General features: G+C 71.5%; 51 protein-coding genes and 1 riboswitch (2 of these 52 cut by a window edge). Of the genes, 33 read left to right on the top strand and 18 right to left on the bottom strand.

Annotated features, from left to right (window positions below; genetic code table 11):
- Both AC29IT_RS03570 and AC29IT_RS03565 read right to left on the bottom strand, forming a co-directional pair.
- Window positions 1-533: the 5' portion of a DAK2 domain-containing protein gene (locus AC29IT_RS03570; protein ID WP_488217794.1), read on the bottom strand. Its footprint begins 70 nt before the window's first position; the window shows 533 of its 603 coding nt (coding positions 1-533); it begins with the start codon at window positions 531-533; the stop codon falls past the left edge of the window.
- Window positions 530-1,540 carry a dihydroxyacetone kinase subunit DhaK gene (locus AC29IT_RS03565; protein WP_488217793.1) on the bottom strand — a complete coding sequence of 337 codons (1,011 nt, stop codon included), beginning with the start codon at window positions 1,538-1,540 and terminating at the stop codon, window positions 530-532. The genes AC29IT_RS03570 and AC29IT_RS03565 overlap by 4 nt, the downstream gene beginning before the upstream one ends.
- 282 nt (window positions 1,541-1,822) lie before the next feature.
- On the opposite strand from AC29IT_RS03565, the gene AC29IT_RS03560 reads away from it, so the two are divergent.
- Window positions 1,823-1,936 (top strand): helix-turn-helix domain-containing protein, encoded by a 114-nt coding sequence (locus AC29IT_RS03560; RefSeq protein ID WP_488217792.1) that lies wholly within the window; start codon window positions 1,823-1,825, stop codon window positions 1,934-1,936.
- Window positions 1,937-2,002: 66 nt separating this feature from the next.
- On the top strand, window positions 2,003-2,719 hold the full coding sequence (locus AC29IT_RS03555; RefSeq protein ID WP_358444719.1) for a MerR family transcriptional regulator: 717 nt from the start codon (window positions 2,003-2,005) through the stop codon (window positions 2,717-2,719).
- A 1-nt stretch (window position 2,720) separates the two neighbouring features.
- On the opposite strand, the gene AC29IT_RS03550 is transcribed toward AC29IT_RS03555, so the two are convergent.
- On the bottom strand, window positions 2,721-3,104 hold the full coding sequence (locus AC29IT_RS03550) for a YchJ family protein (RefSeq protein ID WP_358444721.1): 384 nt from the start codon (window positions 3,102-3,104) through the stop codon (window positions 2,721-2,723).
- Window positions 3,105-3,231: 127 nt separating this feature from the next.
- Between AC29IT_RS03550 and AC29IT_RS03545 the strand changes: the two genes are divergently transcribed.
- On the top strand, window positions 3,232-3,609 hold the full coding sequence (locus AC29IT_RS03545; RefSeq protein WP_488217791.1) for a PH domain-containing protein: 378 nt from the start codon (window positions 3,232-3,234) through the stop codon (window positions 3,607-3,609).
- 55 nt (window positions 3,610-3,664) lie between these two features.
- Here AC29IT_RS03545 and AC29IT_RS03540 read toward each other — a convergent pair whose 3' ends face one another.
- From AC29IT_RS03540 to AC29IT_RS03530, 3 genes are all read right to left on the bottom strand, one after another.
- Window positions 3,665-5,206 carry an acyl-CoA synthetase gene (locus AC29IT_RS03540; protein ID WP_488217790.1) on the bottom strand — a complete coding sequence of 514 codons (1,542 nt, stop codon included), beginning with the start codon at window positions 5,204-5,206 and terminating at the stop codon, window positions 3,665-3,667.
- A 100-nt stretch (window positions 5,207-5,306) separates the two neighbouring features.
- Window positions 5,307-6,434 (bottom strand): DUF5938 domain-containing protein, encoded by a 1,128-nt coding sequence (locus AC29IT_RS03535; protein WP_488217789.1) that lies wholly within the window; start codon window positions 6,432-6,434, stop codon window positions 5,307-5,309.
- Window positions 6,435-6,476: 42 nt separating this feature from the next.
- The gene (locus AC29IT_RS03530; protein WP_488217788.1) at window positions 6,477-7,280 is read right to left on the bottom strand and encodes an SDR family NAD(P)-dependent oxidoreductase; all 804 of its coding nucleotides are present in this window, start codon (window positions 7,278-7,280) and stop codon (window positions 6,477-6,479) included.
- 194 nt (window positions 7,281-7,474) lie between these two features.
- Between AC29IT_RS03530 and AC29IT_RS03525 the strand changes: the two genes are divergently transcribed.
- The 3 genes from AC29IT_RS03525 (at window position 7,475) to AC29IT_RS03515 (ending at window position 10,251) form a co-directional block, all read left to right on the top strand.
- Window positions 7,475-8,122, top strand: coding sequence for a TetR/AcrR family transcriptional regulator (locus AC29IT_RS03525; protein ID WP_488217787.1), 648 nt, complete (start codon window positions 7,475-7,477; stop codon window positions 8,120-8,122).
- 415 nt (window positions 8,123-8,537) lie between these two features.
- Window positions 8,538-9,728: a glycoside hydrolase family 64 protein gene (locus tag AC29IT_RS03520; protein WP_488217786.1), complete on the top strand. Its 1,191-nt coding sequence runs from the start codon at window positions 8,538-8,540 to the stop codon at window positions 9,726-9,728.
- 109 nt (window positions 9,729-9,837) lie between these two features.
- Entirely contained in the window at window positions 9,838-10,251 is a 414-nt protein-coding gene (locus AC29IT_RS03515; protein WP_358444738.1) for a (R)-mandelonitrile lyase, read from the top strand.
- Between the two features lie 155 nt (window positions 10,252-10,406).
- On the opposite strand, the gene AC29IT_RS03510 is transcribed toward AC29IT_RS03515, so the two are convergent.
- Window positions 10,407-11,060 (bottom strand): TetR/AcrR family transcriptional regulator, encoded by a 654-nt coding sequence (locus tag AC29IT_RS03510; RefSeq protein WP_358444741.1) that lies wholly within the window; start codon window positions 11,058-11,060, stop codon window positions 10,407-10,409.
- Window positions 11,061-11,398: 338 nt separating this feature from the next.
- Here AC29IT_RS03510 and AC29IT_RS03505 point away from each other — a divergent pair, with 338 nt between their 5' ends.
- Window positions 11,399-12,637: an oxygenase MpaB family protein gene (locus AC29IT_RS03505; RefSeq protein ID WP_488217785.1), complete on the top strand. Its 1,239-nt coding sequence runs from the start codon at window positions 11,399-11,401 to the stop codon at window positions 12,635-12,637.
- A gap of 67 nt (window positions 12,638-12,704) precedes the next feature.
- On the opposite strand, the gene AC29IT_RS03500 is transcribed toward AC29IT_RS03505, so the two are convergent.
- The 3 genes from AC29IT_RS03500 to AC29IT_RS03490 form a co-directional block, all read right to left on the bottom strand.
- On the bottom strand, window positions 12,705-13,241 hold the full coding sequence (locus AC29IT_RS03500) for a putative immunity protein (protein WP_488217784.1): 537 nt from the start codon (window positions 13,239-13,241) through the stop codon (window positions 12,705-12,707).
- Window positions 13,242-13,288: 47 nt separating this feature from the next.
- A complete protein-coding gene (gene speG / locus AC29IT_RS03495) occupies window positions 13,289-13,792 on the bottom strand; it encodes a spermidine N1-acetyltransferase (RefSeq protein WP_358444771.1) in 504 nt (167 codons plus the stop codon).
- Between the two features lie 178 nt (window positions 13,793-13,970).
- Window positions 13,971-14,990, bottom strand: coding sequence for an LLM class flavin-dependent oxidoreductase (locus tag AC29IT_RS03490; protein ID WP_488217783.1), 1,020 nt, complete (start codon window positions 14,988-14,990; stop codon window positions 13,971-13,973).
- Between the two features lie 702 nt (window positions 14,991-15,692).
- On the opposite strand from AC29IT_RS03490, the gene AC29IT_RS03485 reads away from it, so the two are divergent.
- The 6 genes from AC29IT_RS03485 to AC29IT_RS03460 all read left to right on the top strand — a co-directional run bounded on the left by AC29IT_RS03485 (window position 15,693) and on the right by AC29IT_RS03460 (window position 22,824).
- Window positions 15,693-18,230 carry an NB-ARC domain-containing protein gene (locus tag AC29IT_RS03485; protein ID WP_488217782.1) on the top strand — a complete coding sequence of 846 codons (2,538 nt, stop codon included), beginning with the start codon at window positions 15,693-15,695 and terminating at the stop codon, window positions 18,228-18,230.
- Between the two features lie 187 nt (window positions 18,231-18,417).
- On the top strand, window positions 18,418-19,275 hold the full coding sequence (locus AC29IT_RS03480; protein ID WP_488217781.1) for a LysR family transcriptional regulator: 858 nt from the start codon (window positions 18,418-18,420) through the stop codon (window positions 19,273-19,275).
- Window positions 19,276-19,757: 482 nt separating this feature from the next.
- Window positions 19,758-20,111, top strand: coding sequence for a cupin domain-containing protein (locus tag AC29IT_RS03475; protein WP_488217780.1), 354 nt, complete (start codon window positions 19,758-19,760; stop codon window positions 20,109-20,111).
- Window positions 20,108-20,362, top strand: a complete 255-nt coding sequence (tatA, locus tag AC29IT_RS03470) for a Sec-independent protein translocase subunit TatA (RefSeq protein ID WP_488217779.1) — start codon at window positions 20,108-20,110, stop codon at window positions 20,360-20,362. The genes AC29IT_RS03475 and tatA overlap by 4 nt, the downstream gene beginning before the upstream one ends.
- Before the next feature lie 141 nt (window positions 20,363-20,503).
- Window positions 20,504-21,364 carry a twin-arginine translocase subunit TatC gene (gene tatC / locus AC29IT_RS03465; protein ID WP_488217778.1) on the top strand — a complete coding sequence of 287 codons (861 nt, stop codon included), beginning with the start codon at window positions 20,504-20,506 and terminating at the stop codon, window positions 21,362-21,364.
- Window positions 21,352-22,824 carry an LCP family protein gene (locus AC29IT_RS03460; RefSeq protein WP_488217777.1) on the top strand — a complete coding sequence of 491 codons (1,473 nt, stop codon included), beginning with the start codon at window positions 21,352-21,354 and terminating at the stop codon, window positions 22,822-22,824. Before tatC ends, AC29IT_RS03460 begins: the two co-directional genes overlap by 13 nt.
- Window positions 22,825-22,882: 58 nt before the next feature.
- Here the strand turns inward: AC29IT_RS03460 and AC29IT_RS03455 are convergent, their stop codons facing one another.
- A complete protein-coding gene (locus tag AC29IT_RS03455; protein ID WP_488217776.1) occupies window positions 22,883-24,055 on the bottom strand; it encodes a DNA cytosine methyltransferase in 1,173 nt (390 codons plus the stop codon).
- Window positions 24,056-24,346: 291 nt separating this feature from the next.
- On the opposite strand from AC29IT_RS03455, the gene AC29IT_RS03450 reads away from it, so the two are divergent.
- The 5 genes from AC29IT_RS03450 (at window position 24,347) to AC29IT_RS03430 (ending at window position 32,700) form a co-directional block, all read left to right on the top strand.
- Complete coding sequence (locus AC29IT_RS03450) at window positions 24,347-26,929, top strand: Z1 domain-containing protein (protein WP_488217775.1); 2,583 nt, start codon at window positions 24,347-24,349, stop codon at window positions 26,927-26,929.
- Window positions 26,930-27,122: 193 nt separating this feature from the next.
- Window positions 27,123-29,048, top strand: coding sequence for a hypothetical protein (locus AC29IT_RS03445; protein WP_488217774.1), 1,926 nt, complete (start codon window positions 27,123-27,125; stop codon window positions 29,046-29,048).
- Window positions 29,045-29,944, top strand: a complete 900-nt coding sequence (locus AC29IT_RS03440) for a hypothetical protein (protein WP_488217773.1) — start codon at window positions 29,045-29,047, stop codon at window positions 29,942-29,944. Before AC29IT_RS03445 ends, AC29IT_RS03440 begins: the two co-directional genes overlap by 4 nt.
- Window positions 29,941-30,861, top strand: a complete 921-nt coding sequence (locus tag AC29IT_RS03435; RefSeq protein WP_488217772.1) for a DUF6339 family protein — start codon at window positions 29,941-29,943, stop codon at window positions 30,859-30,861. Before AC29IT_RS03440 ends, AC29IT_RS03435 begins: the two co-directional genes overlap by 4 nt.
- Window positions 30,862-30,996: 135 nt before the next feature.
- Window positions 30,997-32,700, top strand: a complete 1,704-nt coding sequence (locus AC29IT_RS03430) for a TIGR02391 family protein (protein WP_488217771.1) — start codon at window positions 30,997-30,999, stop codon at window positions 32,698-32,700.
- 316 nt (window positions 32,701-33,016) lie between these two features.
- Here AC29IT_RS03430 and AC29IT_RS03425 read toward each other — a convergent pair whose 3' ends face one another.
- From AC29IT_RS03425 to lysA, 5 genes are all read right to left on the bottom strand, one after another.
- Window positions 33,017-33,880, bottom strand: a complete 864-nt coding sequence (locus AC29IT_RS03425; protein ID WP_488217770.1) for an SDR family oxidoreductase — start codon at window positions 33,878-33,880, stop codon at window positions 33,017-33,019.
- A 313-nt stretch (window positions 33,881-34,193) separates the two neighbouring features.
- Entirely contained in the window at window positions 34,194-34,397 is a 204-nt protein-coding gene (locus AC29IT_RS03420) for a DUF2188 domain-containing protein (RefSeq protein ID WP_488217769.1), read from the bottom strand.
- A gap of 265 nt (window positions 34,398-34,662) precedes the next feature.
- Complete coding sequence (locus AC29IT_RS03415) at window positions 34,663-35,391, bottom strand: TetR/AcrR family transcriptional regulator (protein ID WP_488217768.1); 729 nt, start codon at window positions 35,389-35,391, stop codon at window positions 34,663-34,665.
- Window positions 35,384-36,640, bottom strand: a complete 1,257-nt coding sequence (locus AC29IT_RS03410; RefSeq protein ID WP_488217767.1) for an FAD-dependent monooxygenase — start codon at window positions 36,638-36,640, stop codon at window positions 35,384-35,386. The genes AC29IT_RS03415 and AC29IT_RS03410 overlap by 8 nt, the downstream gene beginning before the upstream one ends.
- 75 nt (window positions 36,641-36,715) lie before the next feature.
- Complete coding sequence (gene lysA / locus AC29IT_RS03405) at window positions 36,716-38,059, bottom strand: diaminopimelate decarboxylase (protein WP_488217766.1); 1,344 nt, start codon at window positions 38,057-38,059, stop codon at window positions 36,716-36,718.
- 606 nt (window positions 38,060-38,665) lie between these two features.
- Between lysA and AC29IT_RS03400 the strand changes: the two genes are divergently transcribed.
- From AC29IT_RS03400 to AC29IT_RS03380, 5 genes are all read left to right on the top strand, one after another.
- A complete protein-coding gene (locus tag AC29IT_RS03400) occupies window positions 38,666-39,538 on the top strand; it encodes an SDR family NAD(P)-dependent oxidoreductase (RefSeq protein ID WP_358444547.1) in 873 nt (290 codons plus the stop codon).
- On the top strand, window positions 39,531-40,292 hold the full coding sequence (locus AC29IT_RS03395; protein WP_488217765.1) for an HpcH/HpaI aldolase family protein: 762 nt from the start codon (window positions 39,531-39,533) through the stop codon (window positions 40,290-40,292). The genes AC29IT_RS03400 and AC29IT_RS03395 overlap by 8 nt, the downstream gene beginning before the upstream one ends.
- Complete coding sequence (locus AC29IT_RS03390) at window positions 40,279-41,223, top strand: alpha/beta hydrolase (RefSeq protein WP_488217764.1); 945 nt, start codon at window positions 40,279-40,281, stop codon at window positions 41,221-41,223. The genes AC29IT_RS03395 and AC29IT_RS03390 overlap by 14 nt, the downstream gene beginning before the upstream one ends.
- 228 nt (window positions 41,224-41,451) lie before the next feature.
- Complete coding sequence (locus AC29IT_RS03385) at window positions 41,452-42,825, top strand: sugar porter family MFS transporter (RefSeq protein ID WP_488217763.1); 1,374 nt, start codon at window positions 41,452-41,454, stop codon at window positions 42,823-42,825.
- Between the two features lie 523 nt (window positions 42,826-43,348).
- On the top strand, window positions 43,349-44,257 hold the full coding sequence (locus AC29IT_RS03380; protein WP_488217762.1) for a hypothetical protein: 909 nt from the start codon (window positions 43,349-43,351) through the stop codon (window positions 44,255-44,257).
- Window positions 44,258-44,296: 39 nt separating this feature from the next.
- Here AC29IT_RS03380 and AC29IT_RS03375 read toward each other — a convergent pair whose 3' ends face one another.
- Complete coding sequence (locus AC29IT_RS03375; protein ID WP_488217761.1) at window positions 44,297-45,187, bottom strand: hypothetical protein; 891 nt, start codon at window positions 45,185-45,187, stop codon at window positions 44,297-44,299.
- 201 nt (window positions 45,188-45,388) lie between these two features.
- Here AC29IT_RS03375 and AC29IT_RS03370 point away from each other — a divergent pair, with 201 nt between their 5' ends.
- The 10 genes from AC29IT_RS03370 to AC29IT_RS03325 all read left to right on the top strand — a co-directional run bounded on the left by AC29IT_RS03370 (window position 45,389) and on the right by AC29IT_RS03325 (window position 55,876).
- A complete protein-coding gene (locus tag AC29IT_RS03370; protein ID WP_358444530.1) occupies window positions 45,389-46,723 on the top strand; it encodes an MFS transporter in 1,335 nt (444 codons plus the stop codon).
- Window positions 46,720-47,760 (top strand): Ldh family oxidoreductase, encoded by a 1,041-nt coding sequence (locus AC29IT_RS03365; RefSeq protein WP_358444527.1) that lies wholly within the window; start codon window positions 46,720-46,722, stop codon window positions 47,758-47,760. Before AC29IT_RS03370 ends, AC29IT_RS03365 begins: the two co-directional genes overlap by 4 nt.
- 23 nt (window positions 47,761-47,783) lie before the next feature.
- The gene (locus AC29IT_RS03360) at window positions 47,784-48,659 is read left to right on the top strand and encodes a dihydrodipicolinate synthase family protein (protein ID WP_358444525.1); all 876 of its coding nucleotides are present in this window, start codon (window positions 47,784-47,786) and stop codon (window positions 48,657-48,659) included.
- Window positions 48,652-49,560, top strand: coding sequence for a ribokinase (locus AC29IT_RS03355; protein ID WP_358444522.1), 909 nt, complete (start codon window positions 48,652-48,654; stop codon window positions 49,558-49,560). The genes AC29IT_RS03360 and AC29IT_RS03355 overlap by 8 nt, the downstream gene beginning before the upstream one ends.
- Before the next feature lie 22 nt (window positions 49,561-49,582).
- Entirely contained in the window at window positions 49,583-50,254 is a 672-nt protein-coding gene (locus tag AC29IT_RS03350) for a GntR family transcriptional regulator (protein WP_358444519.1), read from the top strand.
- A 77-nt stretch (window positions 50,255-50,331) separates the two neighbouring features.
- Window positions 50,332-51,306, top strand: a complete 975-nt coding sequence (locus AC29IT_RS03345) for a 2-hydroxyacid dehydrogenase (protein ID WP_488217760.1) — start codon at window positions 50,332-50,334, stop codon at window positions 51,304-51,306.
- 242 nt (window positions 51,307-51,548) lie between these two features.
- Entirely contained in the window at window positions 51,549-52,073 is a 525-nt protein-coding gene (locus AC29IT_RS03340) for a DUF3558 family protein (RefSeq protein ID WP_358444512.1), read from the top strand.
- Between the two features lie 273 nt (window positions 52,074-52,346).
- A riboswitch (cobalamin riboswitch) is annotated at window positions 52,347-52,514 on the top strand.
- 184 nt (window positions 52,515-52,698) lie between these two features.
- Complete coding sequence (locus AC29IT_RS03335) at window positions 52,699-53,523, top strand: hypothetical protein (protein WP_488217759.1); 825 nt, start codon at window positions 52,699-52,701, stop codon at window positions 53,521-53,523.
- Window positions 53,520-54,623, top strand: coding sequence for a PLP-dependent cysteine synthase family protein (locus AC29IT_RS03330; protein ID WP_488217758.1), 1,104 nt, complete (start codon window positions 53,520-53,522; stop codon window positions 54,621-54,623). The genes AC29IT_RS03335 and AC29IT_RS03330 overlap by 4 nt, the downstream gene beginning before the upstream one ends.
- Window positions 54,620-55,876 (top strand): MFS transporter, encoded by a 1,257-nt coding sequence (locus AC29IT_RS03325; RefSeq protein WP_488217757.1) that lies wholly within the window; start codon window positions 54,620-54,622, stop codon window positions 55,874-55,876. Before AC29IT_RS03330 ends, AC29IT_RS03325 begins: the two co-directional genes overlap by 4 nt.
- Window positions 55,877-56,098: 222 nt before the next feature.
- Here the strand turns inward: AC29IT_RS03325 and AC29IT_RS03320 are convergent, their stop codons facing one another.
- Window positions 56,099-57,465, bottom strand: the 3' portion of a protein-coding gene (locus AC29IT_RS03320) for a CoA transferase (RefSeq protein ID WP_358444500.1). 115 nt of this gene lie beyond the right edge of the window; the window shows 1,367 of its 1,482 coding nt (coding positions 116-1,482); its start codon lies off the right edge, out of view; it ends in the stop codon at window positions 56,099-56,101.

Below are 57,465 nucleotides of genomic sequence, written 5' to 3'. Positions count from 1 at the left end.
GCGATGCCCAGCGCACCCGGGTCCGGTTCGCCGACCGCGCGTTCGCCGACGTAGCTGGCGCGGCCCATCCGGGCCCGCAACCGCGCGGTGCCCTCCGCGCCTCCGGCGGCGGCGCGGGCGGCCGCGGCGAAGCCCTGCTCGGCGGCGTCCACGGCGGGGGAGAGTGCGTCGACCAGCGTCCGGTCGCCGACCTCCGCCTCGCCGACCCGCTGGATCGCGGCCAGCCCCGCGCCGGTCCCGGCCCGGAACCCGGCGAGGTCGTCCGACTCGGCGAGCGCGCGGGCGATCTCGGTGAACAGCAGCCCGAACAGCGGGCCGCTGGTGCCGCCCACCTCGTCCAGGAACACCTCGCCCAACGCGTCCAACGCGCGGCCGCCGGCCGCGTCGAAGCGGGCCACCGCGGCGCGTACCCCGGTGCGCAGGTTGTCGCCGAAGTCGCCGTCGCCGCTGCGCTGGTCCAGTTCGGTCAGCTGCGCGTGCGCGTCCTCCACCGCGGTGGCGAACCGGCGCAGCACGGTCTCCTGGTCGATCATGATTCCTCCGAGGTGCGCGGGAAGGCGGGGGTGATCGCGGGCGCGGCCCACCAGGGCCACCACTCCGGTTCCATCCGGGTCACCGACACCGAGAACCCGGCCATGTCCAGTGCGGGAACCAGCGTGCCGACCAGCGCGCCCGCCACGTCGAACCCGCGCCGCGCGAGCCCGTCCGAGACCAGGTCGTGCAGCCCGTAGAGCTCCAGCTGGGTGGTGCCGCCGAGCCCGTTGAGCACGGCGACCACCCGGTCCGGTCCCGGTGGCAGCCCGGCGACGAGCTCGTCCAGCAGCCGGTCCACCAGTTCCTCCAGCGGTGGCCGGGCGACGGTCGTGCGGGCGCGTTCGCCGTGGATGCCGACGCCGTACTCCAGCTCCGCGGCGTCCAGCGCGAACGACGGTTCCCCGGTGTGCGCCGAGGTCTGCGCGCGGGACGCGACCGCGAGGCTGCGCGAGGCCGCGGCGAACCGGCCGCCCAGCTCGGCGAGTTCGTCGACGCCGAGCCCGGTGTCGGCGGCCGCGCCGAGCAGCTTCTCCACCACGACGGTCGCCGCGGTGCCGCGCCGCCCGGTCGCCGTGTCCGCCGACTCGGTGGCCAGGTCGTCGTCCACCAGCACCCGCCGCACCTCGACGCCTTCCAGGCGCAGCCGTTCCGCGGCGATGCCGAAGTTGATCCGGTCCCCGGTGTAGTTCTTCACCACGTGCACGACGCCGTCCGGCCCGGCGGCGGCGCGGCTGGCCGCCAGCACCTGCTTGTTGTGCGGGGAGGCGAACACGCTGCCGGGCGCCACGGCGTCGAGCATCCCGCGGCCGAGGAACCCGGCGTGCAGCGGCTCGTGCCCGGAACCACCACCGGAGACCAGCCCGACCCGCCGCTCCGGGGCGCGGTGCCGGGCGACGAGGTGGGCCGGCCCCTCGTGCAGCTCCACGAGGTGCGCGTGCGCGCGGGCGAACCCGCGCAGCGCGGGCGGCACCGGGTCGCCGTCGGACGGGTGGAAGGGAAGGGGCATCAGCGGACCTCCTGGACGACAGCGGTCGACGATCGGATCAGCGGACCTCGGGATCGAGGCGGGACGGGCGCCCCGCCACGGCCGACGCGGTGACCGGCGGTGCCGCGGGAACCGATGAGCACCCCGATCATGATCGGCACCGTAGCGCCACCGAGGCCGGTGCAGCACCGCCGGAGAACCGCATCCGCCGCGGCGAGGTCCGGACCCGCTCGCGAAGGTACGCGTTCCCGCGCCGCGCCTCCGCCCCCCGCCGGACCCGGCCTTTGTGCGCCGCCACCACGGATGCTCCCGAACACCGTCCGCTACCGGCTGCGCCGCATCCGCGAACCCACCGGCCGCTCCCTCACCGACGCCGAGCTCGTCAGCGCCTCCTCCGCCTTCGGACCGACCGGCTGAGCGGCCCCCACTTGACCCTGCCCCCGGGGCAGGGTGTCTCTGAGGAGTATGAGCGGGAGGACGTCGATGACGTGGAGCACTCGGCAGGTGGCGGAGCTGGCGGGGACGACGGTGAAGGCGGTCCGGCACTACCACCGGATCGGGCTGCTGGACGAGCCGGAGCGGACGTCGAACGGGTACAAGCAGTACGGGATCAGCCACCTGACCCGGCTGCTGCGGATCCGGCGGCTGGTGGACCTGGGCGTCCCGCTCTCGGAGATCGCCGTGGTGGAGGGCCCGGACGACCGGGCCGAGCAGGCGCTGCGGGAACTCGACGCCGAGCTCGCCGCGAGCATCGAACGCCAGCAGCGGATGCGGGAGGAACTCGCGGCGGTGCTGCGGAACCGGACGCTGGCCGAGCTGCCGCCCGGGTTCGAAGGGATCGGCGAGGACGTACCGCGCTCGGGCCGGTCGCTGATGCTGCTGTACGCCAGGGTGTTCAGCCCCGAGGTGATGGACGCGCTGCAGGAGATCGTGTCCCGGCCCATGCTGCCGGTCGAGGCCGAGTTCGAGGAGCTGCCCGCGGACGCCGACGAGGCCACCCGCGCCGACCTCGCCCGGCGCTACCTGCCCGAATTCCACCGGCAGTACGAGGCGTACCCGGCGATGCGGGACGCGTGGCGGACCGCGCCGGGCGGCGAGGCGCACGCCGCCTCCGTCGTCGTCCCGGCGATGGTCGAGTACTACAACTGGGCGCAGCTGGACGTGCTGCAGCGGATGAACGCGCTGCTCGCCGAGGACTGAGTCACTCGTGGTCGCCGTCGACGTAGTACCACGCCCCGCCGGTGCGGACGAAGCGGCTGTGCTCGGTGAGCGACCCGGCGCGGCCGTCCAGCCGGTAGTGCGCGCGGAACCGGACCGTGCCCGCCGAGTCGAACGGGCCGCCGCCGCTGCGGTCCAGGACGTCCAGGCGGGTCCAGCGCTGCGCCGGATCGAGCTCCAGCGCGTCCGGCCGGGTCGACGGGTCCCAGGTCCGCAGCAGGTACTCGGCGTCGCCGACGGCGAACGCGGCGAAGCGGGAACGCATCAGCTGCTCGGCGGTGGCCGCGCGCCGCTCGCCGGTGTGCAGCGGCTCGCAGCAGCCGGCGAACACGTCGCCGGATCCGCAGGGGCATCGATCGGTCTTCACCGGCCCAGTCTCCCAACCCGGCCGCGCGCGGCGGCGTCCGGATCGGCCGCGGACGGCGGATCGCCGCGCCCGCGCGCTTCGCTACCCTGGTGGCAGGGGAAGTTCGATCTTGCAGGGGAGTGCGTTCGTGGGACTTTTCGACGGCATGATGGGGAACGCGTCGCAGATCGACCCCCGCGCGGCGGCGCAGGAGTACGGCAGGCTGCTGGCCCGCGGTGAGGAGATCCACTCCGCCTACCGGCTGATCCGCGACTCGCTGCTGTTCACCGACCGGCGGCTGATCCTGGTCGACAAGCAGGGCATGACCGGCAAGAAGGTCGAGTACCACTCGATCCCGTACCGCAGCATCAGCCACTTCGCGGTGGAGACGGCGGGCACCTTCGACCTGGACGCCGAGCTGAAGCTGTGGCTGTCCGGTGCGGCCGAACCGATCGTGAAGCAGTTCGGCAAGGGCGTCGACGTGTACGAGGTGCAGGCGGTGCTGAGCGCCTACGTGGCCCGCTGAGCGCGGGGTGGTCCGCCCGCCCCCCCGCGCGGGCGGACCGGTCCGCGTGCGGCCGTCAGCCGCCTTCGGCGGTGAGCCGCTGCTTGATGTCCGGCTTCAGCACCTTCCCGATCTTCGACCGGGGCAGGTCGGGCCACAGCTCGATCCGCTTCGGGGTCTTCACCCCGCCCAGCCGTTCTCGCACGAACGCCCGCAGCTCCTCCTCGCTCGCCTGCGCCCCGGCCCGCGGCTGCACCACCGCGGTCAGCTGCTCGCCCCACTTCTCGTGCGGCAGCCCGATCACCGCCGCGTCCTGCACCGCGGGGTGCGCCAGCAGCGCGCGCTCCACCTCCGCCGAGTACACGTTGAACCCGCCGGTGATCACGACGTCCTTGGCGCGGTCGACGATGTGCAGGAAGCCGTCCGCGTCGAGGTAGCCGATGTCGCCGGTGTGGTGCCAGCCGTGCGCGCCGACCTCGGCCGTCGCCTCCGGTGCCTCGTGGTACCCGGCCATCACCAGCGGGCCCCGCACCACGATCTCGCCGCGCTCACCCGCGGGCAGCGGTGCGCCCCCGTCGCCCAGCACCGCCACCTGGGTCAGCGGGCTCGGGCGGCCCGCGGCGGTGAGCCGTTCGGTGGCGATGGACCCGTCCGGGCGGAAGTGGTCGGCCGGGGCCATCGTCGCGATCATGTTCGGCGCCTCCGTCTGGCCGAACAGCTGCCCGAGCACCGGGCCGATCCTGGTCAGCGCCTCCTCCAGCCGGGCCGGTGACATCGGTGCGGCGCCGTACCAGAGGCAGCGCAGCGACGTGAGGTCCGTCGAGTCCAGGTCGGGGTGCTCCAGCAGCCCGTAGATCACCGTCGGCGGCAGGAACGCGTGCGTGATCCGGTGCCGCTGCACCAGCCGCAGGAACTCGCCCAGATCCGGCTCCGGCATGATCACGATCTCGCCGCCGAGCGCCAGCACCGGGAAGGTCAGCACCCCCGCCGAGTGCGTCAGCGGTGCCAGCGCCAGGTAGCGCGGTGACTCGCCGAACGGGTAGCTCATCAGCGTCGTCGCCGTCGCGGTGAGCATGTTCGTCGCGGTCAGCCGCACGCCCTTCGGCACGCCCGTCGTGCCGCCGGTCCCGGCGATCATGCACAGGTCGTCCCCGGCGCGCGGCACCCGCTCCGGCGGGGTGGCCCGGCGCTCCAGCCAGTCGCCGAACTCCCACGCGCCCTCGACCTCCCCGTCGAGGCACACCAGCTCGGTCAGCTCCGGCAGTTCGCCGCGGATCCGCTGCACCAGCGGCGCGAACCGCGCCTGGAAGAACAGGCAGCGGCAGCCGAACAGCTCCAGCAGCTGCCGGTTCTCCGCCGCCTCGTTCCGCGGGTTCACCGGGCACCACACCGCCCCGGCACGCGAGATGCCGAAGATGCAGGTGAGCGCGTCCGGATCGTTGCCGGACAGCACCGCGACCCGGTCCCCGGGTTCGATGCCGGAACCGCGCAGCGCCCCGGCGACCCGCCAGGACAGCCGCTGCACCTCGGCGTAGGAACGGGTGTCGGCACCCGTGGTCAAGCAAGGCCGGTCCCCGCCCGGGGAAGCGCCCTTGTCCAAGTAGTCGGCCAGCTGCACAGCTCATCGCCAATCTGTCGAACTCGGCGCGCGCCCGGCGCTCGCCGCGTCGTACGGAGCGGGACGCCGACCGTCCCCTCAGGACGGTCGGCGCCGCCGGTCAGCGGTGGACTTCCAGGATCGGGTCGAGCACCAGGCCGAACGCGCGCAGCGTGCCCAGCAGTTCGCGGTGCCCGAACGCCTGGCAGCTGGAGGCGAACCCGACCTTCCGCGGCGGCTGCTGCAGCAGTTCCGCGGCGGCGTGCGCGTTCAGCAGCGCCGTCTGCTTGTAGTTGCAGTTGCCGTGGATCACGCAGTGCGCGCGCCCCAGCGGCCCGGAGGCGTGCACCGAGTCCAGCGAGGTGTTGATGCGCGGGTTCTCCCGCGGCGGCATCTCGCTGCGCACCCCGGCGGAGATCTCGTCGATCATCGCCAGCTTCTGCTCGGTGGACAGGCCGTCCATCTGCTCCATCGCACCGGCCACGATCTGCGGCACCGCCTGCATCAGCGACCGGTCGAACACCCCGCCCAGGGCCCGCACGTTCGCCACCCGCGGGTCGTTCTTGAACCACACCGGGTGCGAGGTGCCGCCCCACGGCAGCGCGAGCCCGACCTCGTGGTGGCCGGGCACCACCACGTCGTAGGTGCCGCGGTCCGCCGGCCACGGCACGTACTCGTTCTGCTCCAGGTAGAACGCGTCGGCCAGCACCGCGTTGGTGAGGATCGTGTTCGTGGAGGCGACCGTGGGGTGGCCCTTCCAGAACACCTGGATGTCCAACGTGTCCAGTCCCGGCGTCTCCAGGCAGATGTTCGCCGCGATCTCGCCGATGGTGTACATCTGCGCGAGCCCCAGCGTCAGCAGCAGCCCGCGTTCGGCGAACGCGGTGCCGTAGCGCTGCTCGACGTCGATCATCCAGTTCTGCTCGCCGTTGGTGTCGGTGTAGTGCGCGCCGATCTCCAGGCAGGCCTGCACGACCTCGTGGCCGAAGCGGGCGAACGGGCCGACGGTGTTGAGCACGACCGAGGCGCCGCGGAACTGCTCGGCGAGGGCTTCGGCGGTGTGCTCGACCTCGACGACCTCGTGCTCGACGGTGTCGATGCCCGGGACCGCGGCGACCGCGTCCCGCACCCGCTGGTGGTCGCGGCCCGCCGCCAGGAACGGGATGCCGTACTCGCGCAGGTACTCGCAGATGAGGCGTCCGGTGTAGCCGGAGGCTCCGTAGACGACGACCTTCTTGTCAGTGGCCAATGAACTGCTTCCTTCCGTGCTGGTGGGGGGAGAGAGTCGCGGTCACATGCCCATGCCGCCGTCGACGGGGAGTCCGGCGCCGGTGATGAACTTCGCGGCGTCGGAGGCGAGGAAGACCACGGCGTCGGCCATGTCGTCGACCTGGCCGAGCCGTCCCTGCGGGGTGAGGCCCACGACCGCTTCCGCGGCGGCCTCGGGGGAGGGGAACAACCCGATCTCGGCGCAGTCCACCGCGAGCTGGTTGCCCATCGTGGTGGGGGTCAGGCCCGGGTAGATGCAGTTGACGCGCACCCCGTAGCCGAGCTTCCCGGACTCGGCGGCGGCGACGCGGGTGAGCCGGTCGATGCCGGATTTCGTGGCCGAGTACATCGCGATGCCGGGGAAGGCGATGGTCGCCGCGACGGACGCGATGTTCACGATCGCCCCGCCCTGCCCGGCCGCGCCGCCGGGCCGCATGGCGCGGAACCCGTGCTTCACCCCCAGCGAGGTGCCGAGCACGTTGACCTCCAGCATCCGGCGCACGTCGGCCGGGTCGAGGTCGGCGATGAGGCTGGTGATCTCGACGCCGGCGTTGTTCACCAGCACGTCGAGCCCGCCGATCGTCTCGGTCGTGCGCCGGACCGCCTCCGCCCAGCTCGCGTCGTCGGTCACGTCGAGCGGGACGAAGTGCACCTCGGCGCCCGCTTCGCGCAGCGCCAGCGCCGTCTTCTCGCCTTCGTCCTCGAGCACGTCGCCGATCACCACGGCGGCGCCCGCCTGCGCCAGCGCTTCGGCCATGCCTGCGCCGAGTCCGCGCGCACCGCCGGTCACCAGTGCTCTTCGGCCGGTCAGATCCTCACTGCTCATCCGGGAATCTCCTCGTTGAGATCGGGGTTCCGCACGGCTCGGAAGATCGTCCGTGCGGCGTGGATCACACCGTAGGCGGATTTTTGGACAGTCGTCAAGAATTTTTTGGACGCTTGTCAAGGAACCTCGTGAGCGAGGGCGTTAGACTGTGCCCTCAGCCGGAACCAGCCAGCACCAGCCGACAGGACGGGCAAGTGACCGAGGTCGCGGAGACGAAGCAGAATCGGGTGGCCCGCCGCCAGGTCGACAAGTTCGAGGCGCGGCGCACGGAGCTCGCCGTGGCGACGCTGCACACGCTCGCCGACCTGGGGTACGCGCGGACGAGCCTGCGCGAGATCGCGCAGAAGTCCGAGTTCTCCCACGGCGTCCTGCACTACTACTTCGCGGACAAGCAGGACCTGATCACCCGCGCCGTCCGCCAGTACGAGGCCGTGTGCGTCACCCGCTACGACGGCGTGATCGCGGAGGCCACCGGCGTGGCGGAACTGCGGGACGGGTTCATCGCCGAGTTCTTCGCCTCGATGCGGACCGACGCCCCGCTGCACCGGCTGTGGTACGACCTGCGCAACCAGAGCCTGTTCGAGGAATCCTTCCGCGCCGACGTCGAGGAGATCGACCGGCGCCGCGAGGAGATGATCTGGCAGGTGGTCGGCCGCTGCGCCGAGCTCGCCGGGACCCGGCCCGCGACCTCGTCCGGGATCGCCTACGCCATGATCGACGGGATCTTCCAGCGCGGGCTGCGGCTCGCGCTGGCTGGGGCCGACGAGGAGATCGAGCGGCTCCAGGACGAGCTGCGGCAGGTGGTCGGGCTGCTGCTGGAAGAGCCCGTTCCGGCGAGCTGACCGGCCTCCCGGCCGCGATCCGCTGCGGCCGCGCGGTGCACCCGCAGTCGAATTCACGCGGTCCCGGTACCGCGTTTCCTTTCGCGTCCTGTTCTGAGGGCGGACCGTGTTGCGCAATCACACTTCGGTGGGAGCATCCCCACCGACTTTCGTCGTGCTTACGGGAACGAAATCGGCGCCTGCCGCGCCCGATCCCGCCGTGCGGTCGGATTTCCCGGTTTTGTGGCTGGTTGTCGCCGCGTTCTTGATTTTCCCATCGCTCTGTGCGGTCGCGTTGATTCGTGTTTGAAGCTGGTGAATACGTACTCCTTTTGGAGGTATCGAGTGCAGGTCTAGACCGCCAGACTTTCGGGATCGATCACGAGAAGATCGGCCGCCTTCCGAGGTGGTCAAGTTTGTCTCTGGAGGTAACCCCATGGTTTCTCGTAGGCGGTTTCTCGGGTATTCCGCTGCGGCCCTGACCACGCCGTTCTGGGTGCAGGCGATCAACGCCCCGTTCGCTTCGGCCGCTCCGGAAACCCTGAAGTTCGTGCTGCAGAACAACTCCGGCACCACGGCGCACGCCTACATCGCCGGATTCTCGGACGCGGAGAAGAAGGCCGTGTTCATCCGGCAGGACGGGACCTCCTACTTCCCGGAGGCGGGTGGCCCCGAGCCGCAGCCGCTGGGTGAGGACCCCGCCATCCCGGTCGACGGCAGCGTCGAGGTCACCGTGCCGCGCATGTACGGCGCGCGGGTGTACTTCGTGACCGACGACAAGCTGGAATTCCAGGTGGTGCAGGGCGCGGACGGCACGACCTCCGTGGTGCACCCCAACTTCGTCTCCGAGGACGACTCGAACTACGGCAAGGACTGGACCTTCGCCGAGTTCACCCTCAACGAAGAGCAGCTCTACGCGAACATCAGCTACGTCGACTTCGTCGCCGCGCCCATCGCGCTGCACCTGAAGGCGGGCAGCGGCGAGCAGGACGTCCCCGGCATGCCCACCGGCGCGCTGGACGGCGTCGCCCAGGGCCTGCGCGACCAGGGCGAGAACTGGCCGAAGCTGGTCCAAGAGGCCGACGGCAAGGTCGTCCGGGTGCTCAACCCGAACCACCGCGCCGCCGACTTCGAGGGCTACCTCGAGCCCTACGTGGACGAGGTGTACTCCAAGTACGCCGGTGAGTCGATCTTCGTCGACACCCAGCGCGACGACCTCGGCGTCATCGAGGGCAAGGTCGAGGGCGACGCATTCGTCTTCGGCTCGGAGCGGTTCGAGAAGCCGTCCTCGGTGGACATCTGGGGCTGCAACAGCGGTCCGTTCGCGAACAACCCGGAGAGCGACTCCCAGGAGCGCCTGGCGATCGTGCCGCGGCTGGCGGCGGCGTTCAACCGCACCACGCTGCTGATCAACCCGAACCAGCCGCAGGACGAGGACCCGGCCACGTTCTACCAGAACGAGATCACCAACCACTACGCGCGCGTGGTGCACGAGAACCTGCCCGACGGCAAGGGCTACGCGTTCGCCTACGACGACGTCAGCTCGAACGCGGGCGAGGACCACAGCGGCAAGGTCAACGCCGGTGACCCGGAGGTCTTCACCCTGACCCTCGGCGCCATTCGCTGATCACCCCGCGCGAACCGGCGGCCGGCCTGCACCAGCGGGCCGGCCGCCGTCGTGCTCGCGGCGTCTAGGGTGGTCGGCACGGATTCCCGCCCGACACCGAGGAGACGCCGTGGAGTTCACCGGGCCGCGAGCCACCACCAGGGCGCCCGCCGAGTGGTTCACCGGCGACGTGTGGTTCGACGTCCTCCACGTCGGCACCGAACCCTCGCGGCTGCGCGCGAACCTGACCCGCTTCGCGCCCGGCGCCCGCACCCGCTGGCACCACCACGCGGTGGGTCAGACGCTGCACGTGGTCGCCGGGACGGCGCTGATCGGCACCCGCGACGGCACGATCTTCGAGGCGCAGCCGGGGGAAACGGTGCACTGCCCGCCCGGCGAGGAGCACTGGCACGGCGCCGCGCCCGACCGCTTCATGGAGCACCTGGCCCTGTGGGAGGCGCCGGACGACGATCGCCCCGAGACCAGCTGGCTGGAACCGGTCACCGCGGAGCAGTACGAGGGCCCCCGCACCCGCCGCGGCTGATCGCCGTTCCGCGTCCACCGCGGGTGATCGCGGCCCTGCGCCCGCCGCGGTCGGCCGCGACCCCGAGATCGCCGCGGCCGAGCTCCGCCCGTGCCTGCTGAGGTTGAGCGCCGTCCTGCACCTGCCACGGGTGATCGCGGCCTCGCGGCCGCCGCTCAGCCCGCGCCCGGTTCGGCGAGCATCGGCACCAGGAAGCGGCGGGCCACCTCGCGGACCTGCTCGTCGTCGTCGAGGTCGACCAGTTCGCTGGGCGTGACCAGGAACGACGCCGACACGCGGACCATCAGCTCGGCGACGACGTCCACGTCCACCCGCTCCGGCACCTGCCCGGCGCGCTGCTCGCGGCGCAGCTGCCCGGCGAGGAAGCGCCGCACCACGGCCATGGTCCGCCCGCCGTCGGTGAGCATGGACGGCACCAGCACCTCCGGCTCGACCTCCATCAGGCCGCCGATCAGCGGGTTGCCGCGGATGGCGCGCAGCGCGCTCGCGAACCCCAGCACCACCCGGTCCGCGGCGGTGCGCGCGTGCCGGATGTCGGTCCGGAACCGGTCGAAGTACTGGCGGAACTCGCGGCGCACCACGTGCTCGACCAGCGCGTCCTTGGTGGCGAACCGGCGGTAGACGGTGATCCGGGAGACCCCGGCGCGGCGCGCCACGTCCTCCATCGTGGACCGGCGCAACCCCAGGCGGCAGAACTGCTCGTAGGCGGCGTCGAGCACGCGCGCGGTGGTGTCGTCGGGGTCCTCGACGCGGTCGACGGCCTCGGTGAACGCGCGCTCCAGCAGCGATTCGGGGTCGTGCGGCGTCATGGTCTCGGACCGTACAGGTTCCGCGGCGCCCCGAACCCGGATCGCGCGACCCGGGCCGGCGAGCGGCGGGAGTGCCATCGGAGCAACGGTGCTCCTCCTTCCATCCGAGCGGAATCCCGGTGAACGGCGGGAATGCGGGCCGCACGCGGATTCGGGTCTGGTGCCGGGGAGCGTCCTGTGCTTCGCTTCCTGATACGCGGTAGCGGATCTTGTTTCATCGTACCAAACGCGCTCCGGTGCGACGGCCCGAAGCGGGCCACACCGCGCGGCGCGGTACCTCGCTGCACGCGATCAACCCCGCACCTCGCGATCCACGAACTCGAGGAGGAGTTCCGGACATGAGCGAATCAGGCAAGCGCGGACAGCTCGGCAGGCGCGGACTGCTCGCCGCGGGCGGCGCACTCGGTGCGCTCGGCGCGCTGAGCACCGCCGCACCCGCCATGGCGTGGACCTGGCAACCCAGCGGTTCCGTCGTCGGCACCGGCGAAGGCGCCGACCCGCGGTGGGTCTGGGACGAGGTCGCCGACCCCCTCGTCGGCTCGCTGCTGGACAGCGGCGCGGTGCCCCGCGTCAACGAACTGCTGCGCGAGTGGACCACCAACGCGCAGGACCTGCCGAAGGGCCTGCCGACCGAACTGCGCGACTTCATCGAGGACGCCCGCCGGAAACCGGAGTGGGCGGACCAGCGCAAGCTCGACCTCGCCTACCGGTTCAACGAGAAGCGCGGGCTCTACCTCGGCGTCCTCTACGGCATGGCCAGCGGCATGATGAGCACCGTCATCCCCAAGGAGGCCCGCGCCGTCTACCACTCCTACGGCGGCGCGAACATGAAGGACCGCATCACCAAGACCGCCAAGCTCGGCTACGACATCGGCACCCCGAACGCCTACTCCGACGACGGCTCGATGATCGTCACCTGCGTCAAGACCCGGCTCACCCACGCAGGTGTGCGCAACCTGCTGCCGAAGTCGTCGAACTGGGCCGACGTCGCGCCCGAGGACATCCCGATCAGCCAGGCCGACATGATGGTCACCTGGCACAGCCTCGCCACCACCGTGAACCGCAAGATGGTCGAGTGGAACGTGCCGATCCCACCGGAGGAGTCCGAGGCGTACCTGCACTCCTGGCAGCTGTGCGCGCACATGCTCGGCATCGCCGACGAGTACATCCCCGCGTCCTGGGAGCAGGCGAACCTCCAGGCCGACCAGGTGCTCACCCCGATCCTCGCGCCCACCGCGGAAGGCGTGAACCTCGCGGACATCCTGATGGACTTCGGCAAGGAGATCGACGGCTCCATCCTGAGCAGGCCGGTGATCGGCTCCCTCACCCGGTTCATGCTCGGCGACCAGGTCGCCCGGTGGCTGATGATCCCGGACGAGCCGATCTGGGACCCGCTGCTGAACACGCTGTGGGGCCCGTTCATCGCGGTGCGCGAAGGGCTGCTGCAGAACTTCCCCGGCTCGCAGCAGGCCTACTGGATGTTCGACGAAGTGCTGCGGCAGGCCGTGCTGCTGTTCCTGTCCCGCGGCGACTACCCGATCAGCATCTCCATCCCCACCGGCAACCGGCCGGGGTGACGGGAATCGGGCGGCGCCGTGCGGGACGTCCGCCCCGCGCGGCCCCTCCTTCCTGTGTGGACGGTGTTCAGTCCTGAGTGGACTCGACGCGCAGCGCGGCGTCCAGGCCCGCCATGAGCGCGGACACCCGGTTCCGCCCGGTCGGCGGGGTGGGGTAGTGGCGCAGCACGGCGATCACAGTCGGCGAGGCGAGGCGGCACCACCGCGCCAGGGCGGCGGTGCCGACCTCGCGGTCGTCCCCGGCGCGGAGCTCGGCGATGCGCGCGGCGCTCGCGGCGGCGCGCAGCACGTGCCCGACCTGCGAGGCCTGCGCGATCGGGTGCAGGTACGCGGCGGAGGCGGCGTCCCCCGCCGATCGGGCGGCCAGGCGGGCGAGTTCGGTGCCCGCGTCCCGCGCCGCGCGGTGCGCGTCCAGCGCGGTGACCCGCTGCAGCCTGCTCCGCCGCGTGCCGTCGGCGAACTCCCGCGCCGCCTCGATCGCGGCCCGCGGCCGGGGATCGCCCGGGCAGGACTCCTCGAACACCGGCAGCACCTCCTGCGCGGCGAGCAGCGCGTACCGCGCCACCGCGCGCAGCTCGTCCCCGCTCAGCTCGAAGTCGCCCACCGCCACATCCTCCCGCGCACCGCGACCGGGACCGGGACACCGCGAGCTCACGCCAGGTGGTCCCGCTGGAAGATGCTCATGCGGAGGGCGTTGTGGTAGTGGCCGCCCGCGAAGAACTCCTCCCGGAGCTCGCCCTCGGTGCGGAAGCCGAGCTTCTCGTAGACGTGGACCGCCTTGACGTTCTCGGTGCTCACCAGCAGGTAGATCTTGTGCATGTTGAGCACCGCGAACGCGTAGGTCAGCGCCTGCCGGGTCGCCTCCGCGGCCAGGCCGCGCCCCTGGTGGTCGGGGGCGACGATGATCTGGAACTCGGCGTTGCGGTGGATGTAGTCGATCTCCACGAGTTCGACCAGGCCACCGCGCTCGCCGTCCACCTCGATCACGAAGCGGCGCTCCCGGGTGTCGTGGATGTGCCGGTCGTAGATGTCCTGCAGCTCGACCAGCGCCTCGTAGGGCTCCTCGAACCAGTAGGTCATGATCCGCGAGTTGTTCGTCAATCCGTGCACGAACGGCAGGTCGTCGCGTTCCAGCGCACGCAGGCGGAGGCTCATTCCAGCCATCCTGGTCGCGGCGACCGCGCCGTTCAACCGAACCGCCGGCGCCGCGCGGTGGGGTCCGAATGCCGACGCGGCGCGGCGGTGCCGAAAGCCCCGGCGCCGCCCGGCGGGGAACGGGATCCGGCGCCGCCGGACGGCGTCCGCAACCTGGGCGCCGCGCGGTGACGCCGGATCAGGCCGCCGGGCGCCAGCCCAGTGCGGGCGCCAGCTTCGTGGCCATGTCGGTCAGGATCTGCACGTAGTCCTCGTGCTCGAAGGTGAACGGCAGTGCGAAGGACACCTCGTCGACCGCGCGGAACGCGGCGTGCGCGGCGAGCCGCTCGGCCAGCTCCGCCGACTCGCCCACCAGGTCCGGCGCGTACAGCATCCGGGCCGGGCCGTGCGTGGTGGCGGTGCGCGGCAGCCGCTCCGCCGCGTAGCGCGCGTACTTGGCGCGCTGCGCGGGCGTGGCGCCGTCGGTGGGGATCACCACCAGGCCCTGCGAGACGCGGGCCCGCTCGCCGTCCGGGTGGTGCGCGCGGAACCGCTCGATCAGCGACAGCTGGACCTGCTCGAAGTCCGTCGAGGACTCCGTCTTCACCACGTTGCTGACCAGCAGGTTCAGCCCCCGCCGTCCGGCCCATTCGGCGGAGCGCAGGCTGCCGCCGCCGTACCAGGTGCGCCCGGCCAGGCTCGGCGAGTGCGGCTGCACCCGGTCCGAGAACACCTCGATGCCCTCGGTGCCGCTGAAGCCGGTGACCGGTGCGCCGCCGAGGAAGTCCAGCAGCCGCTCGGCCCGGCCGTAGCCGAGGTCCTCCGCTTCGGCGGTGTCCGGGTACAGCGCCGCGCGGACCCGGTCGAAGTGCATCGGCGGCCCCGCGCTCACCCCCGGGTTCAGCCGCCCGCCGGAGAGCACGTCCACCGTCGCCAGGTCCTCCGCCAGCCGCAGCGGGTTCTCCCAGCCCAGCGGGATCACCGCGGTGCCCAGGTCGATCCGGCTGGTGCGCTGGGTCAGCGCGGCGAGCACCGCGGTGGGGGAGGAGATGCCGTATTGCAGGTGGCGGTGCCGCAGCCACGCGATGTCGAAGCCGAGCCGCTCGCCGAGCTCGACGATCTCCAGCGTCCGCTCGTGGCCGGGGCGCGGATCGTCCCCGTCGAACAGCCCGATGGTCAGGAATCCCAGTCTGCGCAGGGGTTTCTCCAGCTCAGGCACGGCGCCCTCCAGTCCGCTCGCTCCGGTCACCGCGATCAACGCGGCCACCGGTGCGGCTAGTCCCGGACTCGATGGCGTCCCACGATCCGGGAGCGTGGGCGCGCCGGGCTCGTCGCGTGAACGCCGCCCGGGTGCCCATGCGCAATTGTGCGGGAGGTGCGAGATGGGCGGCGATGAATAGTGCGAAATTGCGGATTCTGATGTTCCGAAGAATATGGCGAACGGTTTCCGTGCGAGTGGAAAAATTCGGTGTGACGACCGCTGGGCGCAGCAGGATGGCCGTTCATCTCCTGATGGATACCGCTCGTCGAACTGCCGAGGAAAAGTGCGGCGGCGGTGTGCTGGTGGTCAGTTCACTGGACGAATCGGGGATCGACAGATCGGATTCCCCGGTGTTCTTCGGAAGCGGTCCCCGGTGAACGGTCGGGGGCGTGCTCACCTCGGGGAATCGAGCCCGGCCCGTTCGGGGTGGGCCGGGCTCGATCACCGCCGATGGCGGCTTCGCGAGTGGGAGGACCCGTCGCTCGGGTCGGCGGGTGCGAACGCCGCTGACCTGCTCCGTACTGCGGGACGGGTGCGGTGGAGGTCGTGTGAGGCGCCCGGGGCGTTCCAGCGCCGATCCGCCGCCGAACCAGGGCGAATCCGGGGGCACCGAGCCGGACGTGCGGGCCGTGCGGGCCCGCGGAGAGGGAGAACGGATTCTTGTCGGAGAAGTCGGAAGATCTGCACCGTTCGGGAGACGGCGACGAGGGGGTGTCGAACTCGAACCGGATCAGCGGTCGCTTCGGGCAGGCCGTGCAGGTCGGCACGCTTTTCGGGGACATCACGTTCACCACCTCCGGAGTGGCCGCGGTCGGCACCGGTGGAGTCGAAGCGCTGCCATTGGCGGGGCACGCGCTCGTGCCCCGCCCGGAATTGCTCGACGAGGTGATCGCGGCCTTGTGCGGCGATTCACCGGAGCGCTCGCAGCCATCGGTCGGGGTGCTCGGTGGCAGCGGGTACGGCAAGACCACGCTCGCCGCCGCCGCGTGCGTGGACGAACGGCTGCACGAGACGTTCCCCGACGGAGTGCTGTGGGTGACGGCCGGTCGGGATGTCGGTGGCCCGGACCTGGCCGGCAAGATCAACGACCTGGCGCAGCGGCTGTCCGGCACCCGCCCGTCGTTCACCGATCCGCAGCTCGCGGGCGAGCACCTCGCGCAGCTGCTGTCGGGAAAGCGGTGCCTGGTCCTCGTCGACGACGTCTGGCGGAAGTCGCAGCTGGACCCGTTCGTGCCGGTGGGGGCGTGCCGACGACTGGTGACCACCCGGTTCCCGGACGTCCTCCCGCCGGGAGCCGCGGAGGTGCGGGTCGGGAGGATGAAACCCGACCAGGCCCGCGCAGCGCTCTGCGCCGGATGGCCGCACCACCACCCGGACCACGCCGCCCCGCTGCTGGACCGCACCCAGGCGTGGCCCGCGCTGCTGTCGCTGGCGAACCGCGCGGTGTGCCGCCTGCACCCCGACCACTCGATCCAGGAAGCGGCGCAGCTCGTCGCCGACCGGATCGCGGGCGGTGCGCGGAGCGTGGACCGCACCCACGCGGAGCAGCGCTTCGACGCCGCGGCCGCGGTGATCGAGCTGAACATGTCGCTGCTCGGCGACGAGCACGCCCCGCGGTGCCGTGAACTCGCGATCTTCCCGGAGGACTCCCTCGTCCCGCTGGAGACGCTGCGGACCTACTGGACGCACACCGGCAGGCTGTGCTCGGAGAAGGTCGACGCGCTCGTCTCCAGGATGGGCGAACTCGGGCTGGTGCAGCAGTGCTGGCTCGACCGCACGCCCGTGATCCGGGTGCACGAGGTCGTCGGCGACCACCTGCGCGAAGCGGTGGGCGCCGCCGAACTGGCCGGGTACCACCGCGCGTTGCTGGACGCCTTCGACCAGCGCCCGGTCGGGGCGGCGGTCGGCCGGGACCTCCCGCCGGAGGACGGCTACCTCCGCGATCGCGGTGCGTACCACCGGCGTGGCGCCGCCCGCGCGGTCGGCGACGGCGGTGCGCCGCGCCGGCGGAAGCGGACCCGGACGCTCGGCCGTTCCGGTATGGCAGTGGTCGTGGCGGCGGGCGTGCTGGTGCCCGCGATCATCGCGGGGATGATCTGGGCGTCCCAGGTCGGGCCGGCCCGTGTTCCGGAAGGCGGGGCGGCCGCCCCGACCGCGTCCGGCGGGGTGGAACCGTTGCCGCGGCCGGATCCGGTGCCGTCCCGGCCCGGGAGCGTTCCGGCCGGTGCCTGCTCGTCGACGCGTTGCCCCGCGGAAGGCGCCGCCACGGCTCAGGTGCCGGGAGGGGAGGCGCTGGTCACGCTCGTGCGCAGCGCGACGGGCAAGGTGCAGCGCTACGTCCAGGAGTCACCGCGCAGCGCGCCCGTTCCGGACCCGGTGGACCTCGGCACGTCGGTGCGGGAGGACCCGATCATCATCCCGGCGTGGGACGGCACGCTGGTGGGATTCGTGATCGACGATTCCGGGACGCTGTCCTTCAACGCGGACGTCGGCGGGGAGGCCCCCGCACGCGTGTGGTCGGACATCGGGTCCGGGTTCGTCGGCACCCCGGCGGTGGTGCGCGACTTCGAGGGAAGGCTCGCCGTGTTCGCGCGGGACGAAGAGGGGCACCTCCACCAGATCGGGGACCGGACCGACTGGCGACCTTCGGAGGTGCCCGGCTCGGACGACTTCGTCCTGCGGGATGATCCGGAAGCGGTCCTGGACCGCAACCGCGCCCTGCGGATCTTCGGGCTCGGCGAGGACCGGCGGGTGCACACCTGCGCGCAGTACAAGCGCGTCGACCCGGACGCTTTCGATTGCCAGCGCGTCGGCGGCAAGACCACCGACCTGGACACCACACCGCGACTGGCGCTGGACGGGAGCGGACGGCTGCAGCTGTTCGCCCGGGATCTCGCGACCTCGCTGCGGGAGATTACCGAGCGGGACGCGCCCAACACGTGGCCCGGCGAGTGGACGGACGTCGCGACCGAGCACACGGGACGGCCGGTCGTCGTGGCGGACGGGGACGGGGAGATCATCGCCTTCGCTCGTCGCGAGGACGAACCGGACCGGGTGGACTGGTTCTCCGGGGAGAGGTCCGACGTGCTCGCCACTCCGATGGAGGTGATCGTGTCGGCCACCTCCGTCGCTGACGGCGTCGTCGTGCAAGGCCTCGACGCGAACGGGAGGCTCGTGGCCGAGCAGGTGAAGCCCTGACCGCTCGGCTCGGGGCTTCCGTGGTGCGGAACCTTCCCGGGGCCGGTTTCCTCGGATCGGCCGCGTTTCCCCAGGCACCGGCCGTGCGCGGCCGTTCGTCGGCTCCGCCGGCGGCCGGGCGCGCCGGACGGCCGCCGGTGCCTCCGGCGGACTCGCCGCCGCGGCCCGGTGGTAATGTCCCGGACCTGTGTTGGATCCCGTGTGGTTGCGGACGTTCCTGGCAGTGGCCGATTCAGGAGGCTTCAGCCGAGCCGCGCGCGCCCTCGGGCTCGGGCAGCCCGCGGTGAGCCAGCACGTGCGCAAGCTGGAGGCGGCGGTGGGTCGCTCGCTGCTGATCCGCGACAGCCACACCGTGGAGCTCACCGGGGACGGCGAGGCGATGGTCGGCTTCGCCCGCGGCATCCTCGGCAGGCAGCAGCAGGCCCTGGACTACTTCGCCGGTGCGGAACCGAGCGGGCGGGTCCGGCTGGGCGTGTCGGAGGACCTCGTCTCCGACTGGTTCTCGCAGATCGCGCAGCGGTTCCAGCGCAGGCACCCGCGGGTCGACCTCGATCTCACCGCCGGGCTCAGCACCCCGCTGCACGACCGGCTCGCGCGCGGCGAACTCGACATGGCCCTGATCAAGCAGGCGGGCAGCGAACCGGCCGGGCGCCTGCTGTGGCGGGACGAACTGGTGTGGGTCGGCACCCCGGGGACCGAGATCGCACCGGGCGATCCGGTCCCGCTGGTGGTGTACCCGGAACCCAGCATCACCCGCGCCCGCGCGCTGTCGGCACTGGAACGAGACCAGCGGTCGTGGCGGATCAGCTGCACCGCGGACCGGCTCAACGGGCTGAGCATGGCGGTGCGCGCCGGGCTGGGCGTCGCGGTGTTCGCACGCAGCGTCGTCCCGGACGGACTGGTGCCGATCGAGAGCGGACTGCCCGCGCTGGACCGGATCGGATTCGTCCTCAGTGGACGAAACCCGGTGCGCGGGACGCCGATGAGCGCGCTCGTCGACATGATCGCCGCCGCGGGCCGCCCGGAGGTCGCGGACGTGCGCTGAGCGCCGCCGCGATCGCGCCGCGCGATCGCAACCATCACGCCGCGGGCTTTGCCGCCGGGCGCCGCACGACCCGACACTGGACGGGTCAGTGCTGGTGACCTGGAACGGGGACTCATGCCGGAGATCGATCGTCGGCAGGCGCTCGGCGGTGTCGGAACGCTCCGTGCGGTCGCGCTGAACGCACCCGGTCCGGCACCGGTCGCGGTGGCGGAGACCACCACCGAAGCCCGCTGCGCCTTCCCCCTCGTCCCGGAAGAACCGGACGAGTACGACGGCGGAACGCCGCGCGGCGCGCACGCGGGCGACTTTCCCGTGCTGACCGGGCAGGACGCTTCGGTGCACCTGGAATCGGGGCGACCGCGCCGACACCACCGCGTGGGAGCTGAACCACGTGATCTCCGGCCGGGCCCGGTGGACTGTGCTGGGCACCCGGCCCGACGGGCAGCACCACGACGCGGAATTCGAGGTGCGGCGGGGAGATCGTGTTCGCGCCGCAGGGTTTCTCCCACTGCTTCGAGCGCCCCGGCGATCGAGCACCGCTGGACGTGCCGGTCGTGTTCGACACCGGCAGTGCGGAACCCGATGGCGACATCGGCGTGGTCGGTGCCCTCGGCTGGCTGCCGCGCGACGTGCTCGCCGCCTCGGTCGGCCTGCCGCCGTCGGCCTTCGACCGGGTGCCGACCGAGCTGAAACCGGTGGGCATCACTCGGCGCGCCCGACCGGGCGCGTCACGACATCAGTCCGAAGTGGACAGTCCGCCCGTCCAGGCCTCCGCACCCGAGCGGAGGCCGGGACGGATGCGGTGCGCAGCAAGGAGAGAGGTGCGGGAATCGTGAGTCTGCCGGGTGGTTGGGAGCTGGTGCTCCTCGTCGGCGTCGTGGTGCTGTTGTTCGGTGCGGGCAAGCTCCCGGACCTGGCGCGGTCGGTCGGCCAGTCCGCGCGCGTGTTCAAAGCCGAAGCGCGCGGCATGAAGGAGGACGAGGCCGCGGCCCGCGCCGCGCGGGACCGGCTCCCCTCGGGCGAGAACTCCCCGGGCACGACCGGAACCGAAGCGCGCGGCGAACGCCGCGAGGAGACCGGGAGCTGACCGGGGCCCGGGAACCGATCGGGACCCGGAAGCAGACGGGAACCAGGGGAGCACAGCGCAGTGGCCAGGACGCCGCGCCACCCGCACCACGTGCGCGGCCCGCGCCGCCGGTGGGGCAGGAGGCACAATCCCGACGGGACGATGACCCTCGTCGACCACCTCCGCGAACTGCGGTACCGGCTGGGCGTGGCGATGATCGCCGTCGTCTTCGGCGGGACCTTCGGGTTCTGGTGGTTCTCGCACCCGCTGTTCGGGGCGCCGTCGCTGGGGGACCTGCTGCTGGGGCCGTACTGCGCGCTGCCGCCGGAGCTGCGGTTCAGCCCGGAGCCCGGCCAGTGCCGGCTGCTGCAGACGAAACCGTTCGAGGTGTTCGTGCTGCAGCTCAAGGTCGGGTTCGCCGTCGGCTCGGTGTTGCTCAGCCCGGTGTGGCTGTACCAGCTGTGGGCGTTCATCACGCCCGGCCTCAGGGACGGGGAGCGGAAGTTCGCCACCCAGTTCGTCGGCTTCGCCACCGTGCTGTTCGCCGCGGGCGGGCTGCTGGCCTACTTCGTGGTGCCGGAGGGCCTGCTGTTCATGGTCGGTTTCGGTGGTGACGCGTTCTTCACCGCGCTGACCGGGGACGAGTACGTCGGGTTCGTGCTGCTGATGCTGTTCATGTTCGGGTTGAGCTTCGAACTGCCGCTGGTGCTCGTGATGCTCAACCGGGCCGGGCTCCTGTCGTACGCGAAGCTGCGCGGCTGGTGGCGGGGCATCGTGTTCGGACTGTTCGTCGTGGCCGCCGTCGCCACGCCGGGCCAGGACCCGATCTCGATGCTGGCGCTCGCCGCCGCGCTGTGCCTGCTGTTCGCCATCGCGCTGGTGCTGTGCCGCCACCACGACCGGGCGAAGGAGCGCCGCCGGGCCGCCGCGCCGTCCCCGGACGAACCGTCCGCGATCGACCACCGGCCGTCGGCACCCACCACCGCGGCCCGAGTCGAGGAGGAACGTTCGTGGCTGGGGTGAACCGGCACCGCGCCGTGGAGCGGACCGCGCCGCTGCGCCCCGTCCGCAGGCGGCCGCGGGTGGCCGCGCGCACGGCGACCGCGCTGACCTCGGCGTTCGTGCTGCTGGTGACCGGGTACGGCTGGAGCGCGCTGGGCCGGCTGCCGGGCGGGCTCGCCGGTGGCTCGGGCTCGGGCGAGGCGGTGGACGTCCTGCTGGTCGGGCTGGACGGCCGGACCGATGCGCAGGGGAACCCGCTGCCGCCGGAGGTGCTGCAGCAGCTGCGCACCGGGGACAGCGGTTCCAGCCTCACCGACACGGTGATGCTGCTGCACGTGCCCGCCGACCGCAGCCGCGCGATCGCCTACTCGCTGCCCCGGGACTCGTTCGTCAACGTTCCCGGCCAGGGCGAGCACAAGATCAACGCGGCGTACGGGATGGGGAAGGCGCAGGAGCGGCGGCGGCTGGCCGCGGACGGGGTGGCCGACCAGGCCGAGCTGGAACGCCGGTCGTCCGCGGCCGGGCGGGACCTGCTGGTGCGGACCGTGCAGCAGCTCACCGGCGTGGACGTCGACCACGTCGCCGAGGTGAACCTGCTGGGGTTCTACGAGCTCACCAGCGCGATCGGCGGCGTCGAAGTGTGCCTGAACGAGGCCGTGGACGACCCGTACTCCGGTGCCGTCTTCGCCGCCGGGCGCCAGGAGGTCGAAGGCGGCGATGCGCTGGCGTTCGTCCGCCAGCGGCACGGCTTGCTGCGCGGCGACCTCGACCGCGTGCAGCGCCAGCAGGCGTTCCTCGCCGGATTCGCCCGACGCGTGCTGTCCGCCGGGACCATGGCGAACCCGGCGAAGCTGCAACGGCTGCTCGACGCCGTCGAACGGTCCGTGGTGCTCGACGGGGACTGGAACCTGCTGTCCTTCGCCGCCGAGATGAGCGGGCTCGCCGGGGGAGACATCGAGTTCGGCACCATCCCGATCGTCGACCCCGAGTACGACACCCCCGACGGCCAGGCCGTGCAGGTCGACCCGCACCAGGTGCGGATGACCATCGCCCGCGTCAACGACGGGCTGCCACCGACCCCACCGGTCCCGCCCGCGCTCGCGACCAGCACCGTCGACGTGATCAACGGTGCGGACGTCGGCGGCCTGGCCGCCCGCACCCGCGACGCGCTGCTCGCCGCGGACGTCCCCGTCGGCGAAGTCGGCAACGGCACCGCCACCGGCCGCTCCCACGTGCTGCACCACCCGGACGACGTCGACGTCGCCCGCTTCGTCGCCGAACACCTCGGCGGCCTCCCCACCACCGCGGACCCGTCGCAACCGGCGGGCGAGCTGCGCGTGGTGCTCGGCCAGGACTTCGACGACCCCGATGCCGAAGAGTTCGCCGCACCCGCACCCCTGCGCCTCGACGGCCTGCAAGCCGCGACCCCCGCCCACCGCGAACCCGACATCACCGCGGACGCCATCCCGTGCGTCAACTGAGGGGTGGTCGGTTACCAGGTCTTCGACGGGTCGACCATCTCTCGGGTGCACTGCTCGGCTACGCGGTGACCCGGTCCGTGGAGTCTCGAGCGGCTTCGCCTGCGCCGCCGCGGGGTGCGGGCGGACGCAACGCCGCGGGCACGCCCGCGAGGGGTTGCTCGGCGAAGGTCCGCTTCCACTCGCCGTCGACCGCCTTGTCGAGGGCGTCTTCGTCGACGTGGAGTCCGAGTGCCGCGGCCAGCACGTGGACCGCCAACCGCGGGGGGATGGCGTTGCCGATCTGCTGGCCGACGTCCTTGCCGTCCCAGGGGTAGTCGAGCGGGAAGGTCTGCAACCGGCCCGCTTCGTCGAAGTCGAAGCGACCGGCATCTTCCTCGCCGACGAGCAACCGGTTCCGGCGGATCTTGCCCGTCACCGTCGCAGCGGGCATCGAGGAATCCCGGCGCCCGCGGTTTTTCGGGTCGCCACCCGTTCCGTAGTTCGAGACCACCTCGAACGGTTGGGCGCGTCCTCGCAGCGCCTGCCCCATGCTGACCCAGGGCTTCAGTCCGCTGCTCGCCGCATCGTCGGCAGGAGCGCCCTTGCGGTATCGGGCGTGGGTCGGGCGGGGGAGGGAGACCACGCGGTCGTAGGACGCGATCAGGATGGCGCGCCTGCGCGTTTGAGGCACTCCGAACTCTTCGGTGTTCAGCACGCCGCAACGCGCCGAGTAACCGAGCCGTTCGAGGATGTCGCGGTATTCCTCCCACACGGGACGCACGGTCGGCACCTGTTCCAGCACCACGGTGCGAAAGGGGTCCCCTCCTCGGTGTGCCTCGAGTATCCAGCGCAATGGTTCCAGGACCAGTGCGGTTCGCTCGTCGGCAAGTTGTCCGAGTTCCTCGGCAACACCGTTTTCGGCATATTCCATCCGCATGGCGAATGTCTTCACCTGGTCCAATGCCTTGCGGCCCGAGCCCGACCCGGCGACCGTGTAGGTCTGACAGGGCGGCCCGCCCGCCAAGATCCCCGCGGTGCGAAAAGCGACGTCCTCGGGGCCGGACAGTCGGACGTCCTCCTCCGACGTGAGCAAGCCCGCGGCCCGGCGGGTGGTGCACGCGTCCGCGTCCCATTCGATCCCGTGCACGTGCAGGCCCAGCCAGTGCGCCGCGACGTCCAGTCCGCCCGGGCCTGCGAACAGGTCCACCACGTGATTCCGGTCCCGCCGGGACGGTTTCCGCTGATCCTCCACGATGAGGATCTTAGCCGGCGGGTACGTCGATCCGGCCCGCAGGCCTCGGGTGCGGGCGCCTCGCAGTGCGCCGGTCAATATCACGCAATGGTCTTCGAGGGGAGTCATTTTGCGAAGATGGCGCCATCATCATCCTTTCGGCGCACTTTCTTGCTATGTAGCTGCTCCATTTGAGTTACGTCCGAAGTGGCGGTGCGTGAACTGCTCGCCACTTCGGCCCAGCGGAGGAAGCTTCGTCTACACTCCGTCCGGAGCAAGATCAAAGCATCGTGTCTGTGGGGGCGGATCCTCGTGAGCGACGAATTCGACGGTCAATACGAAACCTTCCGGGCATTGCTGGAAACCTTTCCTCCTGCCGAGGCGGTGAAGAGGTTGCAGCAATTAGGGATCGGTCACGACGTCGTCGAGCGGATCAAGGAGCGGCACGAGGCCCATTCCCTCGGCATTCGGGAGATGATCGAGCCCCGCTCGGTCTCGAAGCTCGACCACGAGAGCTGGTACCTCGGCCCGCAGGCGAGCGACAAGTGCTGGCCCGCCTTGGAGAAGCTGCTCGCGAAAGGGATGTCGACGGAGGCCATCCAGAGCCTCGACGAGTCCTCGTCCAAGATCGTGTCGTTGTTGGACCACCCGCGGGAGCGGGAGTTCAACTCTCGCGGACTGGTGGTCGGCTACGTGCAGTCCGGGAAGACCACGAACTTCACGTCCGTGATGGCCAAGGCCGCCGACCGCGGCTACAAGCTGTTCATCGTCCTGGCGGGCATCCACAACGGGTTGCGCAGGCAGACGCAGTCCCGCCTGGTGCGCCAGCTGATCGAACCGAACCCGACCTTGTGGTCTCAGTTGACCGCCTTGGACATGGACTTCACCCCGCACGCCAATCCGGCGTCGTACTTCGGGCACAGCAACCGGACTCGCATCCTGTGCGTGGTGAAGAAGAACAAGACGGTGCTGCGGAAGCTCGCGAAATGGTTGGCCGACGGTGATGACCATCTGAAGGACTGTCCGGCGTTGATCATCGACGACGAGGCGGATCAGGCCTCGGTCGCCACCAAGTCGATCAATCCGCTCATCCTCGAGATCCTCACGACGTTGCCGAAGGCGTCGTACGTCGGCTACACGGCGTCGCCCTTCGCGAACCTGCTGATCGATCCGTCCGCCACGGACGACCTGTACCCGCGCAACTTCGTGGTGAACCTCCCCAAACCGGCGGAATCTGAGGGGTACTTCGGTACTGAGGTCTTGTTCGGGCGTGAACCGGTGGGTGGGGAAGATCCGGAAGACGTACCGGGCGGATACCGCATGATCCGGGAGGTTCCCGAAGAGGACGTGGCATCCGTGCGGCCTGCGAAGTCGGCGGAAGTCGACGGCTTCACGCCGACGATCGACGGCACGCTGAGGGACGCGGTTCACTACTTCTGGATGGTGACCGCCGCCCGTCGAGTGCGCGGCTCGGGCAACCCGCACAACACGATGCTCATCCACACCGACGTCCACACGTCCGTGCACAACAGCTTCCGTGTTCCGCTACTGAGCCTGATCGCCGCATTGCGCGGCAGGTTGGACGATCCGGCGATGCTGGACGAGCTGAGGTCGCTCTGGGAAGCCGAGACCGCAGAGGTGCCCGCCGAGGACTTCGGCGAGGAACCGGTGCCGTTCGAGAAGCTGCGCCCCGAACTGGAGGGTGTTCTCGAAGATTGCCGGATCATCATGGACAACTACGCCAGTGAGGATCGACTCGACTACGAGAACGGTCCGGTCGTGGCGATCGCGGTCGGCGGCAACACGCTCTCGCGGGGACTCACCCTCGAAGGGCTGTCCGTGAGCTACTTCGTTCGGTCGGCTCTCGCGTACGACACCCTGCTCCAGATGGGGAGGTGGTTCGGCTACCGCTCTGGTTATGCAGATCTGCCGCGGGTCTGGATGACGAGCCTCCTGCAGAGCTGGTTCCGGCACGTCGCGACGGTCGAGGCCGAGATGCGCCGGGACATCGAGGTGTACATGGACGAGGATGAGACGCCGCTCTCCTTCGCGGTGCGGCTCAGATTGCACCCGCAGCTGCGGGTGACGGCGGCGGCGAAGATGGTGTCCTCGGTGAGCGCGGCGTCGGCGTACGGCGGTCAGCGCGTGCAGACCCGGTACTTCAAGAAGGACCCGGCCTGGTTGCTGCGCAACCAGGCGGCGGCGGAGACCCTGGTCAAGGCCGCGGTGCGCAGCCGCACGCGGGATGATTCGGGCGACGGTCGATTCGTTTTCCGGGGCGTGCCGCACAGTTACGTGATCGACTTTCTGCAGGCGTACGACTTCCACACCGAGTCGCCGGAGTGCAAGTCGGACCTCTTGATCCGGTACATCGAGAAGCGGGTGCGCACAGCAGGTGCGCTGAGCCGGTGGAACGTCGCGATCGTCGGCAACCCAGTCGATTCATCGGAGGACCCTCAGGCCTACGAGTTCGCCCCGGACATCGTCGTGGGCCGGGTGATCCGCTCCGGCTTCACCTCCGGTGAGCAATCGACCGTGGACATCAAAACATTGATGAGCCCTCGAGACGCCGCGGTGGACCTGACCGGGAAGGTGAGCTCCATGAACGAGGCGGCGATCGTGAAGGAACGCCGGAAGCAGTTGCCCAACGCCGGACTTCTCGTCCTCTACGTGGTCGACAGGACATCAGAGCCCACCCACCGGCGCAGTGAACAGCGGAAGCGGGAGAGGCACGCGCTGAACCTCCCGGAACACGCGATCGGAGTCGGCCTCGTCTTCCCCAAGCCCGGAACCGGGGACAGCGAAGTGGAGTGGGACTGGAACTACGTCTCCGCCGACCTCTCCAGGGTGGAACTGGCGGAAGAAGACCGGTATGCCCTCGAAGGTGGCCTGTGAGCACCGGATCAGGGGAAGGGCGGTTCGAGGTCGCCCGCGTCGCGTGGTGGCCCGTGACCGTTCGTATGCCTTGGTGCGGCGCGGGTGAACCCGCATGACGGTGCCGAGGTGGTATTCGCAGCCGTTCCCGCCCGAAGGTGCCAGTGCGGCTGAAGGGATCCGCAACCAGCTGGGACGTCCGAGCCTCGACCCGTTGACCATCCTCATCCGGGAGTCGGCGCAGAACAGTTGGGACGCGAGGATCTCCGACGACGTGCCGGTCGATTACCGGGTCGACCTTCGTGCGGTCGGGCCTGCGCATGCGAACGCCTGGCGGGACCTGGTGCAGGCAGGGGCGCCGGACGACGGGCACCTGCCACTGCGCAAGTCGCTCCGCCGACCCCAGATCCGCATCATGTCCATTTCGGACCGGGGTACTCGAGGACTGGGCGGCCCGACGCGGGCGGACAGCGCGGTCGACCGGCGCCACGACTTCGTCTCCTTCGTCCGCAACGTCGGAGAGCCGCGGGACAACGCACTCGGTGGCGGGACGTACGGATTCGGCAAGGGCATCTTCTACCTGGTCTCGGGTGCGGGCACGGTGTTGCTGCACACCCGCTGTCACACGGAGGACGGCCGGTACGAGACCAGGCTCATCGCGTGCGCGTTGTGGGAGAGTTACCTCGCCGAGGAGAACGGGCTGGAGAAGCGCTACACCGGTCGGCACTGGTGGGGCGACACTTCCGGCGATGTCATCGAACCGTTGGTGGGCGCGGACGCCGAGGAGGTCGCGCGCAGGCTCGGACTCGATTCCTTCGGCCCGGACGAGACCGGCACGACGATCGTCGTGATCGACCCTCGTTTCGACGATCTCGAGTCCGCTGCCGGCCGCGCCCCGCGCGAGATCGCCACGGACCTCGCCGAGACGATCAGCTGGCAGCTGTGGCCGAAGATGCTCGGCGCACAAGAGGGAGTGTCCGCGATGCGTTTCGGCGTGCGATGCGACGGGGTCGACCTCGAGGTGCCGGATCCGCGCACCACCCGACCGCTGAACATGTTCGTCGCCGCCTACGAGACGATGCTGGGGCAGCAGGGGGAGGAGCTCGTCTGCGGGCGTCCGAAGCGGGCCCTGGGCAGGCTCGGGTTGGTGAAGCGGCACGCACCACCGCTGGAGTCGACGCGGGCTTCGCGGGCCGCGGGAATCGAGACGCAGGCGCACCACGTCTGCCTGATGCGCTCGGCGGAACTGGTCGTCACCTACCACGCCTGCCCGAAGCCGCCCAGCGAGTTCATGTCGTACGCGGGCGTCTTTCGCGCGAACGGTGAGCTCGACGACACCTATGCGAGGGCGGAACCGCCCACCCATGACGCCTGGAACCACCACTTCCTCGAATCGTCCGACAGCACGTTCGTGCGCACCACGTTCACCAGGATCAAGGAATCCGTGAGCAAGCTGCTCGAACTGACCGGCACCGCGGGCCGCGGATCGGCGAAGATGGCGCTCGGCGCGGCGAGCTCGGTGCTGTCCCCGCTCGTCGGCGGTTCGTGGGGGTTGGGCGGGGCGACGGCGTACGGGCCGCCCGGTTCCACGACGGTCCCGCGTTCGCACGGCGCGGACGAGGAGGACGAGGAGGTCGTGGAGGAGTCAGACGAGCCGTTGATGCGGTCCGGGACGCGGGCCGGCGGAACCGTGCCTGAGGAACCCGAGGGCGCTGCGGAGCCTCGTCCGGACGGCGGGACCGGCGGGGCGAACGAGTTGGTCACCGGGGTTGCCGGCGCGGGCTCGAAGCCGATCCGCCGGCGGCCGCGACTCGCGTACGTGGGTGAACCGTTCTTCGACGAACACGAAGGTGCAGCGGTGTTGGTCCAGGAGTTCCGATTGCCGGTTCCGGGGCGGCAGGAGGTCCGCGTCGAACTGGGCGTCACCATCGCGGGCGGCGAGGGCAGGGAGACGGAGCCGCCGGTGGCTGCTGCGATGCCCGAGCTCATCGGGTGGGGAGACGGCGATGGCGTGCTCTCTGCGGAACCGGTCTACTCGACTGAGGGTGACCCGGAACGGTGCTTGCGAGTGTTGATCCGACCGGCTCCGGACACGATGACGGACATCGAGCTGCGGGTGAAGGCGGTGCGAGTCCCGTGAACCGCCGAGCTCTGCCGTACCGGACTCCAGCGGATCAGCTCATCGCCGCCGGGGCCTGGCAGATGGCGACCGAAGCGGACGACGTCCCGCTGTTGGGTTCGCTGTCGAACTGGGATTACCAGATGAACCTGGACTTGCGTCGATCGGTGCGGATCGACGTCGATGCGGTGCTGGCCCAGTCCGGGCTGGGTACGGACGCCGAGCTGGTGCTCTCCGCGGTGTGGACGGCGTCCGGATCGAACCTGCGCGGTCCTGGAGCCCGTGAGGTCGTGACGAGTGGCGGCAGCCGGAACGTCGACCTCGAGGTACGGCTGCGTGGTACGGACCTCGGCGGGACGTTGCTGCTGGACACCGCTTTGGTGCTCTCGTACCGCGGGGCCGATCCGCGCCCGGCTTCTCCGCGACGCTCCGGGTCGGTGCTCTGGAGCGATCGGCACGAGGTGCGCTTGCAGGGCGATGCGCCGCAGTTCCCCATCGCCGTCATCGACTTCGACCGCACGTCGTTTCCCGCATGCGCGGCATGGCACCTGCAGATCGGCGACAACCTGCACAGCGCTGCGATGGGATCGCTGCTGCTGTTGATCAATGAGCGGAACGCGGCTGCCGTCGCTGCGGTGGGCCGAGCCGCACGCCCAGGTGAGGTGGAGCGGACCGTACTGTCCGCGATCCGCGCGGATGTCACCCGAACCATGCTGGAGCATGCCCTGAGCTCGGACGAGTTCCGCGACGACGCGACGTTCGACGACGAGACGCTGGGAGCGACCTTGCGAGCTCTGTACCGACATCTCTTCCCGGAGATGTCGATCGAGGAGATGCGGCGCAGGCGGGAACAGTACCCGAGCTTCTTCGCCTCCGACGTGCAGCACGTGGTCAAGCTGTTCGGGGATGCGTCATGAGCCGGCTCTACCCCAGGCTGTTGGGCGGGCAGGCGAAGCCGCTGTTCGATGAATACCGGACGTTGGGGATCGGCGAGTTGACCGATCGCGTTCGCTTCTCCCACGAGTCCGCGGTCTTCACCGCTACCGGCGGTGACCGGTCGACCGAGGGTGAGCTGCAGGACCTGCGCACCGGTGTCCGGGATATCGCGGATCGAACCGGTTTCCCCGAACGGGTGGGCAAGCGGGGTAACGCGGAGTTCGACAGACTGGTGGCGGAGTTCCTGCACGCGCAGGCGGACCTGACTCCGGCGGAGGCCGCGTCCGGTGATGTGTGGGCATTCCTGGGATTGCTGGTCCTGCCCGACGTGGCCTTCTGGCGCTATCCCTCGCCACCGAAGGACCGCGTGCTGGGAACCGACTTGACCCGGCACGTGTTCGGGCGGATGTGGTGGCGGGCCCAGCTCGTGTACACCCCGAACTCCGCATCGCCCTACTCGGCGTTGGAGGGCCTCGGGGAAGCCGCCTTCGACCAGATCTACGCCCGCCGGAAGGCGCTCGGGGGAAGCCCCTACCTGGTGAAGGCGATCTTGCGTGTCTGGAGCGAGGTCGATTTTCGCGTTCTGCGAGGGCACGTCGCCGAGAGGGAGGTGCTTCGCGACTTCCTGAAGCGGTTGCTGCGGTTGGCGCCGTTCGTCCTCTTCGAAGCGCTCGAGGACGGGCCGCTCGATGCCGAGTTGCGGACCGCCTTGCACGAGTCGATCACGGCATTGGTGGATGCGTCGGGAACGGACTCGGAGAGCGTGCCGGGCATCGAGACTCTCGTCCAGGCTCGGCATGCGGTGTCCGGCGGTCCCACCGGGCAGGCGAGCGCGGATCGGCGCACGTTGTCGTTCTCCGGCGAGATCGCGCCGCAGGATGCATCGGGAGCGTGGTGATCTCGAGTCCGCTGGGCACGGACGGTTCGGTTCTGCCGGTACAGCGTCAGGCGATGAGGTATTCACGGGGGCGGCCACGGCCACCTCGCATCGTGGATGGGGAGTTCCGTGAGAGGCAAAGGGAGCGCAGACGTCATGGCGACCGATGAGGAACTACACCTGTCGTTCGACCCCCACACGATCGAGCACCTGGGGTCGAACATGTACTCGCGGTTGCCGAATGCGGTGGCGGAGCTGGTGGCGAACGCCTACGACGCCGACGCTACGAGGATCGAGGTCCGGGTGGTCGGCACCGGTGATGAGCAGAAGATCGTGGTGGACGACGACGGGCACGGCATGTCTCGATCCGACTTGCGGGACAAGTACCTGCGAATCGGACGCAACCGCCGGGGCGGGGATGCGACCGGCCGGTCGGAGAGCGGTCGTCGCACCGTGTCCGGGAAGAAGGGGCTCGGCAAGCTCGCGTTGTTCGGCATCGGTCATCGTGTCGTGGTCACGACGAGCCGTGTGGGCGCTCCGGAACGATTCGCGGTCGCGATGGACTGGGACGAGCTCCTGGACACGCGGGACGGAGATTATCGGCCCGACACCACGACCGAACTCGGTGATGTCGGCGTGCACGGAACGTCGGTGGAGGTCTCACGGTTGACCCGGGCGAGCGAGATCTCGCCTCCGGACCTGGCGGTGAGCCTCGCCAGGTTGTTCCAGTACAGCGACGGCGAGGTCGAGCTCGTGGTGGTGCGCCGTGATGGCCAGGAGATCCCGATCACTCGAGAGCTCCGGTTGGACTCGATCGAGAGTGAGTTCAAATGGCGCATCTCCGAGAATCTCGTCGCGACACGCGAGGACGCCGAGGCGAGCCGCCCGGAGGCTGCGGAGAGTGGCGTGAGTGCCGTGATGGCGGGTTTCGTCGGTGCGGTCGTCGCCGCGGAGAAGCCGTTGCCCACGCAGATGCGCGGCATCACCGTGTACGCGAACGGGCGGTTGGCGAACGAGCCCGAGTTCTTCGGCGCGTCGGACTCGAGTTACGCGTACGCCTACTTGACCGGATACGTCTCGATCGACAGCCTGGATGCCATCGAGCCGGACGTCGTGGCCACGGACCGGAGGGCGGTCAATTGGGAACACCCGGATGCCGCGGTCGTTCGCGAGCGGTTGCAGCGGATGGTGGAGGAGATCGCGCTCGATCGCAGACGACAGCGGAAGGAGAAGAACAAGCAGGACCTCATGGATGAAACGGGTGTCGACCCCGACACCTGGGTCGACACGATCAAAGGGCCGGAACGGCGTTCACTGCGCGAGCTGATCGACATCATCGGGTCCGAGGACACCGACATGAGCGACGAGGTGCGGGGGCGGGCGGTGAAGAGCCTCAAAGAACTCGCGCCGCCCTACGCCGACCTCGTGTGGCGGCACCTTCATCCGAGCATTCAGGAGGCGAGCACGCGGTACTTCGAGACCGAGGACTACCACCAGGCGCTCGTCGAAGGGTGCAAGGCCTACGTGGCGGACTTGCGCGTCGCCGCAGGCATGCGCAAGGAGAACGAGGCCTCGCTCTTCGGAAAGGCGTTAGGTGAGAACGGAAGCATGCAGTTCACCTACGCCTTCACCGGAGGCGTTCCGGCGATCTCCGGCAACTCCGCGGACAACCTGGAGAACGGGCAGCGGGATCTCGCGAAGGCGATCTGGTCCGCCTTCCGAAATCCACTCTCGCACGAGCCGCTGGCGACGATCCGGGAGCTCGACGTCATCACCCATCACGACTGCCTCGACGCGCTCAGCCTCATGTCGCACCTACGCCGGCGGTTGGACGTGGCCAGGCCGAAGACGGAGGGATGACGTCCAGGAGACGGCCGCACCCGCCGACCGCGGTGCGGGGACAGGCTTCGACGTGCTAGGCGCCGTCGATCAGCGGGCGCACCGCAGCCCGGGTGGGCGAGTTCGTCCAGGTCGGATGGTCGACATCCGGCCGACCGACGACGTGCTCGCGTTCTCTGCCGCCTTCACCACGTCCCGGACCTGGTGTCGGCGCCCGGCGTGGTGCGTGAACTCCGATTCGAAGTCGTCCGGCGTTCGAGGTGGCGGGCATCGGAGTCCATCTCGCGCTCGCCGATCGTCCGGATGCGGTGGCCGCGCAGCAGGATGACGCTCGACCTCACCCCGGGTGCGTTTCGCCGCCGACGGGGGCGAGGACTTCGCCGGTGTAGTAGCTGGAGAGCTGGTCGGCGGCGAAGAAGACGTAGGACGGCGCGATCTCGTCGGGCTGGCCCATCCGTCCCATCGGCACGTGTTCGCCGAAGCCCGCCACCGAGTCCTCCGGTAGCGTCGCCGGGATGAGCGGTGTCCACACCGGACCGGGCGCCACGCAGTTCACCCGGATCCCCTGCTGCGCCAGGGATTGCGCGAGGGACATCGTGAGCACGTGCACCGCGCCCTTGCTCGCCGCGTAGTCGATGAGGGTCTTGTTGCCGCGCAACCCGTTGACCGAACCGGTGTTGATGATCGCCGATCCCTCCGACATGTGCGCGAGGGCGGCGCGGGTGAGCCAGAACGGGGCGTACACGTTCACCTTGAAGGTGCGGTCGAACTGCTCGGTGGTGGTGTCGGTGAACTGCTCCACCGGCGCCTGGGTCCCGGCGTGGTTGACGAGCACGTCGAGCCCGCCGAGTTCGGCGGCGGCCTCGTCGACGAGCCGCTGGCAGGCCGCTTCGTCTCCGAGGTCGGTCCGGTGCAGCTCGCACTGCCGCTGCTGGGCGCGGACGAGTTCGGCGGTGTGCTCGGCGTCGGCGTCCTCCAGCTCGGCGTGGTAGGCGATGGCCACGTCGGCGCCCTCCTTGGCGAGCGCCACCGACACGGCGCGGCCGATGCCGGAATCACCGCCGGTGACCAGTGCGCGCTTGCCGTCGAGCAGCCCGCGGCCCCGGTACTCGGCCATCTCGTCGCGGGGAGCGGGGACCATCTCCTCGGTCGCGCCGGGCGCGGTCTGCTGCTGGGCGGGGGGAGAGGTGCGTGCGGACATGGTGCTCCTCCTTCGTCGTGCGGATCGCGTGCTCGCCCCGTGGTCGCGGGGGAGCGAGGTGTCCGGCGGTGCTCGTCCTCGCGGGCGTTCGCGGAAATCATGTTGCGGTGCAACGGCTTCCGCCCACTGCGGCAACGGTCTCGGCGGTCGCGGAAGCCCTGCGGTGGCGGGGGTGGCGGGCGGTTCGCCACGCCCGGTTCGCCGCCGCGCCGCGCGAACAACGGGTGGGTTGCTCCCGGGACGCCGAGCTCTCGCGCGGTCCGGCCGGGAGCGAGGTGTTCCCGCGGTCTTGCTCGTCGGCCCGGGCGCGCGGTCAGTCCGGCCGGACGGTGCGCTTGTCGCGGACCCGTCCGCGCAGGTCGTGGATGACGACCTCGCCGCCTTCCCCGCGCAGCTCCAGGCAGGCGTCCTCGACGGCGTCGGCCTGGCAGGAGACGCGGTGTTCGGCCGCCTCGGCTCCGACGACCTTCCAGCCGTCGCCGGTGCGCTCGGCGGGGACGACGTGCAGCACGCTCATGTGGTCCTCTCGTCGCGGTTGCCGCCCGAGGCCTTTCCGCCCGGGAGGACCACCAAACCCGGATCGCCGGCGCGCCCGCCCCGGCCGGGCACCGCGGGCACGCCACCGGTCCGGCCGCGGTGGTGGCCGTCCCGGATCGGGTACTGGACCACCACCGCGCGGAGCCGCACCGGCCGGGGAACCGTTCACCACTCGGTCCGGAGGAGCAGGTGCGCGGGCCGTCCCGGGTCCGCGCGCAGAGCCGAGCTCCGGCCCGGCCGCGTGCTCAGCCGGGACTGCCGGGACCGGGGTGGCCCGCCCCGGTGGGCTCGATGACCTCCAGCGCGAGGGCGCGCCCGTTGGCGAGCCGCCGCACCCCCTCGTCCGCGGCCGCCTGGACCTGTTCCGGGCTCGCCCGCTCGGGGCCGAGCAGCGCCGTGACCGCGGCGGCCAGCACGCGGTCGTGGTCCTCGACCGGCAGCCGTGGCGGATGGTCGGCGGCCGCGACGAATCCGGTGGTCAGCGCGTGCAGTGCCAGGGCCTGGTCGGCCAGCGGCCAGTCGGTGCTCGCCAGCCCGTTGGCCCGCCAGATCGGCAGCACCTCGGCCATCACCGCGTCCGGGCCCAGCACGTCGAGCAGCTTCGCCGACCGGGGATCGTCGGCGAGCACGCCGAGCAGCCCGTCGTCGTGGCTGCGCAGCGCGTGCACGAACCTGCGCTCGGTGGTGGTGCGCACCACCCGCGGGAACCACCGGGACGGCCGCGCGAGGTCCGGTTCGGCGGTCACCGCGGCCATCGCATCGTCGGCCATCGCCACGAAGTCCCGGCAGAGCAGGCCGAGCAGCAGGTCCTCCTTGGTCCGCCAGTACAGGTAGACGGTGCCCTTGCCGATGTGCGCCTTCTTGGCGACCTCGGAGATGGTCACGCCCTTGATGCCCCGGCTGATCAGCAGATCTCCGGCGGCGGCGAGGATGCGCCGCGCTTTGGGCGAGCCGTGTTCGGGCAGGTCAGCCAACGGGTTTCTCCTCCTGCGGAGCCGGTTCGCTCAGCGTTTCGCCCACGATATCGTCGTTGTTGCGGGCGGCCGCGTCGTCCCGGGGCATCACTCGCTCCGCCAGGCGCCGCCCCGCTTCGAACCGGGCGAGTTTCGGCACGGTCCGCCGCAGCAGGATCTCCCGCCGGTTGTCCACGACGAAGATCTTGCGCTGCTGGAACGCGCTCCGCTGGTACCGGTCGACGTAGGGCCGCAGCAGCGTCTCCCACTCGGCGAGCGCCCGCGGCACGTCGTCGGCGTGCCGTTCCAGGACGGCACCCAGCAGGTCGGCCCCGGCGAAACCGGCGGACACCCCCATGCCCGCGTAGAGGGTGACGCACCAGGCCGAGTCGCCGACCAGGACGACGCGGCCGCGGTGCCAGGTGTCGAGGTGCACCTGCTCGACCGAGTCGAACAGCAGCCGGTCCGCGGCTCCCGCCGCGTCGACCACGTCGCCGAGGGTGCGGCCGAGCGGCCGGGGCCCGAACGCGGCCCGGATGCTCTGCGCGGGCGGCCGGGTGAACTCGGCGTCGACGTCGTCGGTCCGGTACGACAGCAGGATCGTCGGGTCGTGGTCGCGGAACGCGAACACCCACATCGAGCGCCCCGGTTCGAGCAGGGTGGCGCCCTGGCCGGGCGCGAGCCCCGGTGGTGTTCCCGCGTACTCGAACGCGCCGATCATGAAGTTCAACCGGTGCAGGTGGTCCTCGTGCGGGCCGAACACGAGGGACCGCACGGTGGAGCGCAGCCCGTCCGCGCCCACGACCAGGTCGAAGCGCTCGGTGCGGGTGCTGCCCGCCGCGGTGTCCAGCAGGGTGACGTCCACCCCGTCGGGGTCCTGGACGATCTCGGTCGGCACCGTCGAGTAGTGGATCTCCACGTCGGAGGGCAGCGCGTCGAACGCCGCCCGTTCCGCATCGCCGCGCAGCATCATCCAGGGTTTGCCGGGCACGTCGGCGAAGGACATTCCTTCTCGGCGCCCGCCGTTGCGGTCGATGTCGAGGTGTTGCACGGTGCCTGCCCGGTCGTGCATCGAGTCGAGGATTCCCAGTCGCCGCGCGGCGATCTGACCGGTGCCGAACAGGGCGACGAAGTAGCCGCCGGAGCGCCGTGCGGGCGCCCGTTCGACGAGCACCGGGGTCCAGCCCGCCCGGTGCAGCCGTGCTGCGGTGGCGAGTCCGCTGATGCCCGTGCCGACTACGAGGACTCGTTTCGAGGGGGTGTCCGTCATGCCATCGACCATACTGACCAAAAAAGTCATCTGGTCAGTCAGTGGTTCAGATCACGATTTCGTCGGATGGCCGGGTCACGCGCCGACGTCGCGGCGGAGCAGGTCGGTGGTGGTCTCGCGGCGCAGCAGGGTCTCGGCCCGCCCGTCCCGGACCGCGATCAGGGGCGGGCGCCCGAGCATGTTGTAGTTCGACGACAGCGGCACGTGGTAGGCGCCGGTGCACGGCACGGCCAGCAGGTCGCCCGGGCGCACGTCGGCGGGCAGCGGCACGTCGGTGGCCAGCACGTCGCCCGCCTCGCACTGCCTGCCGACCACGGTGACCGACCGCGGTTCCGCCGTGGCGGGCCTGCCGATGAGCCGGGCGGTGTAGCGGGTGCCGTACAGCGCGGGCCGCGGGTTGTCGCTCATGCCGCCGTCCACGGCGACGAAGGTGCGCACCCCGGGGACGTGCTTGACCGCCGCCACCCGGTAGACCGTGACCCCGGCGCGGGCCACCAGCGCCCGGCCCGGTTCGACGGTCAGCCGCGGTTCGGGCAGGTCGTGGCGGCGGCATTCGTCGTGCAGCGCGGTGCGCACGCGCAGCGCGAAGCCGAGCAGGTCGAACTCGTCCTCCCCGGGCAGCTGCGGGACGGCGTGCCCGCCGCCGAGGTCGAGCTGCGGGAGCGGCACGCCGTGCTCGTCGCGCACTGCGGCGAGGAACCGCAGCAGGCGCCGGGTGGCCTCCTCGTAGGCGGCGACCCGGGTGAGCTGCGAACCGAGGTGGCAGTGCAGCCCGGCCAGCCGCAGCCGGGGCTGCGCCAGCACCCGCCGCACCGCCTCCGCCGCCATGCCGCCGGCGAGGGCGAAGCCGAACTTCTGGTCGGCGACGCCGGTGGCGACCGCCCGGTGTGTGTGCGGGTCGACGTCGGGGGTGACCCGCACCAGCACGTCCTGCGGTTCCCGCGCGGACTCGGCGAGCAGCGCGATCTCGTCGAAGGAGTCGAGCACGATCCGGCCGACCCCGGCTTTGGCGGCCGCGGCGAGGTCCGCGGGGGTTTTCACGTTGCCGTGCAGCACGATCCGCTCCCCGGGGAAACCGGCTTCGCGCGCCACGGCGAGTTCACCCGCCGAGCACACGTCGATGGCGAAGCCCTCCTCCCGCATCCACCGCGCGACGGACCTGGTGAGCAGCGCCTTGCTCGCGTACGCGATCTCCACGCCGGGCAGGGCGGCGCGGTACTGGGCGCACCGCATCCGCACCTCGCCCTCGTCGATGATCGAGCACGGCGTGCCGTGCTCCGCCGCGATCCGCGCCACCGAGGTGCCGCCGAGCACCAGGTCCCCGTCCCGGTCGAGCTCCGCGCCGACCGGCCACGGGGCGCCGGACAGTCGCGGCAGCAGCGATTTGCGGAAGGTGGGGAACAGGTCCGCGAGCGTCATCGTCGTCTCCCATAGAGGACTCCGGGCGGCTGTCGCGCCGCCGTGCCCCCGAGGGAACTCCCGCTCGCCGCCGTCGAACCGGACGTGGACGCGATCCCGACGCGGCGACCCCGGATCTTTCCGCCGTGCTGACGCCGCACCGTGTCGCCGCGGGTCGCCAGGTGGTCAGCACGTGCGGTCGAGAGGTCATCGTTGTCCGGGAGGCGTCCTGGATAGTGATCAACTGTCCCGATGGAGTGCGAGCTCCGGCCCGCGTTTCTCTTGAGGAACGGTCGTGGTTCCGGGTCGGAAGGGGGTCGGTTCCTGGGAAAGTCCTTTCATGGCTGCCGGATCGAGCAGGAGGAGGCCCGGTTTCGGGGGTCGGTGCACGTTAGGATGAGCCGAAGATCGAGTCCTAATTAATGGGACTAATGTCTAACTAGTAGGAATTTACCGATCGGCTGTGTTAGCGTCGCCACGCCTCGACGTACCGGGCCCGCCGGTGGGGCGCCGCCCGCCCGGCGCGGACCGAACGAGTCCTAAGTGGACTCCTGGGCCCGCCCGGCGTGGCCGCGGATCCAGGCGGTTCCGAGGCGCAGGAACCCGAGAGTGATGGAGGAAGGCCGGATGGACGATCGTCGACCCGCGGGTGGCGCGCCGGGGCACGGCCTCCTTCGCGACCGCGTCGCGCTGGTGACGGGTGGCGGCCGGAACCTGGGACGCGCGATCGCGCTGCGGCTGGCCGCCGAAGGCGCCGCGGTCGTCGTCAACGACGTGCGCGCCGAGGACGCCGAACGCACCGCGCGGGACGCGGGTGAGCGGGCGATCCCCGCCGTCGCCGACCTGTCCGACCCGGCCGCCGTCGAGGAGGTCTTCGCCCGTGCCGAGCGGGAGTTCGGCGTGGTCGACGCGCTGGTCAACAACGCCTACGTCCGCGGTCCGGCGACCGCGTGGGGCCCGTTCCTGGCCCTCGAGCACCACGGCTGGTCGAGCTTCACCCGCGCCAACCTCGACCTGCTGTTCCTCGGCACGCACCGGGCGGCGACGGCGCTCGCCGCGGCCGGGCGCGGCGGCACCGTCGTCAACATCAGTTCGCACGGCGCGGCGCGGGCGCACCGCAACCAGATCGCCTACGACGCGGTGAAGGGCGCGGTGGAGTCGTTCACCAGGGCCACCGCGGTCGACCTCGCGCCGTGGGGCATCCGGGTGAACGCGCTGCGGCCCGGTTCGATCGACGTCGCCGCCGGGACGGCGGGGTCGGACACCACCGATCCCGAGCTGGCGGCGCTCAAGGCGGGTCAGATCCCCTTCGGCCGCACCGGAACGCCCGAGGACGTGGCGGGCAACGTGGTCGCGCTCTCCAGCGAACTCACCTCCTACGTGACCGGCCAGGTCTACAACGTGGACGGCGGCATGGCCGCGCAGGCCCGCGCGCCGCAGGTGGAGATCGACCGGGTGTGGACCCCGGAGACGATCGGGGGGTACCGCGACGATGGCTGACCGATCGCTGAAAACCCGGCTGCGGCAAGGGGAAAGTCCCGTCGGGATGCTGGTGCGGATGCCCGCCGAACCGCTCGTCGAGTACGCGGCCGTCGGTGGCGCCGACTTCGTGCTCTTCGACTGCGAGCACGGCCCGGCCGACCTGATCGCGCTGCAGCGGCACATCACCCTCGCAGCCGCGCGCGGCATGGCGAGCCTGGTCCGGATCGGCCGCCACGGCACCGACGACGTGCTGCGGGTGCTGGAGCTGGAGGCCGAAGGCGTCGTCGTCCCGCACGTGGAGGACGCCTCCGGAGCCGGAGCGGTGGTGCGGGCCGCGCACTTCCCGCCGCTCGGCGACCGCGGCTTCGCGCAGTACGGCCAGGCGGGCCGGTTCGGCGCCGTGCCCGCCGCCGACCAGCTCCGGCGGGCGCGGGAGGACACCCTCGTCGTCGTCATGATCGAGACGGCGCGCGGGGTGGCGAACGCGCGCGCCGTGCTCGACACGCCCGGCGTGGACGCGGTGATGGCCGGGCCGGCGGACCTGTCGGTGTCCCTCGGCCTCACCGGCGGGGTGGACGAACCCGCCGTGCGCGACTCGGTGGCGCAGGTCCGCGCGGTGGCGGTGGAATCCGGCAGGCACGTGCTCACCGTCGTCGGCGACGAGCGGCAGGCCCGCGCCGCGCGCCCGGGGCTGGTCGTCTACAACGTGACCAAGGTGCTGGTGGACCGGTTCCGGGAACTCGTCGAAGGAGTCCGCGATGGTGGCGCTTGATCCGGACGCGGCCCGCTTCGCCCCGCTGCTGGTGGCGGCCACTCCCGATGTCGGCGGAGCGGTGCTCGACGCCGCCGAGGCCCGCGCGCTGATGGCCCGCGGCTCGGTTCCCGCCAGCTCCGCGCCGCGGCTCCCCGAGGTGCGGGACCGGGTGCTGCGGTCGCCCGGGCGGACGCCGGTGCGGGTGCGGACCTACCGCCCGGACGAGCCCGGGGGCACCGCCGATCCGCTGCCGGTGGCGGTGTACCTGCACGGCGGCGGCTGGGTCTTCGGCGACCTCGACTCGCACGACGGCGTAGCGCGCCGGTTGTGCGCAGGGGCCGGATGCGTCGTGGTGTCGGTGGACTACCGGCTGGCGCCCGAGCACCCGTTCCCCGCCGCGTTCGACGACGCGGTCACCGCGCTGGAGTGGGTGGCGGCGCACGCGGCGGAGCTCGGCGCCGACCCGGCGCGGCTGGCGGTCGTCGGTGACAGCGCGGGGGCGAACCTCGCGGCGGGCGCGGTCGTCTCCGGCAGCGCGCCGGACGTGGCGGTGCAGGTGCTGCTCTACCCGGTGACCGCGCACGACCCCGGCACCGCCTCGTACCGCGACCCGACCGCGCACGTGAACCTGACCCCGGCGCAGCTGGCCTGGTACTGGGACCAGTACGTGCCGGACTCGGCGCTGCGCGACGATCCGCGCGTCTCCCCGCTGCGCGGCCGGATGCGGCCCGACCTGCCGTCCGCGCTGGTGGTCACCGCCGAGTGCGACCCGCTGCGCGACGAGGGACGTGCCCACGCGGCCGCGCTCGACGCGGCCGGGGTGCCCGTCCGGCACTGGGAGGCCGCGGGCACCTTCCACGGCTTCTTCCGCTACCCCGACCACCTCCCGGTGGCCGCCGAACTGATCGCCCGCACGAACGCGTTCCTCGCGGACGCCCTGCGGGGCTGACCCCGGGCGGGACGGACGACCGCGTGCCTCGGGCAGGCGGTGGCAGCGGCGCGCGCCGCCGACGTGCCGGATCACGTCCCGAGAACCGACGGACCCGGGAACCGGCGCCGCTGAGAACGAACGCCCCCCCGAGAACCGACGCGGCTGAGAACCAACGCCCCGAGAACCACGCCGCTGAGAACCAACGCCCCGAGAACCAACGCCCCGAGAACCAACGGAGGTTCCTCGATGACCACGACGCGCACCGGTCCCGCGACCGGCGTCCGCATCCCGTCCACCCGCTACATCTACGTGTTCGGGGCGCTGGGCGGTTTCCTGTTCGGCTTCGAGACCGGAGTGCTGGCCGGGGCGCTGCCGTTCATCCGCCACGACTACCCGTCGATCACCGCGACCGCGTCCGGCCTGATCGTCGCCGCGCTCGCGGTCGGTGCCATCGCGGGTGCCGCGGTGTCCGGGCGGCTCTCGGACCGGATCGGTCGTCGCAAGGTGCTGTTCGTGCTGGGCGCGGTGTTCGTCGCCGGCTCGCTGGCGAGCGCCCTGTCGGTCGGCACGGCGACGCTGATCGCCAGCAGGCTGGTGCTGGGCATCGGCGTCGGCGGTGCGTCGGCGCTGGTACCGGTGTACCTGGCGGAGATGGCGCCGGCGCACGCCCGCGGCAGGCTCGGCGGGCTCAACCAGCTGATGCTGGTGATCGGGGTGCTCGCCGGGTACGTGGTGAACTGGGCGCTGGACCCGACCGGGAACTGGCGGGTGATGCTCGCGAGCGGTGCGCTGCCCGCCATCGCGCTGGTGCTGGGCACGATCCGGTTGCCGGAGAGCCCGCGCTGGCTGGTCACGCACGGCCGCGCTGGCGAAGCGCGGGAGCTGCTGGTGGTGACCCGCGGCGCGGACGCCGACGCCGAGCTGGAGCAGATCCGCGCCATCGCCGCCGAACCAGCGAATCGGGACGCGCTGCGCAGCCGCTGGGTGCGGCCGGTGCTGCTGATCGGCATCGGGCTTGCGGTGCTCACGCAGCTCAACGGCACCAACGTGATCTCCTACTACGCGCCGACGATCCTCGGCGCCGCCGGGTTCGGTTCCGGGGTGGCGATCCTGGCCACCGTCGGGCTCGGCGTGGTGAAGGTCGTGTTCGTCGGGATCGGCCTGCTGTTGATCGACCGGGTGGGCCGCAAGTTCCTGCTCGTGCTCGGCAACGTGGTGATGGGGTTGAGCCTGCTGGGCCTCGCGCTCGTGGCGCAGGCCGCACAGCCGGACCCCGTGCTGCTCGTGCTGTTCATGGCGTTGTTCCTGGCGGGCAACGAGGTCGGCTGGGGTCCGACGTTCTGGGTGCTGATGGGCGAGATCTTCCCGCTTCGGGTGCGCGGCGCGGCGATGGGCGTGGCGAGCACGGCGGTGTGGGTGGCGACCGCGGTCGTCGCGTTCGCGTTCCCCGTGCTGCTCGACGGCATCGGCCTGTCCGCCTCGATGTACGTGTTCGCCGCCCTGAACGCGGTCGCCGTCCTCTTCGGCGCCCGCTACGTCACCGAGACGAAGGGCAAGACCCTCGAAGAGATCGAACGCGACCTGCACGGTGCGGTGGTCGATCACGAGTCGCAGCCCTGAACCGATGTTCCGCTGGACGCCGCGGGTCATTTGTGGTTCGAATCAGTTTCGGAATGATTCGCGGCGTATCGCGTGCAGCGAAAGGGTGCCTGGCGTTGCTCCGAATGGCTGCCTGCCGCTGTGGTCGCCGGGGAAATCCGCTTGAATGGATACGGTTCGAGCGGCAAAGTTTCAAGATCGTGGTCTATTTTGGATGAGCCGTGACCACGGTGTTCTCTCTGGATTGAAAATGATCTTGATTCGGTCGTCGGGCGCGTGGAAATGGATGCACTAGGCGTCTTTACCGTACGTTGATCCGATCGGGTACTCTACCGCCGTTAGAGTCAAGGACCTCGACCACTTATCCGCTTCTCGGTGTGCCCGGATGTGCTTCGCCGATGGTCCAGCGCCTTGATCTGTGGCTGTTGCTTCGGCGTGGGGAGAAGTGCGAATGCCTGACCACGGTGCGGACTCGACCGGCTCATCTCCGGTTCGAAATGATCTCAGCGGAACCGTGAATGGGCACGTCGTGCAGGTGGGGCGCATGGACTCGATCTACGTCAACGACGTGAAGGTCGCGCCCGGGGACGAACAGGCGTCGCCGAGTCAAGACGGCGGGGGCTGCGGTTGGATGGTCGCGGTGGCCGTGGCGCTGCTGATCTTCGTGCTGTTGTCGCAGTGCAGCGGCGGCAGTGTGTTCCCGGAGGAAAGCGAACCATGGCCAGAGGGCGCTCAACGGGAGGAAGTGCTCTCGACGGTACTCGACGGGATCGGCTCCTGTTCCCGCGCGGTGGTCCTCGCTCCGGCCAACTGTCCGCAATCCGAAGATCTCGTGGGATCGGAAGCCAGCAATGTCGCTTGGCGGCTCCGCGGCGACCCGATGGACGGTGCCCGGGTCGCGTACGAGGACGGGAAGTTCCTGGTGTCGGGCAGTGTCGTCATGACCGTCTCGTACGAGTACCCGTTCGTTCGGCCCGTTTTCGCCACGAAGATCGTTCCGTACTTGGCGGAGGTGTCCTCGTCGGGTGCGGAGCTGTTAAGCCTGGAATCCGTCGACCCGGCGAGGATGCCTCCTGTGCGCAAGGAGAGGCCTGCGATGGAACAGGGCGAGGTGACTTCCGTTCTCCGCTCCGCTTTCGGGCGTTGTGCCGCTAGCACCGGTTCGGCGATGGACTCCGGCTGTCCGGACGTCCGAGTCGTCGCAGCGCAGCGGGGCACAGCCGTCCATTGGAGTTTCGAAGGGGATCCCGCCATCAACACTCGGGCGACGTTCGATCCAGGGTCGGGTTTGATCTCCGTGATCGGCAGCTATGCGGCCACGGCGAACTACGTGGATGTACTCGGCGAGCAAGAGGTCTCGCGCAGCGGTACCTACTGGGCCAAGCTCATGGCGGAGTCGGGCAGGTTGACCGTTTTGGAAATCGAGACGTGCGACATGGAATGCTCCAAATAGGACTCGTGATTCGCGATGGTGGTAGGCCGGATCTCCCATTCAAGTGGACGTGCCCGCCAAGCCGGTGAGGGTGTGTTCCCAGGTGGTGGCGAGGGATTCGGGGATCAGGCCGAGCTGGGCGAGGACGGCGACGCAGCGGCCGTCGGCGGCATGCAGGCGCACCACGGAGGTGGGGCCGTGCACGCCGTGCGGCCGGGTGAGGCGGGCTTCGGTGATCTGCGCGGGGTGGAAGGCGGCGTTGCAGCCGCCGGAGACCATGGTGATCATGTCGCCGCGGTGCTCGACGAGGTCGAGTGCGCCGGTGTGCAGCTGGAGGCAGCCGCGGTTGAGGACGCCGATGCTCAGCGGGATCCCGGTGTCGCACAGGTGGCAGAGCAGGTCGACGACCCGCATCGGGTCGACCGCGGTCCCGGTCGCCGCGCCCGAGGTGGGGTCGGCGAGGAGCCCGTCGAGGGTGCCGAGCTGGTCGGAGCAGTCGGCGGCCGGTTCGGCCTCCGCCGCGTCCTCGGCCGCGGGCCGCGCCATCCGCAGCAGGTCCAGGGCGAGCGTGCCGCTGTGCGACACCAGGTAGCCGCGGTGCACCACGCGGTGCCACCGGTCGAACATCCACAGCCCGGGCGGCTCGTGACGTCCTTCGTCGGCGTCCATCGCGACGAACGCGCGCACCGTCGGGCGGTGCAGCCGCAGCAGCACCGAGTCCGGTGCGAGCGGCAGCGGGTCGCCGGTGAAGCTGGGCTGGGCGTAGGGCCCGAGGTCGCTGATCAGCGCGGTCCCGTTGGCGGTCATGGCGACGCATTCGTCGAGCAGCGGCAGGTGCGCGGCGAGCGCGTCCACGTCGAGGTCGAGCCGCGCGCCGTGCGAGCCCGGCCGGTTGAGCAGCAGGTCGAGGTCGGTCCGGGCACCGGCGTCCGCGGGATCGGGTGGCTGCAACGTCGAGGTCCTCACTGGTCGGGGTCGGGCGGAACTCGTCGTGAATATTAGGTGAGCCTAACCTAAAAGATCGGCCCGGGTGTGCGGCGCGGCCGTCGATTTCCGCAGGAGGAGGGCACTTGTGGGCACTTCGTTAACGGTTTACGGTCTACGAACCGATGGCGACGTTGCCACCGGTTCGGTTTCGAAGGAGAACCGTTCATGGAATCCGACTCGCTGACCTCCGGCGGCGAGCGCGCGCCCGGCCGCGCCGCCCCCGGCCCGAAGGTCGGCCGGTACCGCTACCTGGTGCTCGCCGCGGTGACGCTCGGCATCGCGGTCAACTACCTCGACCGCGCCACGATCAGCGTCGCGCTGCCGGACATGGAAGCCGACCTCGGCATGTCCGACGCGCTGGCCGGTGTGCTGCTGTCCTCGTTCTTCTGGACCTACTCGGCCGCCCAGCTGCCCGCCGGGTTCCTCGCGGGCAGGCTCGGGCCGCGGAAGCTGATCGCGTTGTCCGCGCTGGTCTTCGGCGCGGTCACGATGCTGATGGGCCTCGCCTGGGGCGTCGGCTCGCTGGTCGTGCTGCGGCTGCTGCTGGGGATCGGGGAGGCGCCCGCGTTCCCGGCCGCCGCCCAGGTGGTCTCCGAGTGGTTCCCGAAGGGGGAGCGCAGCTTCGCCTCCGGGACCTTCAACAACGGCAACCCGATCGGCTCGACGCTGTGCATCCCGCTGGTCGCGCTGCTCGTCGCGAGCTTCGGCTGGCGGGCCTCGTTCCTGGTGACCGGTGGTCTCGCCGTCGCCTACGCCGTCGGTTGGTGGTTCTTCTACCGCTCGCCGCGGGAGTCCCCGCGGGTCGGGGATGCCGAGCTCGCGCACATCCGCTCCGGGCAGGAGGAACGCGCGGACGCCGAGCAGCAGGTCGCGGTGCCCTGGCGGTCGCTGTTCCGGCACCGCACCGTGTGGTCGATGATGATCGGCTTCTTCTGCATCAACTTCGTCGCGTACTTCTTCATCACCTGGTTCCCCACGTACCTGGTGGACACCTACGACCTGACGCTGCTCAACTTCGGGTTCCTCGGGATGGTGCCCGGCATCGCCTCGATGCTCGGCGGCTGGACGGGCGGGCTGGTGTCGGACTGGCTGGTGCGGCGCGGCACCGACCTCACGAAGGCGCGCAAGGGCTGCCTGGTCGGCGGTCTGCTCGGCACCTCGGTGATCGCGCTGGCCGTGGCCTCGCCAGGGGTGGGCACGGCGCTGGTGGCGCTGTCGGTCTCGTACTTCTCCAGCACGTTCGCGGCCGCCTCGGTGTGGTGCCTGCCGGCGGACGTGGCGCCCACCGCCGCGCACGTCGGTTCCCTCGGCGGCATCCAGAACGCCGCCGCCAACTGCGCCGGGATCGTCTCGCCGATCCTGATCGGCGTGATCACCGGGGTCACCTCGTCGTTCGAGGTGCCGTTGCTGATCGCGGGTGGCGTGGCCGTGCTCGGCGCGGTGAACTACGCGTTCTTCATGCCGAGGCTGCGCCCGCTCCCCACCGAGGAGACCGCATGATCGAGATCAGCGAACTGACCGGCCGCGTGCACGGGGTGGTGCGCGCGCTCGGTGCCCCCGAGGACGTCGCGACCGAGGTCGCCGACCACCTGGTCCGCGCCGAGCTCTCCGGCCACGCCAGCCACGGCGTGCTGCGCCTGCCGCAGTACGCCGCCGAGGTCGAACGCGGGCTGATCGCGGCCGGGGCCCGAGCCGACGTCGTCAGCGCGAAACCCGCGGCGATCGTCGTCGACGGCCACCACGGCTTCGGCCACCACGCCGCCGCGCTCGCCACCGCGGAGGTCGCCGCCGCGGCCGAGCAGGTCGGTGTCGCGGCCGCGAGCATCCGGAACGGCACGCACGTCGGCAGGCTCGGCGAGTACGCCGAACGCCTCGCCGCGCGCGGGCTCGTCGCACTGGTGCAGGTCGGCGCGGTCGGCCCGGGCGTGGGCAGCATGGCGCCGTTCGGCAGCGGCAGCGGGACGCCGTTCCTCAACACCAACCCGTGGGCGGTCGGCGTCCCCGCCACCGACGGCGCGTTCGTGTTCGACGGTTCGATGTCGAACATCGCCGAGGGCAAGGTGCACGCGGCGAAGCGCACCGGCGAGCCGTTGCCGGAGGGCGCCGTGCTCACCGCGGACGGACGGCCGGGCACCGATCCGGAGGACTTCTACGCCGACGGCACCCTCACCCCGCTCGGCGGCGCGCTCGCCGGGCACAAGGGTTACGGGCTGGCGCTGGCGGCCGCGCTGCTCGGCGGGCTCGCGCACGCCGACGGGTCCGCGGCCTCGCTGCGCGGCCTGGCGCGGCTGCGCCGACCCGACGGCGACCCGGCGGGCCTCGGCGGTGTCACGATCATCGCGCTCGACCCGGGCGCGTTCGGCGAGCAGGACGCCTACGCCGCGGCCACCGGCCGGGTCGCCGCCGCGCTGCACGCCGACGGAGTGCTGGTGCCCGGCGACCTGGAACGGCGTCGCCGCGCCGAATCCGGTACCTCCGTCGCGCTGCCGCCCGGCACCCTCGCCGAACTCACCGCCCTCGAAACCAGCCTGTCGTGACCGACCACCCCGAAAGGACCGACATGACCGCGCCGAGCAGGCCGATCATCCTCACCGCCGCCCCCGTCGCCTTCGCCGCGGACGGTTCGGTGGACCTGGCGGCCTCGCGCCGCATCCTCGAATTCATCGCCGCCTCCGGCACCGACGGGGCGTTCGTGCTCGGCACCACCGGCGAGTTCCCCTCGCTGACCGAGCAGGAGCGGCACGACCTCGCACGGCTCAGCCTGGAAGTGCTGCGCGGCAAGCGGGTCGTCGTGCACGTCGGCGCGCCGAGCGCGTTCCAGGTGCGGGCGCTGATCGCCGACGCCCGCGAGCTCGGCGCCACCTCGGTCGCGGTGCTCACCCCGTACTACCTGCCCGCCGGGGACGAGGCGATCGTCGAGTTCTTCCGGTCCGCCACCGCGGAGGCCGACGGGCTCGACGTGTACGCCTACCTGTTCACCGACCGCACCGGCAACGCCGTCGGACCGGAGCTGCTGGGCCGGATCGCGGCGCTGCCGTCCGTCGTCGGCGCCAAGATCAGCGGTGAGTCGCTGGACGCGGTGGCCGCCTACCGGGACGCGGTCCCGGCCGGGTTCCGGATCTTCACCGGCGGCGACCGGGACATCGCGCAGGTCACCGCCCGCGGCCTCGACGGCGTGGTCTCCGGGGTCGCCTCCGTGCTGCCGAAGCCGTTCGTCGCGGCCGCGGACGCCGTCGCCGCCGGAGACGCCGCCGCGGTGTCCCGCGCCCAGGACGGTGTGGATGCCGCGGTGGACGCGGTGCGCGGCGACCCGGAGCGGATGAAGGTGGGCCTGGCGCTGCAGGGCGTCGAGGCGGGGACCAGCCGGATGGCGCTCGACCCGGTGGACGCCGCCGGGCGGGCCGAACTGGAACGCGCGGTCGCCGCCCATGGCTGAGCGCGGCGGGCGGGTGTGCGTGCTCGGCAGCGCCAACGTGGACACCGTGGTCCGGGTCGGGCGCAGGCCCGGGCCCGGGGAGACGGTGCGCGGGCTCGGCCGGGACCGCTTCGCCGGTGGCAAGGGGCTGAACCAGGCCGTGGCGGCCGCCCGGATGGGCGCCGTGGTCGACTTCCGCGCGCGCGTCGGATCGGACGGCGCGGCGGACTTCCTCGCGCAGCGGCTCGCGGCCGACGGGCTCGACCTCGCGGGCGTGGTGCGCACCGCGGCGCCGACCGGCACCGCCGACATCACCGTGGACGCCGCCGGGGAGAACACGATCGTCTTCTGCGGCGGCGCGAACGACGAGTTCACCGAGCTCAGCGCCGCGGACGGAGCGGCCGTCGCGACCGCGGACGTGCTGCTGCTGCAAGGGGAAGTGCCGGTACCGGTGCTCGTCGAAGCCGCCCGGCTCGGGCGCACCGTGGTGCTCACCCCGGCCCCCGTGCGGCGGTTCCCCGCCGAACTGCTCGACGCGGTCGACGTGCTGGTGCCCAACGAGCACGAGGCCGCCGAGCTCACCGGTGAGCGGGATCCGGCCGCCGCGGCGCTCGCGCTGTCCACCGGCGGCCGGTCGGTGCTGGTCACGGTCGGGGAGCGCGGGGTGGAGCTCGCAGCCGACGGTCGTCCGCTCGGCCGCGTCCCCGCCATTCCGGTGTCCAGTGTGGACACGACCGGGGCCGGGGACACCTTCGCCGGGGCGCTCGGTGCGCTGCTCGCGGAGGGCGCCGAGCTGCCGGACGCCGCCCGGGTCGCCGCCGCGGCAGCCGCGCTCAGCGTCACCCGCCCCGGCGCGGACGGGATGCCGCACCGGCACGAGGTGACCGAATTGCAGGCGGCGACCACTATTGTCGGCGGTTGACGATGTGATCGAGGGAGGATGCATGTCCGACTCGCTCGTCCGCGCGGATTCGCTCGGGGAGCGGCTGGCCCGCACGCTCCGGGACCGGATCGTGCGCGGGGAGATCCCGCCGGGCACGCACCTCGTCGAGGACTCCGTGGCGGAGAGCTTCGACGTGAGCCGGGGCCCGGTCCGCGATGCGCTGAAGCTGCTGCGGCTGGAGAACCTCGTGGAACCGCAGCGCCGCGGGGTGCACGTGGTCGGGTTGAGCGCCGCGGACGTCCGCGAGCTCTACGCGATCCGGCAGGCCATCGAGACGCTCGCCGTGACCAGCGCCATCGGTCTCGGCGAACACCGCTCGGAGGCCGGGATGCAGCGCGGGCTGCGGGGGATGTCCGAGACGGCCACGCCGTCCCGGGCCGCCGAGTTCGCCGAGCACGACCTGCGGTTCCACCGCGGCATCTACGAGGCGAGCGGCAACCGCAGGCTGCTGACCATCTGGCTGCAGATCGAGCCGTTGTTCGCCAGCATGCTCGCGGTCACCAACAGCGAGGACGAGGACCTGGGCCCGGTGTGCACCGCGCACGAGCAGCTGCGGACCTCGATCGCCGACGGCGATGCCGCGCGCGCGACTGCGCTGCTCACCGCGCACCTGGCCGGCTCCGAAGAGCGGATGCTCGCCGCGCTGCAACGGATCTGGTCGACCACGTCCTGATCCCACGCGGGATCCGAGCTCCTCGCCGACGGCGGGGAGCGGGTTCCGCGCGCCCGGAACACCCCGAAAGAGGAACCATGACCGGTCACATCGTCAGCTTCTACGACCTCAACGACATCACCGAGGCCGAACTGCGCAAGCACCTGCCGGACTTGCCGGACCTGCGGATCACCGAGATCGGGCCCGAGCAGGACCCGGCCGATCACCTGGACGCGCTGGCCACCGCGACGATCGTGCTGGCCCCGCTGGAGAAGGAGCGGCGGATCGACGCCGGGCTGCTGGACGCGATGCCGCGCTGCGAGCTCGTGCAGTCCGTCGCGGTCGGCTTCGACGGCGTGGACCACCTCGCCGCCGCCGAGCGCGGCATCCCGGTGGCGAACCTGCCCGGGTTCAACGCCGACGCGGTCGCCGACTGGACCGTCGGCTCGCTGCTGTCGCTGCTGCGGCACTACGCGGCCGGGCACCGCAAGGTGGAATCCGGCGGCTGGGGGCCGGAAGGGCTGCGCGGCCGCGACCTGGCGGCGCTCACCGTCGGCATCCTCGGCTTCGGCAACATCGGCCGCGCGGTGGCCCGCCGCCTGGACGGGTTCGGCGCCCGGGTGGTGGTGCACGACCCGGTGCCGTCCGAGCCGGGGCGCGAGTACCTCCCGCTGGCGGAGGCGGTGGCCGCCGCGGACGTGCTGAGCCTGCACCTGCCGCTGAACACCGCCACCCGCGGCCTGATCGGTGACGAGCTGCTCGCGCGGATGCCCCGCGGCGGGTACGTGCTCAACGCGGGCCGCGGCGGAGTCCTCGACGAGCGGGCGCTGGTGCGGGCCCTGGACTCCGGGCGGCTGGCGGGGGCGGCGCTGGACGTGTTCGAGCAGGAACCGCTGCCCGCGGACTCGCCGTTGCGGGGGCGGGCGGACGTGCTGCTCAACCCGCACACCGCGGGCGTGACCTGGGACGCCTACCACAACCTCCGCGGCGCGCTGTTCGCGAAGCTGGGCGCCGTGCTGGCCGGGGAACGGCCCGCCGACGTCGTCAACGGGGTCGAGCCGCGGCCCCGCTGAAGTTGGCGGGTTCTCGTCATCGGGGCCTGTTTTCGGGGGCGGGGGCGCCGGTGGTCCTGGTCCGCTCGGGGCAACCGGTGCGCCGGGCCGGTCGCTCGATTCCTGGGCGGTACGGCCGAAGTCGCGTTCCTGCCGGAGGCGTCCGCTGGACGCGCGGGACATCATCAGCGCGTCCAGCGGGGAGGGCGCGAGTTCTCCGGATCGACCCGATCCGGACCGGATCAACGGCAGGCGTGATGAGTGTGAACGAGAAGGTTGCGGTGGCCCGCATCGGCGCGGTTCGGCTCGGCTCGATCGGCTTGGCCGTCGTCGCCGCGCTGTCGCTGGCAGGATGCGGCGGCGTGCAGGTCGACTCCCCGAAGGACGTCGCCGGTGAGAAGTCCTGCGACCTGGTGCCCGAGCAGACGGTGCACGAGCTGGGATTCCACCTGGGCGGCAAGGACGACGCGGGCACGTGCACCTGGAGCACCCCGCGGGACAGCGTGCGGCTGGAGGTCGGCGTGGTCGCCGACCGGTCGTTGCAGGACTTCCAGGACGAGGCCGACAAGTACTCCGACTTCGGCGAGCTGACCATCGGCGGGCACCCGGCGGTGCGCGCGAACTCCGGTGACCCGAAGGCCGACGGCACCTGCGAGCTGGTCGTGGCGGCCGCCTCGGACCAGGCGGTGTCGGCCAAGGCGAAGATCCCGAGCGGTGCCACGGCGGACCCGTGCGAGCTCGCCCAGCGGGCGCTGGACGCGGGCGTGCCTTCCTGGCCCGCGGCCTAGTCCGCGGCGCGGGGCGGGAGGTTTCGGTGGTCCCGTTTCGGTGACCGGCGCTCGCGAATCCGGCGGGCCCGCGCCCGTCGCATCCCGCGTCCGGTGGTCCCGCGCTCGGTGGTGCGGTGCCGCCGGGCGCGGGAGTCGCCGATGTCATATTCGCGGATGGCGATGCGTGCACCGGTGTCCGCCACCTGCGACGACAGCCGTTCCACCGGCCGCGGTGCGGGTTCCGCGCGGTGGCCGCGGTCTTGACATCGGACACCGGGGCTGCGAACTTCTGACCCGTTCCAACGACGGTGTGCAGGAAGCCGGTGCGAATCCGGCGCGGTCCCGCCACTGTGAGTGGGGAGTCGACCTCCATCCGAGCCACTGCCGGTTCCCGGCGGGAAGGCCGGAGGCCGGCGCCGATCCACGAGCCAGGAGACTGGCACCGTCGTGCCGATTCGTGCGGGGTCGCGGAGCCCCGGAGGAGGTACGTGGTGTCGCGCATCGCCGCATCGCGCCGGGAGATCCGGCGCATCGTCCACATCGGACATTAGTCGTCCCCGCGGGTTCGTCCCGCCGCTGTGCGTTCCGTTCCGGTTCCTGCTCGGGGAGACACGTGCGTCCTGCCACCACTGAACGATCCTATGTGGACTCGCTGGTCGAGTCCGCGCTGTCCGGCCACTTCCGCGATGCGGGCGGGAACGGCCCGGCGGAGCTCTCCGCCGCCGTCGCGTTCCTGACCGTGCAGGCCGCCCGGCACACCGGTCGCGGCACCGGGTACGTCAACACCGTGCTCAGCGTCCGGGTGGGCGAGGCCGTCGGCTCCTGCGCGGTCGAACCCGGTTCCCTCGACGAGGAAGCGGTGCGCCAGGTCGTGGGCCGCCCCGTGGACGAACTGCTGCGGCACCCGCTGCTGCCGGTGCGGGTCGCCGCCCTCGACGCCTACCTCGCCGCCCGCACTTCGCACGCCGCGCACCCGCTGTCCCGGCAGGTGGTGATCCCCGCGGGCGATTCACTGGCCAAGTCCACCGCCCGCGCCCGTGCGGTCGCCGCGATCACCGCGGTCCCCGACGGCGGCCGGGTCGCGGTGATCGGCGTGGTGAACTCGCTGCTCGCCGCGCTGCGGGACCGCGGGCTCGACTACGCGCCCTGCGACCTCAAGGGCGGCCGCACCGAGTGGGACGAGCCGATCAGCACCGACCACGCCGCCGCGATCGACGGCGCGGACGCGGTGCTGGCCTCCGGCATGGTCCTCGGCAACGGCACCTTCGACGACATCGCCGCGGCCTGCGCGGCCCGCGACCTGCCGCTGACCCTGTTCGCGCAGACCGGGTCCGCGGTGCTGCGGGAACTGGTCGGCGGCCCGGTGCGCGCGCTGTCCGCCGAGCCGTACCCGTTCTTCTGGCTCTCCGGCGAGGCCACCACCGTGCACACCTTCCAAGCCGCCCGCGCCACCGAGGTCGTGCGGTGACGGGTCGCGCGCCCGCCCGCTGCGACTCGCCCCTGGACCTGATCGGCGGTACCCCGCTGCTGCGGGTCACCGCGCCGATCTCGTTCCCGCACCCGGGGTTCTGGGCGAAGCTGGAGAGCGCCGCGCCGGGCGGCATGAAGGCCCGCGCCGCGCACGCCATGCTCACCGGCGCCCGCGCCCGCGGCGAACTGCGGCCCGGCGGCACGGTCGTCGAATCCACCAGCGGAACCCTGGGCATCGGACTGGCCTACGTCGGAGCGGCGCTGGGCCACCCGGTGGTCGTGGTGGCCGACGCGGAGCTCGACGCGCAGACCCGCGCGCTGCTCACCGCGCACGGGGTGCGGGTGGAGCTGGTGCGCGCACCGCACCCGGTGGGCGGCTGGCAGCGCGCGCGGCTGGACCGGGTCCGGGAGCTGCTGGCCGAACTGCCCGGCGCGTACTGGCCGGACCAGTACGGCAATCCGGACAACGTCCGCGGTTACCGCGCGCTCGGCCACGAACTGCTCGACCAGCTGCCCGACGCGGAAGCGGTGGTGTGCAGCGTCGGCACCGGCGGGCACAGCGCGGGCATCGCGCAGGTGCTGCGCGAACGCGCCCCCGGGGTGCGGCTGGTCGGGGTGGACGCGGCGGGCTCCACGGTGTTCGGCGATCCGGTGGCAAAGCGCGTGATGCGCGGCCTCGGCAGCAGCATCCACCCCGGCAACGTGGACTACCCGGCGTTCGACGAGGTGCACCTGGTCGGTGCCGCGGAGGCCGTCGCCGCCTGCCACCGGCTCGCCGTGGACGCGTTCGTCACCGGCGGGTGGAGCACCGGTGCGGTGGCGCTGGTCGCGTCCTGGTGCGCCCGCGAGCTCGGCGCGGACCGGGTCGCCGCGGTCTTCCCGGACGGGCCGCACCGCTACTGGGGGACGATCTACGATCCGGACTTCCTCGCCGCGCAGGACTTCCCGGAACCGGTCGCCGAACCGGTGGACGCGGACGGGATTCCGTCCGAAGTGGACAGCAAGACGACGTGGAGGAGGTCGCGCAAGGTGGTCGATCCGTGTGCCCGGCGAGCCGACGGCCCGGCGGAATGCCCGGTCTGCGAGGTGCGGCCGTGAACCGCGCCGCGTTCGCCCGGCTGTCCCCGGCCGCGAAGCTGCTGGTGATCAACCAGTTCGGCATCAACGTCGGCTTCTACATGCTGATGCCGTTCCTGGCCGCGTACATGAGCGGGAACCTCGGCTACGGAGCCGCCGTGGTCGGGCTCGTGCTCGGGGTGCGGAACCTGAGCCAGCAGGGCATGTTCCTGCTCGGCGGTACCGCCGCGGACCGGCTCGGCTGCCGACCGATGATCATCGCGGGGTGCGCGCTGCGCGTGGTGTCCTTCGGCCTGTTCGCCGTGTTCACCACGCTGCCCGGCCTGTTCGCCGCCGCGATCCTCACCGGTCTCGCGGGAGCGCTGTTCAACCCGGCGGTGCGGACCTACCTGATGCACGAGGCGGGGGAGCGGCGCGCCGAGGTCTTCGCCGTGTTCAACGTGTTCCAGCACGCGGGCACCCTGGTGGGACCGCTGCTGGGCGCGGCGCTGCTGGCGGTGGACTTCCGCGTCATCGCGCTGGTGGCGTGCGTCGCGTTCGCGGTGCTCACCGGGGCGCAACTGCTGGTGCTGCCGCACCGCGAGGTCGAGCCGCAGCGGCAGAGCGTGCTCGGCAGCTGGCGGGAAGTGGTGCTCAACCGCCGGTTCCTCGGCTTCACCCTGGCGCTGTCGGCGTACTTCGCGCTGTACAACCAGCTGTACCTGACGCTGCCGCTGGAGGCGCAGCGCGTGTCCGGGGCGGCGTGGTCCATCGCCGTCGTGTTCGGCGTGTCCACGCTGATCGGCGTGTTCGGGCAGGTGCGGATCACCGAGTGGTGCCGGGCGCGGTGGAGCTCGGGCCGGTCGATCGTGGTCGGCCTGGCCTGCATGGGCGGCTCCTTCGTGCCGATCCTGCTGGCCGCACCGGTGCTGCCGGAGCGGCTGCCCGCCGCCGGGATCGCCGGGACCGTGCTGGCGTTCGTGCCCGTGGTGCTCGCGATCGTGCTGTTCACCGTCGGGCAGGCGATGACGAACCCGTTCGCGATGGAACTGCTGCCGACGGTCGGCAGCGAACGCCTCGCAGGCACCTACTACGGCTTCTACTACCTGGTGTCCAGCCTGGTCGCGGCCGCGGTGAGCTGGCTGGCGGGGGCGCTGCTGGACGCCTTCGCCGAGCCGGGGATGCGCTGGCTGCCGTGGGCGGTGCTGCTGCTCGTGGGCCTGGCGGGCAGCGCGGGCACCCGGCTGCTCGAACGCCGGGGAGCGCTCGCCCCGCGCAGCCCGGCCGACGCCTGACCGCTCGCGCCAGGCGGTCTCGGCTCTTTCCCGTCAGCGGCGAAGCCGCTGAACCGCCGACCGCCTGAGCGGCCGGACGACCCGCGGGTTCTCAGCGGTCTTCTCGCGAGAACGGCGTTTTCTCCTGTGGCGGAGCCACCGGTGAAAACGATCCCGCAGCGAGAATCCCGCTGAGGTTCCGCCACCCGAGTGCCGAGCAACCCGAGTTCAACGACCCGCGAGTCAGCGCTCCAGCCACTCCGGGCGGGACGAGCCGCGGGGGACGAGGACGGTGCGGTAGTGGCCGGGGGTGGCCGACATGCGCACCTGGTCGGTGACGCCCTGGTAGTGGCCGAGCGGGGTGTCGGCGGTGAACGTCTCCGGGTCGAGGTAGGCGTGCCGGGCGTCGCTGCCCGCGGTGGCCGCGGCGTACTCCTTGTCGAACACGCCCATGCTCAAGATCCACAGCGCGGCGCGGGTCAGCGACACGTGCACCCGGTAGCTGCCGCCGTCGACGGCGCGGCGGGCCAGCGCCTCGGTGATTCCGGTGGTCAGCAGCCAGGACACGATGTAGTCGTTGACGACCAGGATCGGCGGCAGCGCGGGCGTCTCCCCGTCGCCCTCCAGGTTCATCATGCCGGTGAGGCTGCCCGCGGTCTGGTCGAAGCCGACGCGCCCCGCCCACGGCCCGCGTTCGCCGTTGAGGGTGGTGGTGGCGTGGATGATGCCGGGCCGCGCCTCGGCCGCCTGCTCGGCGGACAGGCCGATGGAGTCGAGGAAGCCGGGCCTGCGGTTGGCGAAGAACACGTCCGCGCCGGTCAGCAGGTCGCGGATGCGCTGCGCGCCCTCGGCCCGGTACGGATCGATGGTCGACGAGCGCATGCCGACGTTCGCGGTGACGTAGGTGGTGTCGTGCTCCAGCTCGTTCGGCCGCCACAGGTTCAGCACGTCGGCGCCGTGCAGCGCGAGGGCGCGCCCCACGCCCGCTCCCGCGATCACGTGGCCCATGCCGAGCGCGCGGATGCCGTCCAGCGGGGAGTCGCCGCCGGTGAGCGGTTCCGGTTCGCTCTCGCCGATCTTGGTGATCTCGATCAGCGGCAGGTCGGCGAGGACCTCGCGGTAGTGCGGTTCGGCGAGCAGTTCCTCGGTGCTGCGCAGCATCGGCAGCACGGTGCCCGCCTCGACGGCCGCGTTCTCCAGGTCGAGGCCGTTCCAGCCCGAGACGGCCTTCGCGACGGCGTCGGCGTCGTCCGGCACGCCGAGCAGCTTCTCCGCCGCGATCTTGATCTTCGGGTAGGGGTTCAGCGGCATCACCCAGCGGCCGTCGGCGGTGCGGTAGAAGGCGAAGCCGAGCGCGTTCGACGGGTTCGCCGCCGAGGCCGCCGGATAGCCGTTGAGCAGCTCCCACTTGCGGTCGTAGAACGGGCACAGCCGGTGCGGCGCGGACCGCAGGTCCACCTCGATGTCCTGCCCTGAGCCGCCGCGCAGCCGCCACAGCTTCGCGACGGCCGCCGACTTCGCGGCCAGCGCGATCGCCGAACCACCGCCGAGCCGCAAGGTGCTGGGCACCACCGGGTCGGCCCCGTGGAAGGTGATGGAGCCGCCGGTGT

The sequence above is a fragment of the Saccharopolyspora sp. MMCC62 genome (assembly GCF_057736575.1).
The sequence above is the reverse complement of the archived record's forward strand: the minus strand, read 5'-3'. Positions and strand labels throughout refer to the sequence as shown.

Excerpts from the sequence above, each read along its gene's own strand:
- AC29IT_RS03565 (WP_488217793.1), bottom strand. The coding sequence starts at position 1,540 with ATGCCCCTTCCCTTCCACCCGTCCGACGGCGACCCGGTGCCGCCCGCG.
- AC29IT_RS03560 (WP_488217792.1), top strand. The coding sequence starts at position 1,823 with ATGCTCCCGAACACCGTCCGCTACCGGCTGCGCCGCATCCGCGAACCC.
- AC29IT_RS03555 (WP_358444719.1), top strand. The coding sequence starts at position 2,003 with ATGACGTGGAGCACTCGGCAGGTGGCGGAGCTGGCGGGGACGACGGTG.
- AC29IT_RS03530 (WP_488217788.1), bottom strand. The coding sequence starts at position 7,280 with ATGAGCAGTGAGGATCTGACCGGCCGAAGAGCACTGGTGACCGGCGGT.
- AC29IT_RS03520 (WP_488217786.1), top strand. The coding sequence starts at position 8,538 with ATGGTTTCTCGTAGGCGGTTTCTCGGGTATTCCGCTGCGGCCCTGACC.
- AC29IT_RS03510 (WP_358444741.1), bottom strand. The coding sequence starts at position 11,060 with ATGACGCCGCACGACCCCGAATCGCTGCTGGAGCGCGCGTTCACCGAG.
- AC29IT_RS03505 (WP_488217785.1), top strand. The coding sequence starts at position 11,399 with ATGAGCGAATCAGGCAAGCGCGGACAGCTCGGCAGGCGCGGACTGCTC.
- speG (WP_358444771.1), bottom strand. The coding sequence starts at position 13,792 with ATGAGCCTCCGCCTGCGTGCGCTGGAACGCGACGACCTGCCGTTCGTG.
- tatC (WP_488217778.1), top strand. The coding sequence starts at position 20,504 with ATGACCCTCGTCGACCACCTCCGCGAACTGCGGTACCGGCTGGGCGTG.
- AC29IT_RS03435 (WP_488217772.1), top strand. The coding sequence starts at position 29,941 with ATGAGCCGGCTCTACCCCAGGCTGTTGGGCGGGCAGGCGAAGCCGCTG.
- AC29IT_RS03430 (WP_488217771.1), top strand. The coding sequence starts at position 30,997 with ATGGCGACCGATGAGGAACTACACCTGTCGTTCGACCCCCACACGATC.
- AC29IT_RS03425 (WP_488217770.1), bottom strand. The coding sequence starts at position 33,880 with ATGTCCGCACGCACCTCTCCCCCCGCCCAGCAGCAGACCGCGCCCGGC.
- AC29IT_RS03420 (WP_488217769.1), bottom strand. The coding sequence starts at position 34,397 with ATGAGCGTGCTGCACGTCGTCCCCGCCGAGCGCACCGGCGACGGCTGG.
- AC29IT_RS03410 (WP_488217767.1), bottom strand. The coding sequence starts at position 36,640 with ATGACGGACACCCCCTCGAAACGAGTCCTCGTAGTCGGCACGGGCATC.
- lysA (WP_488217766.1), bottom strand. The coding sequence starts at position 38,059 with ATGACGCTCGCGGACCTGTTCCCCACCTTCCGCAAATCGCTGCTGCCG.
- AC29IT_RS03400 (WP_358444547.1), top strand. The coding sequence starts at position 38,666 with ATGGACGATCGTCGACCCGCGGGTGGCGCGCCGGGGCACGGCCTCCTT.
- AC29IT_RS03395 (WP_488217765.1), top strand. The coding sequence starts at position 39,531 with ATGGCTGACCGATCGCTGAAAACCCGGCTGCGGCAAGGGGAAAGTCCC.
- AC29IT_RS03390 (WP_488217764.1), top strand. The coding sequence starts at position 40,279 with ATGGTGGCGCTTGATCCGGACGCGGCCCGCTTCGCCCCGCTGCTGGTG.
- AC29IT_RS03385 (WP_488217763.1), top strand. The coding sequence starts at position 41,452 with ATGACCACGACGCGCACCGGTCCCGCGACCGGCGTCCGCATCCCGTCC.
- AC29IT_RS03380 (WP_488217762.1), top strand. The coding sequence starts at position 43,349 with ATGGACTCGATCTACGTCAACGACGTGAAGGTCGCGCCCGGGGACGAA.
- AC29IT_RS03370 (WP_358444530.1), top strand. The coding sequence starts at position 45,389 with ATGGAATCCGACTCGCTGACCTCCGGCGGCGAGCGCGCGCCCGGCCGC.
- AC29IT_RS03365 (WP_358444527.1), top strand. The coding sequence starts at position 46,720 with ATGATCGAGATCAGCGAACTGACCGGCCGCGTGCACGGGGTGGTGCGC.
- AC29IT_RS03360 (WP_358444525.1), top strand. The coding sequence starts at position 47,784 with ATGACCGCGCCGAGCAGGCCGATCATCCTCACCGCCGCCCCCGTCGCC.
- AC29IT_RS03355 (WP_358444522.1), top strand. The coding sequence starts at position 48,652 with ATGGCTGAGCGCGGCGGGCGGGTGTGCGTGCTCGGCAGCGCCAACGTG.
- AC29IT_RS03350 (WP_358444519.1), top strand. The coding sequence starts at position 49,583 with ATGTCCGACTCGCTCGTCCGCGCGGATTCGCTCGGGGAGCGGCTGGCC.
- AC29IT_RS03345 (WP_488217760.1), top strand. The coding sequence starts at position 50,332 with ATGACCGGTCACATCGTCAGCTTCTACGACCTCAACGACATCACCGAG.